Here is a 55,301-nt window from a genome sequence, read left to right as displayed (position 1 = left end):
CTGGCCACGGGGCCGAAGACTTCCTCGCGGTTGATGCGCATGGCGGCCTGGGTGTCTACGAACAGGGTGGGCGCCATGTAGTAGCCCTTGTTGCCGCTGCCGGTGTGGCAGGCGGCGGCTGCGCCGCCCGCAGCCAGCACGGCGCCTTCGGCCTTGGCGATTTCCACGTAGCTCAGGTCCTGCTCCAGCTGGGCCTGGCTGACCACGGGGCCCATGTCGGTGCCTGCGGCGCGGGCGTCGCCCACCTTGATCCTGGTCATGCGGGCCTGCAGGGCCTCGATGAAGGCGGGGTAGATCCTGTCGGTGACGATGAGGCGGCTCGATGCCGTGCAGCGCTGGCCCGTGGAGTAGAAACCGCTTTGCGCGGACAGCTCCACGGCCTGGGTGAGGTCGGCGTCGTCCAGCACGATCTGCGGGTTCTTGCCGCCCATCTCCAGCTGCACCTTCTTGCCGCTTTCCACGCAGGCGCGGGCAATGCCGCGGCCCACGCCGACGGAGCCGGTGAAGCTGATGGCGGCCACGTCGCTGTGGCGCACCAGGGCATCACCGATGACGCGGCCCGGGCCCATGACGAGGTTGAAGACACCGGCCGGAATACCCGAGCGGTGAATGATGTCAGCCAGCGCCCAGGCGCTGCCGGGCACGAGGTCGGCAGGCTTCAGGACCACGCAGTTGCCGAAGGCCAGGGCCGGGGCGATCTTCCAGGCGGGAATGGCGATGGGGAAGTTCCACGGCGTGATCAGGCCCACCACGCCGACGGGCTCGCGCGTGATTTCCACGCCGATGCCGGGGCGCACGGAGGGCAGGGTCTCGCCGGCCAGGCGCAGGCATTCACCCGCGAAGAACTTGAAGATCTGGCCTGCGCGACCGACTTCGCCAATGGCTTCGGGGCGGGTTTTGCCTTCCTCGCGCGCCAGCAGGTCGCCCAGCTCTTCCTTGCGGGCCAGGATTTCGTTGCCGATCTTGTCCAGGGCGTCGTGGCGGGCCTGGATGCCCGAGGTGCTCCAGGCGGGAAAGGCCGCGGCCGCCGCGGCGATGGCGGCTTCCACATCGGCGGCATTGCCCTGGGCGTACTCGCCGATCACATCGGACAGGTCGCTGGGGTTGGTGTTGGCGCTGTAGCCGTCGGCGGCCTTCCATTGGCCGTTGATGAGGTTGTCGTAGCGGGACATGAGGTGCTCCGGGAAAGGGGTAACGGAAGGAAGGGGTCAGCGGACCATGCAGGGGCGCTTGTTGTCGAAGGTCCAGCCGGGAATCAGGTACTGCATGGCCATGGCGTCATTGCGCGCGCCCAGACCGTGCTCCAGGTACAGGGCGTTGGCGCGCTGCAGCGCGGCGCGGTCCACGGTGACGCCCAGGCCCGGGGTCTTGGGCACCTCGACGAAGCCGCCCTTGATCTGCAGCGGGTTCTGGGTGAGGTACTGGCCGTCCTGCCAGATCCAGTGCGTGTCGATGGCCGTGACCTTGCCGGGCACGGCGGCGGCCACGTGGGTGAACATGGCCAGCGAGATGTCGAAGTGGTTGTTGGAGTGCGAGCCCCAGGTCAGACCCCAGTCGCGGCAGGTCTGGCCCACGCGCACGGAGCCGGCCATGGTCCAGAAATGCGGGTCGGCCAGGGGGATGTCCACGGACTGCAGCGACAGCGCATGCACCATCTGGCGCCAGTCGGTGGCGATCATGTTGGTGGCCGTGGGCAGGCCGGTGGCGCGGCGGAATTCGGCCATGACTTCGCGGCCCGAGAAGCCGTTCTCGGCGCCGCAGGGGTCTTCGGCATAGGCGAGCACGCCGTGCATGTCGCGCATGAGGCGGATGGCGTCCTTGAGCAGCCAGCCGCCGTTGGGGTCCAGTGTGACGCGCGCCTGCGGAAAGCGCCTGGCCAGCGCGGTGACGGCCTCCACCTCCTGCTCGCCGGCCAGCACGCCGCCCTTGAGCTTGAAGTCGTTGAAGCCGTAGCGCGCATGCGCCGCCTCGGCGTGGCGCACGATGGCGGCCGGGTCCATGGCGGTCATGTGGCGCACCTGCGTCCAGTCGTCGGTGCCGCTTTTGTCTTCGCCGGGCTGGACGTAGGGCAGATCGGTCCTGTCGGTGGGGCCGGTGAAGAACAGGTAGCCCAGCATCTCCACGCGGTCGCGTTGCTGGCCTTCGCCCAGCAGGGCTGCCACGGGCACGCCCAGGTGCTGGCCCAGCAGGTCCAGCAGGGCCGACTCCACGGCGGTGACGGCATGCACGGCAATGCGCAGATCGAAGGTCTGCAGGCCGCGCCCGCCCGTGTCGCGCCCGGCCAGGGCCTGCTGCAGGTTCTGCAGCAGCTTCAGGTGGTTGCCCACGGACTGGCCGATGAGCAGCGCCTTGCTGTCCTCCAGCGCCTGGCGTATGCCTTCGCCGCCAGGCACCTCGCCCACACCGGTGTGGCCCGCGCTGTCGTGGATGAGCACGATGTTGCGCGTGAAGTAGGGCGCATGCGCGCCGCTGAGGTTCATGAGCATGCCGTCGCGGCCGGCGACGGGAATGACTTCGATCTCGGTGATGGTCGGGGTGGAGGACATGGCGTGCTCTTGGATCGTTTGGATCGGTCTCTGGGAAAAAACGGCTATGCGGCGGCGGTGGCCGCCTGCTGCGCGGCGGACCACGGCACCTCGGCCTCGGGCCGGCCCGTGGCGATGAACTGCGCCAGGTTGCGCAGCACGAGGTCGGCCATGGCGCGGCGGGTTTCGTGCGTGCCGCTGGCGATGTGGGGCGCAAGCACCACGTTGTCCTGCGACAGCAGCTCGGCATGGGGGCGTGGCTCGTCCTCGAACACATCCAGGCCCGCGCCTGCGATGCGGCCCTGCTGCAGGGCCTGGACCAGTGCGGCCTCGTCGACCACGCTGCCGCGCGCCACGTTGATCAGAAAGCCCTGCGGGCCCAGCGCGTCCAGCACCTCGGCGTTGACCAGGTGCTGCGTGCCGTCGCCGCCTGCGGCCGTGATGACGAGGAAGTCGGCCCAGCGCGCCAGCTCCAGCAGCGAGGGCTGGTAGAGGTGGGGCGATCCCTCGACCGGGCGGCGGTTGTGATAGGCCACCTCCATGTCGAAGCCGGCCGCGCGGCGCGCCACGGTGGAGCCGATGCGGCCCATGCCGAAGATGCCCAGGCGCTTGCCGCTGGCACGCGTGCGGATGCCGAAGCGGCCTCGGCTCCAGTCGCCCCGGCGCACGAAGCGGTCGGACTCGCTCAGGCCACGCGCGGCGTCCAGCAGCAGGGCAAAGGCCATGTCGGCCACGCAGTCGTCCAGCACGCCGGGCGTGTAGCCCACGCGGGCGCCCTGGCGCAGCAGGGACTCGCGGTCCAGCGCGTCAAAGCCCACGCCGAAGCTGCTCACGAAGCGCAGCCTGGGCAGGGCCTGCACCACGCTCGCGGGCACGCCCATGGCGGCCGAGGTGACCAGGTATTCGAACTGCGCGCCGTGCTCGGCGAGAAAGCGCTCGCGGTCGGGCTGCTCGGACAGCAGCGTCACCTCATAGGCCTGGGCCAGTTCGGCATCGAGCTGGGGCAGCGGCATCTTGCCGAACTGGAGAACGCGTGGACGGGAGGTCGCCATGCCTTGGAATCCTTGGAACTTGCGGGGGCTGGAAGCCCCGGTGAAAAGGGCCTGCGGTGCGCAGGCCAGCGGGAACGGCCCTGGGGCCGGCCCGTTGTTTCTAGCTCAATCAGCGGTGATTTTTCGGGTCTGGATCAGTTGCTTCCAGCGCTCCGATTCCTGGGCCTGGTAGCGCGTGAATTCCTCGGGCGTGTTGCCCACGATCTCCAGGCCCTGCTCCACGAAGCGCTTGCGGATGTCGGGCTGCTGCACGGAGGCGATGGCGGCCTTGGCCAGCTTGGCCTTCACATCGGCGGGCAGTCCCTTGGGCGCGGCCAGGCCTTGCCAGGAGTACACCTCGGCACCCTTGACACCGGCCTCGGCCAGCGTGGGCACATCGGGCAGCACGGGCGAGCGCTGGCTGCCGGTCACGGCAATCGCATGCAGCTTGCCGCTGCGCAGATGGGGCAGCACGGCGTTGACGTTCTGGAACGAGAAGTCCACCTGGCCGCCGATCAGGTCGGTGATGGCCGGGGCGCCGCCCTTGTAGGGCACGTGCATGCCTTCGGTGCCGCTTTGCTGCCAGAACAGCTCGGCCGACAGATGGTCCGAGGAGCCGTTGCCCGAACTCGCGAAACTGATCTTGCCGGGGTTGGCCTTGAGCGCGGCGATGACCTCGGCCACGGTGCGGGCCTTCTGCGCGGGGCTGGCCACGAGCACGTTGGGCGCCTGCACGGGGATGGTGATGTAGTCGAAGTCCTTGCCTGCGTCATAGGGCACGTTCTTGACCAGGTGCGGCGTGACCACGAAGGGGCCCAGCGAGGCCACCAGCAGCGTGTAGCCATCGGCCGGTGCGCGCTTGACGGCGCCTGCGCCGATGGTGCCGGTGGCGCCCGGGCGGTTTTCCACCACGAAGGGCTTGCCCAGCTGCTCGCCCATGCTCAGGGCCATGGCGCGCGCCACGGTGTCGGTGGAGCCGCCGGCCGGGAAGGGCACGATGATGTTGACGGCCTTGTCCGGAAAGCTGCCGGCCGCCTGCGCCGTGAGGGCCAGTGCGGCACCCAGCGTGATCAGAATCTTCTTCATGTTCTTGTCTCCTGGGGGGCGCAAGGGCCGGACTGGCCCCTGCGTCCGGTCTTGTGGCTTATTGCGGGCCGAGCTTGTCGATCAGGGCCTTGAGCTCTTCCAGCTCGGAGGGCTTGAGGTCCGTCAGCGGGGCGCGCACGGGCCCTGCGTCGTGGCCGACCAGCTTGGCGCCGGCCTTGATGATGCTCACGCCGTAGCCTTCGACGCGGTTGCGGATCTTCAGGTAGGGCATGAAGAATTCCTTGAGCAGCTTGTGCTGCGTGGCCATGTCGTCGGTGCGCACGGCTTCGTAGAACGCCATCGCCGTCTTGGGGATGAAGTTGAAGACGGCCGAGGAGTACACCGGCGTGCCCAGGGCCTTGTAGGCGGCCGCATAGACCTCGGCCGTGGGCAGGCCGCCCAGGTAGGCGAAGCGGTCTCCCATCTTCATGAAGATGGCGGACATGGTCTCGATGTTGCCCATGCCGTCCTTGAAGCCCACCAGGTTGGGGCAGCGCTCGGCCAGGATGGCCAGCGATTCGGGCGTGAAGCGGGTGCGGTCGCGGTTGTAGACGATGACGCCGAACTTCACGCTCTTGCAGACCTGCTCCACATGGGCGATCAGGCCTTCCTGGCCGGCTTCGGTCAGGTAGTGGGGCAGCAGCAGGACGCCGTGGGCGCCCAGGCGCTCCGCTTCCTGGGCATGGGCAATGGCCGTGCGCGTGGGGCCGCCGGCGCCCGCGATGATGGGCACCTTGCCGCGGCAGGTGTCCACGGCGGTCTTGATGATCTGGCCGTATTCCTCGCCGTACAGCGAGAAGTACTCGCCCGTGCCGCCGGCCGCGAACAGCGCGCTGGCGCCGTAGGGGGCCAGCCATTCGAGGCGGGCCGCATAGCCCTTGGCATTGAAGTTGCCGTTGCTGTCGAAGTCCGTCACGGGGAAGGACAGCAGGCCGGAACTCATCACGTCTTTGAGGTCTTGGGGGGTCATGGTGCTCTCGGGAATAAGGGTGGGGAAGAAAGAAAAAGGGGTGGAATCAGTCGAGCTTCAAACCGGCTGTCTGAACCACTTTTTGCCAGCGCTGGCGCTCGGTGGTCAGGAAGCGCGCGGTCTCGGCGGGGTTCATGGTCACGACCTCGGCGCCCTGGCCCGTGAGGCGGGCGCGCACCTCGGGCGAGCGGATGGCGGTGATCAGGGCCTCATGCAGGCGCTGGACCACGGCCTCGGGCGTCTTGGCGGGAACGACCACGCCTTGCCAGGTGCCGGTCTCGAAGCCGGGCACGCCCTGCTCGGCGATGGTGGGTACGTTGGCGGCCAGCGGCATGCGCGTGCCCTTGGACAGGCCCAGCAGCTTGAGCTTGCCGCTTTGCACATGGGGGTAGGTGGCCAGCATGCCGTTCATCAGCACCTGGGTCTGGCCTGCCACCGTGTCCTGGATGGACTGCACGCCGCCCTTGTAGGGCACGTATTCCCAGCGGGCGCCCGTGGCGCGCGCCAGTTCCACGCCGGCCAGGTGCGGGGCGCTGCCCGTGGCGGTGACGGCAAAGCTCAGATCTTCCTTCTTGGACAGGGCCACCAGTTCCTGCAGGTTGTTGGCCGGCACCGAGGGGTGGACCACCAGCAGGTGGGGCGAGTAGGCCAGCATGGCCGTGCCGCGCAGGTCCCGGGACAGGTCGAAGGACAGCTTGGTGTAGAGCGAGGGCGAGATGGCCAGCGCACCCAGGTCGCACAGCATCAGCGTGTGGCCGTCGGGCTGGGCCTTGGCCACCATGTCGGCGCCCAGGTTGCCGTTGGCGCCGGGCTTGTTCTCGATGACCACGGGCTGCTTGAGTTCTGCCGACAGCAGCGGGCCGATGGCGCGCGCGATGATGTCCGAACTGCCACCCGGCGGGTAGGGCACCACCAGGCGCAGCGGCCGCGTGGGCCAGTTGCTCTGGGCCAGCGCACCGGCGCCGGTGGCTACGAGGGCGGTGGCGCCAGCGGCGCGCAGGAACTGCTTTCGGCTCAGGGTCATGCTCTTGTCTCCGGGTTTTATGTTGTCAGTTGTCGTACAACTGAAGCCGATTTTTAACCGAGATCTGCAAGCAGTGATAAAGGGTTTTCCCTTGGTTGTCTGAATTCCCGTGGCAACGCCATCGGCCCCGAAAGGCCCATGGGAGCACTCAGGCGGCGCTGGTCTTTTGCGCCAGGCGCAGGCGTTCGCGGCTGTTGGTCAGGTGGATGCGCATGGCCGCGCGGGCCGAGTCGGCGTCCTGGCGCTCGATGGCGGCGAGGATTTCCTCATGCTCGCGGTTGACGCGGCGCAGGTAGTCGGGGTCGCGCTGTGGCTGGTGGATGGAGGCGATGCGCGTGCGCGGAATCAGCTGGGCGCCGAAGTGGCGCAGGATGTCGCCGAAGTAGCGGTTGCCCGTGGCCTCGGCGATCTGGGTGTGGAAGGCCAGGTCATGGGCCACCGTGTCCTCGCCGCGCGCAAAGGCGATCTCGAAGGCCTGCAGCGCCATGCGTATGCCCTGAAGCTGCTCGGGGCTGCGGCACAGCGCGGCCAGGCCGGCGCTTTCGGTCTCCAGGCTGATGCGCAGCTCCAGCACGGCCATCACGTCCACGGCGGCCGTCAGCTCGTCGGCATTGAGCATCAGCGTGGATGCGGGCTGGGCGGCGCGCACGAAGGTGCCAATGCCGTGGCGCGTCTCCACCAGGCCCGAGGCCTGCAGGCGCGACAGCGCCTCGCGCACCACGGTGCGGCTGACTTCGTAGGTCTGCACCAGCGACGACTCCGTGGGCAGCTTCTCGCCTTCGGCCAGCAGGCCGTTGCGGATCTTGCTCGCGAACTCGTCGAACAGCAGGGCGGCCAGATTGCGGCCGCTGCGACCGGACTTTCCTCGCAGGGGAAGCTCGATCGTTGGGGGTGATGCGGGAAATCCCTTTGCCGAACTTTCCATGGTGCTGATCATAATCGCTCCAAGTTGTACGACAACGTATCACAAGACGTCCACGCCATCGAGTTTTTTTGATCCTCCTGAACCCGCATTCCAGATGAGCACCACCCACGCGACCCACGCGATCCGCCACATACGCATCACGCCCATTGCCTTCCGCGATCCGCCGCTGCTCAATGCGGCTGGCATCCACGAGCCCTGGGCGCTGCGTTCCATCATCGAGATCGAGACGGCCTCGGGCTTGGTCGGCATCAACGAAAGCTATGGCGACCAGCCCATGCTCGATGCGCTGGCCAAGGCCGCGCCCGCGCTGGTGGGGCTGTCCCCCTGGGCGCTCAACGAGATGGAGGTCCGCGTCGCGGCCCTGGTGGCGCCGCCTGCGCTGACGGCTTCCGAATTCCTGGGCCAGCAGGTGTCGCTGGCGCCGGGCACTCATGTGTCCAAGACGGTGGCCAAGGTGGTCAGCGCCTTCGAGGTCGCCATGCTGGACCTGCAGGGCCAGATGGCGGGCGCCCCCATCGTGGACCTGCTGGGCGGCGCCGCGCGCGACAGCGTGCCGTTCTCTGCCTACCTGTTCTACAAGTACGCCGAGCACATCGACAGGCCCTATGGACCAGATTCTTCGCCCGACGCCTGGGGCGAGGCCCTGGCGCCGCAGCAGCTGGTGGAGCAGGCGCGGCGCATGATTGCGCAGTACGGTTTCCAGAGCATCAAGCTCAAGGCCGGCGCGCTGCCGCCCGAGCAGGAGGCGGCCGGCATCCTGGCGCTGGCCGAGGCCTTTCCGGGCACGCCGCTGCGCATCGATCCCAATGGCAACTGGACGGTGGAGACCAGCCTGAAGATCGTGCAGCAGCTGCAGGGCGTGCTCGAGTACTACGAGGACCCGGCGCCCGGCCTGGACGGCATGGCCGCCGTGGCACGCGAGTGCGATGTGCCGCTGGCCACCAACATGGTGGTGACGGACTTTGCCGAGTTCCGCCGCAACGCCGACATGGGCTGCCCCGTGAAGATCGTGCTCAGCGACCACCACTACTGGGGCGGGCTGCGCGCCACGCAGCGCCTGTCCACGCTGTGCCGCACCTTCGACCTGGGCCTGTCCATGCACAGCAACTCGCACCTTGGCGTGAGCCTTGTGGCCATGACGCACCTGTGCGCCAGCGTGCCCCTGCTGACCTATGCCTGCGACACGCACTACCCCTGGCAGGACGAGGAAGTCGTCGAGGGCGGCCGGCTGCAGTTCGAGCAGGGCAGCCTGCGCGTGCCCACGGCGCCCGGCCTGGGTGTGCGGCTGGACCGCGAGGCCCTGGCCCGCCTGCACGACAACTACCTGCACTGCGGCATCCGCAACCGCGACGACCTGGGGCAGATGCGCAAGTACGACCCCGCGTTCACCGGCCACCAGCCGCGCTTCTGAACCCGCTTTCACACCATTCCAACGACAAGCCCTTCCCGGAGACAAGCACCATGCAACGCCGCACACTCATCCAACATTCCCTCGCCAGCGCCCTGCTGCTGGGCACGGCCCTGGCCGCCATGCCCGCCGCCGCGCAGGGCAACTGGCCCACGGGCAAGCCCATCACCTACCTGGTGCCGTTCCCGCCTGGCGGCAATACCGATACGCTGGCGCGCGTGATCGCCCAGCCCCTGAGCAAGGCCCTGGGCACGCCCGTGGTGATCGAGAACAAGGGCGGCGCGGGCGGCAGCGTGGGCTCGGCCATTGCGGCGCGCGCACCGGCCGATGGCTACACCATCCTGGGCGGCACCATCAGCTCGCACGCCATCAATGTGAGCCTGTACGCCAAGCTGGACTACGACCCGGTCAAGTCCTTCACGCCGGTGGCCATGCTGGGCTCGGGCCCGCTGGTGCTGGTGGTGCCGGCCTCCAGCCCCTACAAGACGCTGGCCGACGTGCTGGCCGCCAGCAAGGCCAAGGCGGCGGCGGGCGGACTGACCTCGGCCTCGCCGGGCAGCGGCACCTCCAACCACATGGCGCTGGAGCTGCTGGGCTACCAGACGGGCGTGAAGTTCACCCACGTGCCCTACAAGGGCAGCGGCCCGGCCGTGCAAGACGTGATCGGCGGCCAGGTGGACATGATGTTCGACACCGCCCTGGTCGTCGGCCCCCACGTGCAGGCCGGCAAGCTGCGTCCCATCGCCGTGACCAGCTCGCGGCGCCTGGAGTCCCTGCCCGATGTGCCCACCATCGCCGAGGCCGGCGAGAAGGGCTTCGACATGGGATCGTGGCAGGCCGTATTCGCGCCCGCTGGCACGCCCAAGCCCATCGTGGACCGGCTGCATGCGGAGATCATGAAGATCGTCGCCACGCCCGAGGTGCAGGCGCGCCTGAAGAACTTCGGCATGCTGCCCTCGCAGATGACGCCGGCCGAGCTGGGCGAGTACCAGAAGGCCGAGGTGGTCAAGTGGGGGAAGGTGATCAAGGCTGCTGGAATAAAGGCAGAGTGACCCCCTGAGGCGCTTCGCGCCTTCCCCCTTCTCGCTTCGCGGAGGGGGACGACACCCTCGCTGCGGGGCGGCCCTTGCTTGGTGTCCCTCGCTTTGGGCCGCGCCGGTTGCGTGGGCCGTGCCAGCTGCTTTACTGCTGTAGTGCCAGCCCTTTAGAAAATTGAGACATTGCCATGAGTACCCCACTTCCTCTTTCCATCCGCATGCATCCGGCCGACAACGTGGCCATCGTGGCCAATGACGGGGGGTTGCCTGCGGGCACGGTGATGCCCGGGGGGCTGGTGCTGGTCGACAAGGTGCCGCAGGCGCACAAGGTGGCGCTGGTGGACATTGCCGAGGGCGGCGAGGTGCGCCGCTACAACGTGGTGATCGGCTATGCGCTGCAGGCCATTGCTGCGGGCAGCTGGGTGCATGAGCGGCTGCTGCGCATGCCGGGGGCGCTGTCTCTTGAGGGGTTGCCGATCGCCACGGTGCAGCCGCCCGAGCTGCCGCCGCTGACGGGCTACACCTTCGAGGGCTACCGCAATGCCGATGGCACGGTGGGCACGCGCAATATCCTGGCCATCACCACCACGGTGCAGTGCGTGGCCGGGGTGCTGGATTTCGCGGTGGGCCGCATCAAGGCCGAGCTGCTGCCGCGCTATCCGAATGTGGACGATGTGGTGGGCCTGGAGCACAGCTATGGCTGCGGCGTGGCCATCGATGCCGTGGGCGCCGAGATTCCGCAGCGCACGCTGCGCAACATCAGCCACAACCCGAATTTTGGCGGCGAGGTGATGGTGGTGAGCCTGGGCTGCGAGAAGCTGCAGCCCGAGCGGCTGCTGCCGCCGGGGTCCTTCCCCATCGTCGATGAGCGCGAGCCCGCGCTGGACGTGGTCTGCCTGCAGGACGAGGCGCATGTGGGCTTCATGTCCATGGTGGACTCCATCATGGGCAGCGCCAGGGTGCATCTGGAGCGGCTGAACGCGCGCCGGCGCGAGACCGTGCCGGCCAGCGCCCTGGTGGTGGGCGTGCAGTGCGGCGGCAGCGATGCGTTCAGCGGCGTCACGGCCAATCCGGCCGTGGGCTTTTGCACCGATTTGCTGGTGCGCGCAGGCGCCACCGTGATGTTCAGCGAGGTGACCGAGGTGCGCGACGGCATCGACCAGCTCACCTCGCGCGCCTCCAGCCCCGAGGTGGCCCAGGCCATGATCGAGGAGATGGCCTGGTACGACGCCTACCTGGACAAGGGCCGCGTGGACCGCAGCGCCAACACCACGCCGGGCAACAAGAAGGGCGGCCTGTCCAACATCGTCGAGAAGGCCATGGGCTCCATCATCAAGAGTGGCACGGCGCCCATCACCGGCGTGCTGTCGCCGGGCCAGCGGCTGGCCGACCGGGGCATCCAAAGCGGCCTGGTCTATGCGGCCACGCCGGCCAGCGACTTCATCTGCGGCACGCTGCAACTGGCCGCCGGCATGAACCTGCATGTGTTCACCACGGGCCGGGGCACGCCCTACGGCCTGGCCCAGGTGCCCGTGATCAAGGTGGCCACGCGCAGCGATCTGGCGCGGCGCTGGCATGACCTGATGGACGTGAACGCGGGCCGCATCGCCGAAGGCCAGGCCAGCATCGAGGACGTGGGCTGGGAGATGTTCCGCCTGATGCTGGACGTGGCCAGCGGCCGCAAGAAGACCTGGGCCGAGCAGTGGAAGCTGCACAACGCCCTGGTGCTGTTCAATCCAGCGCCCGTGACCTGAGCCATGCCCACAGGCCCCTGTCGGCACAGGCTGACAGGGCGCTGGTGCGCCGCTGCGCACAATGGGGGCCATGCCCTCAGATACCCCGGAAACTCCCCCCGCCTCGTCCTGGTCCGCACGCCTGCAGCGCCTGATGGAGCTGAACCCGCTGCGCGCCATGTGGAATGCCGTGCAGCTGTGGCTGGACGCCGATGGCCTGCGCATGAGCGCGGCCATGTCCTTCTACGGCATCCTGAGCCTGGCGCCGCTGCTGCTGCTGCTGGTCGGCCTGCTGGGCTGGTGGGTGGACCGCAGCTATGTGGAACACCAGTTGATCGACCAGGTGCAGGACGTGATCGGCGAGCGCGGTGCCCAGGTGGTGCGCGGCGCGCTGGAAAGCGCCCAGCGGCCCGACGAGGGGCGGCTGGCCTCGCTGTTCGGCTTCATCCTGCTGATGTCGGGCGCCACGGGTGTCTTCGTGGAGCTGCAGTCCGCGCTGGAAAAGCTCTGGACCTCGAACGGCGAGCCACCGCCGCCCAAGGCCGTGTGGTGGCGCATGGCTGCGCTGCGGCTGCGCGGCCTGACCTATGTGCTGGCGCTGGGCTTCTTGCTGCTGGTGTCCATGGCCCTGTCCACGGCCATCCAGCTGATCACCAACTGGGCCGGCACCAAGCTGCAGATGCAGCCGCTGGGGCCGCTGATCAGCCTGATCAACGAATGCGTGTCCTTCGGCATTGCCGTGCTGCTCTTCGTGGGGCTGATGCGCATCGGCAGCGGCCCCAAGCCCCGGCTGCGCTATCTCATCTTCGGCGCCATCGTCGGCGCCCTGCTGTTCACGCTGGGCAAGCAGGCCCTGGCCTGGTACCTGTCCACGGCGGCCGTGGTCTCGGCCTATGGCGCGGCGGGTTCGCTGGTGGTGCTGTTGATGTGGATCTATTTCTCGTCGGCCATCCTGCTGCTGTCGGCCGCCACGGCCAAGGCTTTCAGCGACGCCGAGGTGCGCTTCACCCACCCCATCCGCTGGGCGCCGCCCGCCGGTCCAGCGCAGGCCAGGGACACTTCGGACGGCAAGGGCTGAGCGGCTGCATTTCGACGAAGATGAACGCCTGCGCCGCGGCCCGCAAAGCCGCGGCGCAGGGCGTTTGAGAGTGGAACAATGCAGCGAAAGTCCCCGGGCACCGAGGCCCGGGGCCAAGGACAACATGGACCGATTGCAGACCATGCGGGTGTTTCAGACCGTGGCCGACGAGGCCGGGTTTTCGGCGGCGGCGCGTCGTCTGGACATGTCCGTGCCCACGGTCACGCGCCTGGTGGCCGACCTGGAGCAGCACCTGGGCACGCGGCTGCTGCAGCGCACCACGCGCAGCGTGTCGCTGACCGAGGCCGGCGAGGCCTATCTGGAGCGCGTGCGCGGCATCCTGGCCGATGTGGAGGATGCCTTCAGCCTGGCGCAGGCGCACACGCTGGAGCTGTCGGGCGCCGTGCGCGTGCTCACGCCGCCCGTGTTTGCCGAGCATGTGCTGGCGCCGCTGGTGGCGGACTTCCACCGCCTGCACCCGCGCATCTGCATCGAGGTCTTCGTGGAGTCGGCCAGCGAGGCCGCGGTGGGCGAGTACGACATCACCTTCCTCAACGCCGAGGAGGGCTATGACGGCAACGTGGTGGCGCGGCCCATCGTCACCACCTGCGGCCTGGCCTGCGCCTCGCCCGAGTACCTGGACGCCCATGGCGTGCCCGCCGTGCCCGAGGATCTGGCGGGCCACCAGTGCCTGCTGCGCCGCCGCGCCCAGGGCCGCTCCGACGTGCTGCGCCTGCGCCGGCTCGATGGCAACGCGGGCGAGGCCGAGGTGGCCGTGCAGCCCGTGCTGGTGGCCAACCACACTGGCACGCTGCTGCGTGCCACGCTGGACGGCGCGGGCATCAGCACCCAGCCGCTGGACCTGATCGCGCGCCACCTGCGTTCGGGCCGGCTGCGCCATGTGCTGCCCGAATGGACCACGGGCCATTTCACGCTCTACGCCACCTTGCCCACGCGCAAGTTCATGCCGGCGCGCGTGCGCAGCTTCCTGGACTTCGTGGCCGAGCACACGCAGCGCTCCATGCAGGGCCTGCCCGCCAACTTGCCGGCCCTGTCCATCTGAGCGCGGCTGTCATCTAGGTTACTGGCGGGGCCCTGAGGGTCTCGGGGTTTCCCAGGTGAATTCCGCTGTGCGGAATCTTCGGGTTGATCGTGGCGCCGCCCCCCTCCTAAGCTGGCCTTGCCTGTCTGCCGCATGCGTTGTCGCGCCGCGCCGGCCGGCCATGCAAAGGAGACAAGACAATGCAAGCACAGACCCTGGCCGGGCGCCGAGCCGCGCCTTTCCGCAGGAGGCGTTGATGGACGTTTTTCTGCAGCAAGTGCTCAACGGCCTGACCCTGGGCGGCATCTACGGCCTGGTGGCCCTGGGCCTGACCCTGGTCTACGGCATCCTGCACGTGCCCAATTTCGCGCACGGCGGCTTCTACATGATCGGCGCCTTCGTGGCCTTCCAGGCCATGGTGGCCTGGAGCTGGGGCTACTGGGCGGCCATGCTGACCGCAGCCGTCGCGGTGGCGGTGCTGGGCATCGTCAGCGAGCGGCTGATCTTCCATCCGCTGCGCAAGGCCTCGCCCCTGCATCCCAAGATCGCCTCCATCGGGCTGCTGCTGTTCCTGGAGGCGGGTGCCCAGGCGCTGTGGGGCGCGGACTTCCAGCGCATGCCCACGCCCTACACCTCCATCGTGGAGATGGGCGGCATCACGGCGCCCGCGCAGCGCCTGCTGATCATCGGCGCGGCCTTTGCGCTGATGGTGGCCCTGCACCTGTTCCTGACGCGCACCATCACGGGCGCGACCATCATCGCCATGGCGCAGAACCGCGAAGGCGCATCCATGGTGGGCATCGACGCCAACCGCGTGTCCATGCTGACCTTTGCCATCTCGGGCGTGCTCGCGGCCGTGGCGGCCACGCTGTATGCGCCCATCAACCTGGTCTATCCGGCCATGGGCCACCTGGTCATCACCAAGGCCTTCGTGATCATCATCCTGGGCGGCATGGGCAGCATCCCGGGCGCCGTGCTGGGCGGGCTGATCATCGGCTTTGCCGAGAGCTTCGGCGCCTACTACATCTCCACCGACTACAAGGACATCATCGCCTTCGTGCTGCTGGTGGTGATCCTGTCGCTGCGCCCGCAGGGGCTGTTCGCCAAGAGGAGTCATTGAATGAACGGATTCATCGACTCCCGCGTTGCCTGGGGCCTGCTGCTGGCCGCCGGCATCGCCTTCCCCTGGCTGGCGGGCAATGACTACCACCTCACGGTGATGAGCACGGCCTATATCTTCGCCATTGCCACGCTGGGCCTGAACCTGATCACGGGCTACACGGGCCAGCTCAACCTCGCGCATGCGGGCTTCATGGCCGCGGGCGCCTATACCGTGGGCATCCTCACGGTGGATCATGGCTGGCCGTTCTGGGGCGGGCTGGTGATGTCGGGCGTGGTGTGCGCGGTGCTGGGCTACCTGATCGGCATCGTCTCGCTGCGCCTGAAGGGGCACTACTTCTCGATCTTCACGCTGTGCGTGGGCTACATCATGTTCCTCGTGATCGAGAAGTGGGAGGGCCTGACCCACGGCACGGTGGGCATCATGGGCATCCCCGCGCCCGAGGCCCTGGGCGCGCTGAGCTTCGAGTCGCCGCTGGCGCTGTACTACCTGGTGCTGGCCTTCCTCGTGGCCTCGGTCTGGGTGATGCGGCGCATCGTCCGGTCGCTGCTGGGCCGCACCTTCATGGCCATCCGCAACAGCGACGAGCTGGCCGAGGCGCTGGGCATCAACCTCATGCGCAACAAGGTGTTGGCCTTCATGCTGAGCGTGGTCTACGCGGGCGTGGCGGGCGGCCTGTATGCGGGCTTCGTGCGCTTCATCGGTCCCGACATGGCCGGCGTGCACCACACCTTCGACATGATGATCTTCGCCATGGTCGGCGGCATGGGCACGGTGCTGGGGCCGCTGCTGGGCGCCATCGGCATGCCCTGGATCACGCAGTACCTGCAGTTCCTGCAGGAGTACCGCTTCATCGTCTTCGGCCCGATTCTCGTGATGCTGGTGATCTTCATGCCCTACGGCGTGGTGGGCAGCTTCACCGCATGGCGCGCGCGCCGCAATGCCAAGGAGGGCAAGCCGCATGCTCAAGATTGACCACCTGACCAAGACCTTCGGCGGGCTGGCCGCCGTGAGCGATGTCAGCACCGTGATCGAGGAAGGCCGCATCAACGCCATCATCGGCCCCAACGGCGCGGGCAAGACCACGTTCTTCAACCTGATCAGCTGCGTGCACAAGCCCACCTCGGGCACCATCACCTTCAACGGCCAGGACGTGACCTCGCTGCGCACCGACCAGGTGGCGAAACTGGGCGTGGCGCGCACCTTCCAGACCACGGCGCTGTTCGACCGCGCCACGGTGCTGGACAACCTCATCGTGGGCCACCGGCTGCGCACGCGGTCAGGCCTGTGGGACGTGCTGCGCGGCTCCAGCCGCCTGCGCGAGGAAGAGCGCGTGTGCCGCGAAAAGGCGCGCGACGCGCTGGACTTCGTGGGCCTGTCGCATGTGGCCGGCCGCATTGCTGGCGACATCACGCAGGAGGAGCGCAAGCGCGTGGCCTTCGCGCTGGCCCTGGCCACCGACCCGAAGCTGATGCTGCTCGACGAGCCTGCCGGCGGCGTCAACCCCGAGGAGACCGAGGGCCTGGCCGAGCTGATCCGCAAGCTGGTGCGCCACGGCATCACGGTGGCGCTGATCGAGCACAAGATGGGCATGATCATGAGCCTGGCCGACAAGATCCTGGTGCTCAGCTACGGCGAGAAGATCGCCGAGGGCACGCCCGAGGAAATACGCCGCAACCCCGCCGTCATCGATGCCTACCTGGGGAGCGAGCATGCTGAAGTTTGAGAACGTGTCGCTGCGCTACGGCAGCTTCCTGGCGCTGGACGGGGTCGGCCTGCATGCCGACCGCGGCGAGCTGGTGGTGCTGCTGGGCGCCAACGGCGCAGGCAAGAGTTCGCTGTTCCTCACGGCCAGCGGCATCCACAAGGCCGCAGGCGGCTCCATCGTGTGGAATGGCAAGGAGCTGGCTGGCAGCAAGCCATCGGCCATCGTGCAGTCCGGCGTGGTGCAGTGCCCCGAGGGACGCAAGCTGTTCCCCCAGATGTCGGTGCTGCGCAACCTGCAGCTGGGCGCCTACGTGCACCGCCGCGATCCCGGCCCCAGCCAGAAGACGCTGCAGGAGGTGATGGAGCTGTTTCCCATCCTGCGCGAGAAGCAGCACGACCCGGCTGGCTCGCTGTCGGGCGGCCAGCAGCAGATGGTGGCCATCGGCCGCGCCATGATGGGCCGGCCCCAGGCCCTGCTGCTGGACGAGCCCTCGCTGGGCCTGGCGCCCCTGGTCATCAAGCAGATGTTCGAGGCCATACAGCGCATCAACGCGGCCGGCACCACCGTGCTGCTGGCCGAGCAGAACGCCTATGCGGCGCTGAAGATCGCGCACCGCGCCTATGTGATGGAAAGCGGCCGCATCGTGCGCGAGGGCAAGCCGGCCGAGCTGCTGGCTGACGACTCCATCCGAAAAGCCTACATCGGTGCATGACATGACACTGCACCCCCTGAGCCGCTGCGCGGCTTCCCCCTCTCTCTCGCTTCGCGAGGGAGGGGGACGACGCCCTCGCTGCGGGGCGGCCCTTGCTCGGCGTCCCTGGTCTGGGCTGCGCCGGATTTATGCGTTGCGTCAGCAGCGATTCGTTCTTCACTATCCAAGGAGACAGACATGACAGCATTCGCACCATTGACCCGCCGCAGGGTGGGCACGCTGGCCCTGGCCTGCGCCGCCGTGGCCGCCGCCGGCCCCGCGCTGGCGCAGGAGGTGGTCAAGATCGGCTACTCCGGCCCGCTGTCGGGCGGCGCTGCCCAGTACGGCAAGAACGTGCTCGACGGCATGCAGATGGCCGTCTCCGAGATCAATGCCGCAGCGCCCGAGATCGGTGGCAAGAAGGTCAAGATCGAGATCGTGCCGCTGGACGACAAGTACAACCCGTCCGAGACCGCGATCAACGCCCAGCGCCTGGTGCAGCAGCACAAGACGGCGGCCATCCTGGTGCCGCATTCGGGCGGCATCTTCGCGCTGCAGACCACCAACGAGCGCAGCAACTTCATCGTGCTGGCCTACAGCTCGGTGCCGCAGATCACCAACCGGGGCAACAAGCTGACCCTGCGCATCCCGCCCGAGTTCACCTCGTACATCGACCCGTTCTCCAAATACGTGATGGGCCGCTTCGGCAAGAAGGTGGCCCTGGTCGGCGCCGACCACGACTACGCCAAGGCCTGGGTCGCCGCCTTCAAGCCCGGCTGGGAAAAGCTGGGGGGCACCGTGGTGGCCGAGAACGCCATGAGCTACAACCGCGCCACCGATTTCTACAGCGGCGTGAGCAAGGCCCTGGCCGAGAAGCCCGACGTGCTCTTCGTGGGCGGTGCCTCCGAGCCCACGGCCCTGGTCGTCAAGCAGGCGCGCGAGCTGGGCTTCAAGGGCGGCTTCGTGGTCATGGACCAGGCCAAGCTCGACGAAATGGCCCGCGTGGTCGGCGGCTATGCGCCGCTGGAAGGCGCCATCGGCGTCATGCCCGTCTCCGAGGACACCAAGCCCGAGAACAAGGCCTTCGTCGAACGCTTCGGCAAGGTCTACCCGGGCCGCATCCCCGGCTCGGAGGCGCAGTGGAACTACACGGCCGTGCACGCCACCGTCAAGGCCATGCAACTGGCCGGCTCGGCCTCGGACACCAAGGCCATCCACGCCAAGCTCGACGAAGCCTACAAATCCCTGCGCCCCGACGTGAACCCCGGCGGCGTCAAGGGCGTGGATGACCGTGGCGGCACGTTGACCACGGAACGCGGTGCCGCTGTGCGCGACGGCAAGATTGAGGCGGTGATGACGGTGGCGAACAAGTAGAGCGCCGCTCAGTTTTTCGACCGAAAGCGCCTGGTGCCAGCTTGATCTGGCCCAGGCGCTTTCTTGTGGACTCAGTTGCCTGGTACTTACGTTTGACGTTACTGACGTGACGCGTTATTATTTGCTTCCATGACGATCCAGTCATTCAAGTGCCCCGACACCGAGCAACTGTTCCAGCAGAGGCGGGTGCGTCGGTGGAGCAGCATTGAAGTGGTCGCGCTGCGCAAGCTTCGGATGCTGCATGCCGCTCATGTGCTTCAGGACTTGAGGGTCCCGCCCGGAAACCGGCTGGAGGCGCTGCACGGAGATCGCAAGGGGCAGCACAGCATCCGCATCAATGATCAGTGGCGCGTGTGCTTTGTGTGGACCAATGAAGGCCCGAGTGAGCTGGAGATCGTCGATTACCACTGAAGCGAAAGCGTTGATCCTGGATCTGGTGCAGGAGTGCTGACCATGAACAAACCTTTGAACCTCCCCACGCCAGGCGAAATCCTGGCCACTGAATTCCTGGAGCCCATGGGCCTGACGCAATACCGCCTGGCCCATGCCATCCATGTCCCGCAGACACGCATCGCGGCCATCGTCAAGAACGGCCGCTCCATCACCGCGGATACGGCGCTGCGCCTTGCGCGCTTCTTTGGCACGTCCGTGGAGTTCTGGATGAATCTGCAAAGCCAGTACGACGCTGATATCGCGCGCGAGGCCATAGGCGACGATCTGGAGTCCATCGAGCCCTTTGCCCTGCAGGCTTGAAGAAGACATGCTGAGCCGCTGCGCAGCGGCTCAAGTAAGAAAGGCCCCTGCACCGCGGTACAGGGGCCTTTCTCATTGCAGGGCTGCGTTGTTTACAACAAGCTCGCTCCACCATCCAGCACCAACGCCTGCCCCGTCATGTGCCGAGACGCATCGGACGCCAGGTAGACCACGGCGCCCTTGAGGTCCTCCTCGCCGCCGATGCGGCGCAGCGGGGCGCGGGCGATGAGCTGGTCGCCGAGCTTGTCGATGAGGCCGTTGGCCAGCTTGCTCGGGAAGAAGCCCGGGCAGATGGAGTTGACGCGGATGCCGTAGTGGCCCCATTCCGAGGCCAGGGTGCGCGCCAGGTGCACGGCGGCCGCCTTGGAGGTGTTGTAGGCCACGGTGTTCATGCCGGGCGGCGTGCCCTTGAAGGCCGCGACCGAGGCCGTGATGATCACGTTGCCCTGGCCCTTGGGGATCATCACGCGCCTGGCCACTTCGCGGGTGAGGAAGAAGGGCGCGGAGACGTTGAGGTTCATGACCTTGTTCCAGGCCTCGTCCGGGTATTCCTCGGCCTTGGCGCCCCAGGTGGCGCCGGCGTTGTTGACGAGGATGTCGATGTCGCCGCAGCGCGTCAGCACGTCGTCGACCAGGGCGGGGATGGTGTCGAACTTCTGCAGATCGTTGGTGAAGGTCTCGACCTGGTAGCCTAGGCCTTGCAGGTGGGCCTTGGCCTCGGCCAGCTCGTCGGACTTGCGCGCCGTGATGGCGAGGCGGGCGCCCATCTCGCCCAGCGCCTCGGCCATCTGCAGGCCCAGGCCGCGCGAGCCTCCGGTGATGAGGGCGGTCTTGCCGGTGAGGTTGAACAGTGCTTTCACGCTCATGCTGGGTGTCTCCTGCCTTGGTTTCCTGATGGTTGAGCAACGCCCTCCATGCTAGGGCGCCAGGGCGGCGCGCGCTGTCGTCTTGGCTACTGTGCGGGTACTGTGCGGGCGCCTGCGGGACAGCCGGCCAGGCCCGGTCTGCGGTCAGGCGCGGTCTATGTCCTGCTGCAGCCGCCGCACCATGCGCTGCAGCGCAGGCACGCCGTCCTGGCGCAGCGCATCGGCCGTGACGAAGCGCGAGGGCCCGCCCAGGCTGACGGCCATCAGCGGCAGGCCACGCCCCGGCGAGAAGGCCAGGGCGATGGCGTTGACTTCGGGCTGCCAGTCGCCGAACGAGCACGACAGCCAGGGTTGCGGATGGGTGCTGGCGCCGGGCCACAGCGGCAGTTGGGCCTGGGCGGCGGCCCATTGCTCGGGGGCGTGCGATTGCAGGTAGTCCAGCGCGCGCTGGCGCTCGGATGCGGGGCTGGCGGCCAGCCAGGCGCGGCCCACGGCCGTGGTGGCCAGGGGGATGCGCGAGCCCATGTCCAGGTCGCGGTGCGTGAAGCGCGCGCTGGGGCAGTGCTCGATGTAGACCATGTTGTGCCGGTCGCGTGCGGCCAGGGCCACCTCGGCATCGGTGGTGGCGGCCAGCTTTTGCATCAGCGGGCGCGCGATCTGGCGCACGTCCAGGCGCGAGAGCATGGCGCTGCCCAGGGCCAGCGTGGCTGTGCCCAGTCGGTATTTGCCCTCTTCGGGCACGTGGATGAGGTAGCCCAGCGTGGTCAGCGTGTGCGTGAGGCGCGAAACCGTGGACCTGGGCAGTCCGCAGCGCCTGGCGATGTCCTGGTTGCCCAGCAGCTTTTCGCCGGAGCGAAAGCAGGACAGGACATCAAGGCCGCGCGCCAGGGCGACGATGAAGTTGCGGTCATCGTCGCCGGGCTGGGGCGGCGGGGTGCGGGAGGGCGGCATGCGCCGATTATCGGCAGCCGCCCCGCCACGGGGTGTCGTGGGCTTTACTTCTCGACGAAGGCGCGCTCGACCACGAAGTCGCCGGGCGTGGTGGTGTTGCCTTCCTTGAAGCCGCGGTGCTCCAGCAGCTCCTTGAGTTCGTTCAGCATGGCGGGGCTGCCGCACAGCATGACGCGGTCGGTCTCGGGGTTGAGCTCGGGCAGACCGATGTTCTGCGGGAAGGTGCCGGCCGTGATCTGGTTGGAGATGCGGCCCTGGTTGCGGAAGGGCTCGCGCGTCACCGTGGGGTAGTAGACCAGCTTGTCCTTGACGATCTCGCCGAGGAATTCATGCTCGGGCAGTTCCTTCTCGAACAGCTCCTGGTAGGCCAGCTCGCTGGCGTGGCGCACGCCGTGCACGACGACAACCTTCTCGTAGCGCTCGTAGGTCTCGGGGTCGCGGGCCACGGCCAGCCAGGGGGCCAGGCCCGTGCCGGTGCCGATCAGGTACAGGTTCTTGCCGGGCAGCAGGTAGTCGATCAGCAGCGTGCCCGTGGGCTTCTTGCCGACGAGGATGGTGTCGCCGACCTGGATGTTCTGCAGGCGCGAGGTCAGCGGACCGTCGGGCACCTTGATCGACAGGAACTCGAGGTGCTCCTCGTAGTTGGGGCTGGCGATGGAGTAGGCACGCAGCAGGTTCTTGCCGTCGACCTTCAGCCCGATCATCGTGAAATGGCCGTTGGAAAAGCGCAGCGCGGTGTCACGGGTGGTGGTGAAGGAGAAAAGGCGGTCGGTCCAGTGGTGGACGGACAGCACGCGTTCTTCAAGAAAAGCACTCATGTTGGCAATACGGTGAATTCGGGGCAGGCAGTGCCCGCCGGGACGTTGCAATGAGAGGTCAGTGCCATTCAGGCACGCGGTGGCGGGAAGCACAGGGGGCAGGCGCGGTGTGCGCGTTGCCGCTGCTTCGTGGCGGCCGGTGACCGGGGCAAGGTCGCTATTGTCCGGTAAATGGCGTCAAAAGGGGCAGGCGCGAACCTTTGTCTTGATACGGATTAGTGATAAGCAAAATGACGCTGGCTGAATCGCTGCAGCGCTCGCTAGGGCTTTTCGGCCGGGCCAGCGCCAAGCGTCCAGGGCAGGACCGCTTCGGCCAGCCAATCCATGAGCACGCGCACGCGGCGCGGCAATTGGCGGCGCTGGGCGTAGATCAGGTGCAGCGGCATGGGCGGCGGCGGGTGGCGGGGCAGCACCTCGACCAGTTCCCCTGCGTCCAGCAGCGGCTGCACGGCCAGGCGCGGAACCTGGATCAGCCCCAGGCCGGCCTGGCAGGCCGCGAGATAGGCCTCGGCATTGTTCACGGTGAGCGCGCCCGCCATCGGCAGGTACCGGGGCTGGCCATCCTCCTCGTACTCGAAGCCCAGCGGCCGCGCGCCCAGCGTGCGCTGGTAGTGCACCAGCCGGTGACCGCCCAGATCCTGCAGCGTGGCGGGCAGCCCGTGGGCCTGGACATAGCCGGGGCTGGCGCAGGTGGCCAGCGCCACCAGGCCCAGCGGGCGTGCCACCAGGCCGGGCTCGTCCACGGGGCCCAGGCGCAGCACGCAATCAAAGCCTTCGCGCACCAGGTCCACGCGGCGCTCGGTGCAGCTCAGCTCCAGCTCCAGCGCCGGATGGATTTGCAGCAGTTGCGGCAGCAAGGGCATGACGACGTGGCGCGCCAGGCCGGTGGTCATGTCCAGCCGGACCTTGCCCTGCAGCGGCGCGTCGCCGGCCTGCTGGAACTGGCCCTGGAACTCGTCCACGTCGGCCAGCAGGTCCTGGCAGCGCTCGTAGCAGGCATGGCCGTCCTGGGTGAGCTGCACGCGCCGCGTGGTCCGGTGCAGCAGCCGCGTGCCCAGCCGCGCCTCCAGCTGCTGCACGGCCTGGGAGACGCTGGCCTTGGGCAAACCCATGCTGTCGGCCGCACGCGTGAAGCTGGCCATCTCGGCCACGCGGCTGAAGATCTGCATCTGCTCCAGAAGCTTGATTGTTTGCATGGGGCGAACAAATAAATCAGAAACAGCCAATTTATCCAAAAATCGACCTTCAATACAGTCGCTGTCATTGCAAACCACCTAACGAGGTCCGCCATGACAGTTTCTCCTTCGACCGCTTCTTCCCCTGCCGCCCGCCGCATCGTCCTCGTCACGGGCGGCAGCCGCGGCCTGGGCCGCAATACGGCCGAGCACCTGGCGCGCCAGGGCTTTGACGTGGTGCTGACCTACCGTGAGCGTGCCGACGAGGCCCAGGCCGCCGTGGCCGCCATCGAGGCGCTGGGCGGGCGGGCCGCCGCCCTGCAGCTGGACGTGGCGCGCAGCGCGGGCTTTGCGGACTTTGCGGCCCGCGTGCGCCAGGCGCTGGCCGATACCTGGCAGGCCGACCGCCTTGATGCGCTGGTGCACAACGCCGGCATCGGCATCAATGCACCCTTCGCGGCTACCACCGAGGCGCAGTTCGATGAATTGGTCGCCATCCACCTGAAGGCGCCGTTCTTCCTGAGCCAGCACCTGCTGCCCCTGCTGCGCGATGGCGGCAGCATCATCCATCTGTCCAGCGGGCTCACGCGCTTCACCCAGCCGGGCTATGCGGCCTATGCATCCATGAAGGGCGGAGTGGAGGTGCTGACGCGCTACCTGGCGCGCGAGCTGGGGGCGCGCGGCATTCGCGTCAACACGGTGGCGCCGGGCGCGATCGCCACGGACTTCGGCGGCGGCCGTGTGCGCGACGATGCGCAGATGGGCGCCGCCCTGGCCAGCCAGACGGCGCTGGGCCGCGTGGGCCAGCCCGACGACATCGGCCCCGTGATGGCCGCCCTGCTGCAGCCCGGCATGGGCTGGGTGCAGGGCCAGCGCATCGAGGCCTCGGGCGGCATGTTTCTCTGAAGGTGCCGGGAGGGCCGTCAGCGCAGCCGCTCGCGCGCCACCATGGACAGCAGCACGATGGCGGCTGCTGCGGCGATGTGGCCGAACCAGGCCACCAGCCCCAGCGACCAGGGCTCCACCTGCAGCGCCGCCCACAGCGACAGCGCCAGCAGCACCCAGCCGGCCGCGCGCAGGCGCCGGGTGCGGGCGGGTGGCAGTTCCTTGCCGAACAGGTCGCTCTGGTGGCGGTCCATGGCCAGGGCCAGGCAGGCGAAGGCGCCCAGGGCCAGCAGCTGACAGAACAGATGGGCCATGCTCATGCGCTGGTCTCCGCTGCGGCGGCCGCTGCCGTGGCGGCCACTGCTGTGGCGGCAGCCTTGGGCGCGGGCCGGGCGGCGCGCACCGGTTTGGCCTTGGGCTGGTGGCGCTGGGTGCGCAGGGCCAGATGGGCATGCAGTGCGGCCAGGGCCAGCAGCATGAGGTCCATGCCGGCAAACACCCAGTCGCCCGCGCGCAGGCTGGCCAAGAGGCCGCGATCCGTGGTCAGCGCGTTGACCACGGGCAGCAGGGCCAGGGCGGCGGCGCCGGCCCACAGCAACTCGATCCAGGCCCGCTTGGCGGGCCGGCCCATCGCCCAGAACAGGGTGGCCCCCCAGGCGATGAACATGGCGTGCACCTCCCACTCGGCGCGCTGCGCCATCTCCACCGGCAGCAGGCGATTGGCCCAGAGCATGCCGGCCATGCCGATGGACAGGCCGGCGATGGTGGCGATGTTCAGCCGTTCCACGAGCCGGAAGCCGAAGTGCGGCCTTTCCGGGTCGGGCAGCTTGCTGCGCCGCTTCACGTTCCACAGCACCAGTCCCGTGCCCACCATGGCCGTGCCCGCAAGGCTGACGATGAAGTACAGCCAGCGCGTGGGCAGGTCGCCGAAGCGGCCCATGTGCAGCGCATAGAGCACGCCGCGCGTCTCGGCGGCGGCGCCCACGCTGTCCTGTGCCTGCAGCAGCTGGCCGCTGACGCCGTCGAACATCATGAACTGCGGGCTGATGGAGACGCGGCCGTTCTCGCCGCGGATGGCGGTCACGCGCGCATTGGCATCGCCGGGCAGGTTGACGTTCAGGCGTTCCACCTGGCCCGCGCCCCAGCGCTGCTCGGCCTGGCGGACCATGTCGGCCAGCGGTGCCAGGGGCGCGGCCTGGCCCGAGGGCTTGCCTGCGGGAACAAAGGCACTGAGCTGCTGGCCGGCCACCACGCGCTGCTCGGGCGTCATGGTCGTGGCCAGATTGGCCCAGGGCATGTACATCAGGGCCAGGGTCACCAGGCCGGTGTACGTGATCATCAGGTGAAAGGGCAGGCCCAGCACGGACAGCGCGTTGTGCGCGTCCAGCCAGGAGCGCTGCCCCTTGCCCCAGCGGAAGGTGAAGAAGTCGGCAAAGATCTTCTTGTGCGTGATCACCCCGCTGACGATGGCCACCAGCATGAACATGGCGCACAGCCCCGCCAGATAGCGGCCCCAGAGCACGGGCATGTAGTGGAACTGGAAGTGGAAGCGGTAGAAGAACTCGCCGCCGCGCGTCTCGCGCACCGGGCCTTCGAGGCGCGTGCCGGTGGCCGGGTCGAAGCGGCCGTTCTCGAAGCGGCGCCTGGCGCCCTTTTCGGTCTGCGGCGGGCTCCAGAACACCGTGGCCACCGTGCTGCGTTCATCGGGCAGGTTGATCAGCCATTGCGGGCTTTGCGGCGCCACATGCGCCATGGCGTCGCCGATCCGCTGGGCCACGAGCGCGGGCTCGCTCGCCTGGCTCTGGTGCGGCTGCTCGGGCTGCATCCACTGCGTGATCTCGTTCCTGAAATAGCTCACCGTGCCCGTGAGGAACATGGCGTAGAGGAACCAGCCCAGCAGCAGGCCGACCCAGGTGTGCAGGTCGGACATGGTCTGGCGGATGCCGGGCGCCTTGGCGGCTTTCGCGGGCTTGGCGGGCTTGCCGGCCGTGTTCGTGGTGTTCGTGCTCATGCGCCCAGCCCCTTGCCCCAGGTCCACCACGCGGCAGGCGCCAGCACCAGGGCGGCGACCAGCAGGCCGGCCCAGGCGCGCGTGGCGCTGCGCACGGCAAACACCCAGATCACCGCTCCCGCGTAGACGGCAAAGCTCAGCAAGGTGCCCGAGATCGCCGCCTGCGTGCGGTCTGCGGGCAGGGCCAGCACGGCCACGCTGGCCAGCGCCGCCACGGCGTAGCCGCCAAACAGCGCGGCGAGGATGCGGGAGATCAGCGGCCCGTAGTCACGGAACCAGTCACGGAACCAGTCATGGGTGCGGGCAAGAGTGGGAGATGGCATGGCACGGGGCCTGGAAAGGCTCGAAAAACGCCGGCCGGAGGGGGCGGCGGTGGCGCGGATGTTATTTGAGAATAAGTCCCATTACAAGCGGTGCAGTCAAGTGCGCCGCCACATCCAGCACTGCTGCGCGCCAAGCGCCCCGGCGCTCAGCCCGCCGGCTGGCGCATGCGGGCCTGCAGGTTCTCGAAGATCTGGCGTGTCACGGGGCTGATCACATGGCTGCGGATGTACAGGCGGTAGGCCAGGTCCGGCAGCGGCGGCATGCCGTCGCCCGCGCCCAGCACGCGCAGGCCCGGGTCGAGCTGCTCCACGCCGCGCGCCGTCACGCCCAGGCCCGCGCGCAGCGCCGCGCGTATGCCGACCAGGCTGGTGCAGGTGTGGCGCGGCGTCCAGGCAATGCCGGCCGCATCCAGCGCATCGCAGCCCAGGCGCCGGAAGATGCTGGGCCCGTCGGCCATGACCAGGGGCACGGGCTTGCCCGGGTCATGGGCATAGCCCGCGCCGCACAGCCACACGGTGGGTGTGGAGCGCAGGGCAAAGCCCTCGAAGCCTTCATCCTCCCGGTTGGAGATGGCCAGGTCCAGCTCGCCCTGCTTGAGCGACTCCATCAGGAACGGGCTGCGCCCCACATGGATGTCGATCTGCATGCCCGGAAAGTTCAGCGCGATCTCCTGCAGCACGGGCGGCAGCATGTTGTCGGCCGCGTCGTGGGGTGCGCCAATGCGCACCAGGCCCTGCACCTGGCGGTGCTGCAGGTTGCGCAGCGCCTCGTCATGGATGGCCAGCATGTGGCGCGCATAGCCCAGCAGGCGCTGGCCATGATCGGTGAGGCGCTTTTGCCGGCCCTGCTTCTCGAACAGCGCGTGGCCGATCTTCTCCTCCAGCCGCTGCATCTGCTGGGTGATGGCCGATTGCGTGCGCCCCATCTGCACGGCGGCGGCGGCAAAGCTGTCGTGGCTGGCAATGGCGGCCAGGGTGCGCAGCAGGTCCAGGTCAAGCGTCTCCATACTTCAATTTTATTGAAGTATTTATTGGGCATGCGTGGATTGTTGCGGGCCGGGCGCCTCACTACAGTGGACTTCAACGACGACAAGGAGCCCCCTTTGAACACCACAACCAACACCATCACCGAACAGCGCAGCGCCGCCGTGACAGCGGCCATCGACCACATGAAGCAGGCCATTGGCGAGGACGCGGCCACGCGCGCCAGCCTGGACGCCGTGCTCCAGCAACTGCTGGGCCTGGCCGCGCGCCGCGACTTCTGGCAGCAGGCCGACTACGCCGCACCCGAAGAGGGAGAGCACCAGGCGCGCTACCTGATCGCCGAGGACGCCGACCAGAGCTATGCGCTGTACCTCAACGTCATGCGCCCGGGCAAGCGCATCGTGCCGCACAACCACACGACCTGGGCCTGCATTGCCGCCGTGGAAGGCACGGAGCACAACCGCGTCTACGAGCGCACCGACGACGGCTCCGTCCCCGGCAAGGGCACGCTGCGCGAGACGGAACTCGTGGTGGTGGCGCCAGGCCAGGGCATCGCCCTCATGCCCGAGGACATCCACTCCGTGGAGATCCAGGGCGAGCAGGTCATCCGCCACCTGCACATGTACGGCCGCGCGCTGGAGACGCTCAACGAGCGCACCAGCTACGACCTGGCCACCGGCACCTGCCAGACCATGGCCATCGGCGTGCAGACGCGCCGCTGAGCCCCGGCCTTCCGGCCGCTATCTCCCGCTTCCTGCCTTTTCACTGTCCATGCCGCAGCGCCCTCCACGGGGCGCGCGTGGCAGGGCTTTGCCCGAAATTCCTTGCCGATCTTTTTCCCGGACCGCATGCAATGACCGCATCCATTGACGCCCACACCCTCAAATCCTGGCTGCACGACGGCCAGGAGATCGCGCTGCTCGACGTGCGCGAGCACGGCCAGTACGGCGAGTCGCACCTGTTCTACGCCACGCCCCTGCCCTACAGCCGGCTGGAGCTGGATGTGCCCCGCCTGGTGCCGCGCCGGCAGGTGCGCGTCGTCACCTACGACGGTGGCGAGGGCGATGCCAGCGCGGGCGTGGCCGAGCGCGCCGCGCGCCGCCTCGAAGCACTGGGCTATACCCAGGTCGCCGTGCTCGAAGGCGGTGCCAAGGCCTGGAGCGCTGCGGGCTACACGCTGTTCGCCGGCGTGAACCTGCCCTCCAAGACCTTTGGCGAGCTGGCCGAACACGCCTATGGCACGCCGCGCATCACGGCCCAGCAGCTGGCGGCGCGCCAGGCGGCGGGCCTGCCCCTGGTGGTGCTGGACGGCCGGCCCGTCTCCGAGTTCCACAAGATGAACATCCCCGGCGCCATCTGCTGCCCCAATGGCGAGCTGGCGCTGCGCGTGAGCCGCCTGGTGCCCGATGCGGCCACGCCCATCGTGGTCAATTGCGCGGGCCGCACGCGCTCCATCATCGGCGCGCAGACCTTGATCAACCTGGGCATTCCCAACCCCGTCTACGCGCTGGAGAACGGCACCCAGGGCTGGTACCTGGCCGACCTGCCGCTGGAGCACGGCGGAACGCAGCGCTATGGCGACGACTCGGCCAGCAGCGCGCTGCAAGCCCAGGCCCGTGCCCTGGCCGAACGCTTCGACGTGCCCGAGGTCGATGCCGACACCGTGCGCGCCTGGAGCCAGGATGCTGCGCGCACGCTGTTCCTGTGCGATGTGCGCACGCCCGAGGAATTCAAGGCCGGTTCGCTGCCCGGCGCCCAGCACACGCCCGGCGGCCAGCTCATGCAGGCCGGCGACCAGTACGTGGGCGTGCGCGGAGCGCGCCTGGTGCTGTTCGACAGCGATGGCGTGCGCGCCCCCGTGGTGGCCAGCTGGCTGCGCCAGCTCGGCCATGACGCCTGCGTGCTGCGGGGCGGCCTGCACAGCGGCCTGGACCTGGCACCGGCCCAGCCGCCCCAGGTCCCCGCACTGGCAGGCATCACGGCGCAGTCCCTGCACGAGCGCATGCGCCAGGGCGAGGTGGCCGTGGTCGATCTGCGCGCGGGCATGAAGTACCGCGCAGGCCACATCGCCGGGGCCCGCTGGTCCATCCGCCCGTGCCTTGCCAGCGATCTGGCCGGCGAGACGCGCCAGATCGTGCTGGTGGCCGACGAGCCCGGCATGGCGCAATGGGCCGCGCTGGAGCTGCAGGGCGCCGCGCCGCTGCTGCTCGAAGGCGGCCTGGCCGCATGGCAGCAGGCCGGCCTGCCCGTCGAGGCCACGCCAGACAGCCCCACCGACGCCGAGTGCATCGACTACCTGTTCTTCGTGCACGACCGCCACGACGGCAACAAGGAAGCGGCACGCCGCTACCTGGCCTGGGAGACGGGCCTGGTGCCCCAACTGGACGCGCAGGAACTGGCCGCCTTCCGCCTGCCGAGTGCATGAAGCTCCCCCTGAGCGGCTTCGCCGCTTCCCCCTCTCTCGCTGCGCGGGAGGGGGACGGCACCCTCGCTGCGGGGGCGGCCCTTGCTTGGTGCCCCTGGCCAAAGTCACGTCAGTTGCAAAGGCAGCGCCATATATCGCTGACTTGCCGTAGAGCGACATAAATCAGATCACATAACGACAGGAGACAAGACATGTTCGCAATCCCCACCCTGGCCAGGATGCTGGCCGCCGGCCTCGCGGCCCTGGCCATGCTCTCGCAGGCCACGGCCGAGCCGCTGGCTGCGCGCAACGGCTATCCGGGCCAGCCGATCCGCTTCATCTCGCCCTTCCCGCCGGGCGGCGGCAACGACGCCAGCACGCGCTGGGTCACCACGCGGCTGACCGAGGCCACGGGCCAGCCCTCCGTGGTGGAAAACCGGGGCGGTGCGGGCGGCAACATCGGCGCCAAGGCCGTGGCCGAGGCCAAGCCCGATGGCTACACCGTGCTCACGGGGCAGGTCTCGCTGATGGCGGTGAACCCCGCGCTCTACAGCGCGCCGGGCTTCGATCCGCTCAAGAACTTCGTGCCCATCACGCAGATCAACGCGGCGCCGCTGGCCATCGTGGTGGCCTCGGCCTCGCCCCTCAAGAGCTTTGCCGACCTGGTGGCGCGCAGCAAGGGCGAGCCGGGCCGCGTCACCTATGCCACGCCCGGCAACGGCACGCTGTCGCACCTGGTGGGCGTGGTGCTGTCCAAGGAAAACGGCGTACCCATGACCCATGTGCCCTACAAGGGCGCGGGGCCGGCCATCAACGATCTGCTGGGCCAGCAGGTCGATGTGCTGATCACCTCCACCTCGTCCGTGGCCGGCATGATCCAGGCGGGCCAGGTGCGTGCGCTGGCCGTCACCAGCCCGCGCCGCATCGGCGTGTTCGGCAAGGTGCCCACGCTGGAGGAACTGGGCCTGCGCAATGCGCGCTTCGAGGACTGGTACGGCTTCTTTGCTCCCGCCGGCACGCCGCCCGAGCGCGTTGCCTATCTGCACGACGCCATCGTGCGCACCCTGCAACTGCCGGAAGTGACCAAACTCGTCGTCGATGGCGGCAGCGAAGTCGTGGCCAATACGCCCGAGGCCTTTGCCGCCCAGCTGCGCCAGGACATGGAGCGCTGGTCGCGCGTGGTCAAGCTCTCGGGCGCGAAGATCGACTGATGGCTGCCGAACACGCCCCCGTGCCTGGCTCATCGGCCCCTGGCGCCCCCGCGCTGGACCTGCAGACCCGGCTGCTGCATGCGGGCAAGCGCCCGGCCTATGCGGGCGGCGCGGCCGTCAACCCGCCCCTGGTGCGCGCCAGCACCGTGCTGTTCGAAAGCACGGCACAGCAGCGCGAGATGCGCAAGCGCCGCGCTGGCGAGCGCATCTTCAGCTACGGCGCGCGCGGCACGCCCACCGGCTTTGCGCTGGAAGACGCCGTCAGCGAGCTGGAAGGCGCCCACCGCACGCGGCTGCTGCCCACCGGCCTGGCGGCCATCGGCATGGCCCTGCTCAGCTACCTGCGCCCCGGCGACCATGTGCTGCTGACCGACAGCGCCTACCAGCCCGTGCGCCACCTGGCCGGGCAATGGCTGCGGCCCTACGGCATCGAGTACGACTTCTTCGCGGCCGATGGCAGCGACGCCCAGGCGCGCATGCGCCCCAACACCCGCATGGTCTATGCCGAATGCCCGGGCTCCCTGGTCTACGAGATGTGCGACCTGCCCGCGCTGGCGGCCATGGCCCATGCGCGCGGCGCCCTGGTCGTGGCCGACAACACCTGGGGGTCGGGCTGCCAGTACCGGCCGCTGGCGCTGGGGGCCGATGTCTCGGTGATGGCAGCCACCAAGTACCTGTCGGGCCACTCCGACGTGATGATGGGCACCGTGGCCACCACCGAGGCCGCCTGGGAGCCACTGGCCGCGCGCTGCGATGCCTTCGGCATGGCGGTCAGCCCCGACGATGCCTGGCTGGTGCTGCGCGGCATGCGCTCGCTGGCCGCACGGCTGCAGATGCACGAGGCGCATGCGCTGGAGGTGGCGCACTGGCTGCAGCAGCACCCGGCCGTGGCCACCGTGTTCTGCCCCGCGCTGCCCACGCACCCCGGCCATGCGCTGTGGCTGCGCGACTGCCAGGGCACCAACGGCCTGGTGTCGCTGGAGCTGCAGCCCGGCACCGCCGAGGCCGCCGTGGACCGCTTCATCGACGGCCTGCGCCTCTTCGGCATCGGCGCCTCCTGGGGCGGCTACGAAAGCCTGGCGACGGCCGCGCACATGGCGCAGGCGCGCAGCGTCACCGACTGGAGTGCGCGCGGGCACGTGGTGCGCCTGCACATCGGCCTGGAGTCGCCGCGCGACCTCATCGCCGACCTGGAGCAGGGGTTGGCGGCGCTGGACATGCCTGCCTGAGCGATCAGGCCCTCTGAGCGCGCGCCAGTTCGCCGGCCAGCGTCTGCACCAGCGCAGCGGCCGGCATCTCACGCGCCAGCGGCGCACCCTGGCCGGCCCAGTGGGCTGCGTAGTCGGAGCTGCCTTGGGCGGACGCCGCCTGGTGCAGCGCCTTGCCCGCGTCGTAGACGCGCGGGTAGTCGGGCAGGGGCTGGCCATGGCTGGCGCCCAGCACATGCAGCCGGTTGACCATGCCGCGCGCCGGCCGGCCCGAGATGGCGGCGGTGATGCCTGTGTGGTGGGCGCGTTCGCTGCGCAGCTCGGCACGGTAGGCCGGGCTGGCGGACGATTCAGGGCAGAGGATGAAGGCCGTGCCCAGCTGCGCCGCACAGGCGCCCAGGCCCAGCGCGGCCGCAATGCCCTCGCCGTCCATGATGCCGCCCGCCGCGATCACCGGCAGGGCCGTGTTGCGCGCCAGCACGCGCACCAGGGCGAAGGTGCCCATCATGCGGTCCTGCGCGGGATCGAACGTGCCGCGGTGTCCCCCGGCCTCCACGCCCTGGGCCACGATGGCATCGACACCGGCCTGCTCCACCTGGCGCGCCTCGTCCAGCGACGTGGCGCTGGCCAGGGTCACGATGCCGGCCGCGCGCAGCGCGTCGATGAAGCCCTGCTCAGGCAGCCCGAAATGAAAGCTCACCACGGCAGGCCGCTCCTGCAGCAGCATGGCCTGCAGCGCCGCGTTGCCGACGGCGGTGGCGTAGATCTCGTTCAGGTCGGCCGGCGGCTTGGCGCCAAAGCGCGCGAACTCGGGCGCCAGATGGGCCAGCCAGGCGGCCTCGCGCTGCGCATCGGCCCGGGCCGGGCGGTGGCAGAACAGGTTGACGTTGAAGGCGCCCGAGGTCAGCGCGCGCGTCTGCACGAGCTGCTGGCGCGCCTGCTCCGTGCCGCTGGCGCCAATGCCCAGCGAGCCCAGGCCGCCCGCATCGGTGACTGCAGCCGCCAGCGCGGGCGTGGACGTGCCGGCCATGGGGGCCTGGATGATGGGATGGCGCATGCCCAGTCGGGCCATCCACGCGGTCTTTGCGGTGCTCATACGACTCCTTGTTTCCTGTCTCGAATCCGCGCACTCATGCGGCGGCCTGCCGGCGCGCGCTTGCGCGGCTGGCGGCGATCATCAGCGTGCCCAGCAGCAGCGACACGCTGCCGATGACGAACAGGCGCTGGTACGAGCCCAGGCCCGCATAGCTCCAGGCCATGAAATATCCCGACACGGCCTGCATCAGCGCAAAGGCCGCCGTGGCATAGCCCCACATGCGCTTGTGCTGCACGGGGCCGATCAGCTGCATCAGGTAGCCCGAGGTGATGGCCGCCATGCCCGGCGACAAGGCGCCCACCAGAAAGGACGAGGTCGCATGCCCCGCAAATCCCACCCAGAACAGCGGCATGGCAATGGCCAGGGTCTTGACCGCATAGGCGCCCGTGGTCGTGCCCCACCAGCCAAAGCGCGTGGCGCACAGCGAGGCCACCAGCGGCCCGGCAATGGCGCCCAGGCCGAACACGGCCCACTGCGTGGAGGCATAGGCATCGCCCAACTGCAACTCGCGCGCCAGGTAGTCCACCCAGAACACCGTGTGCGGCACAAAGCCGAAGGCGTCCGTCATATAGGCCAGCATCACCAGCACCACGGGCAGCGTCCACAGGGGCGCGGCGGGCACGGGCCGGGCATGGGGCGTGATGGCAATGGGTGCAGGCACCGGCAGCCGCCGCACATGGCGCCAGCCCAGCCAGCCGGCCCAGGCGCAGACCGCCGCCAGCGCCCACCAGACGGCGCCCAGGCTCTGGCGCGCCAGCAGCGGTATCAGCGTGGCCGACAGCAGGGCGCCGGCACCTATGCCGCAGAACATCAGCGGCCCCAGGGCCGCGCGCCGCTGCACGGGCGTGGCCGCCAGGGCCACGGAGGGGCCCAGCACCATCAGGATGGCGCCGCCAATGCCCGAGATGCAGCGCCAGGCAAAGAACCAGGGCATGGGCAGCGGCCAGGCGCAGGCCGCAAAGCTCAGCGCCAGGGCCACCCAGCACCACAGCAGCACGCGCAGCGCGCCCAGGCGTTCGGCCAGCGGCGCGGCGGCCAGCGCCCCGATCAGATAGCCCAGCAGGTTGGCCGCACCCAGGTAGGCCACCTGCTCGCCGCTGAACCAGCCGGCATGCACCATCTGCGGCATCAGCGCCGTGTAGGCAAAGCGCGCCAGGCCGACGCCGCTGAGCGTGGCCATGAAGCCGGTCAGCAGCAGGGAAGTTTCGTTGCGTTGGATCACGGGAGTGGGCGCCATGCGGGGAGGATGGGCATACATTAGGCGCTGCCGCCCATCATGTCCAATGATTCAAAATGATGGCGTCGATCTCGATTGAAGATGGATGTCACTGGAGCCGCGATGCAACTGAAGTCCCTGCGCATGTTCCTGGCCGTCTGCGACAGCGGCAGCTTCGGCGCCGCCGCGCAGCAACTGCACACCGTGCAGTCCAACGTGACGGCCCATGTGAAAAAGCTCGAGGACGAGGCCGGCGTGCAACTGCTGGAGCGCAGCGCACCCGTGCACGCCACGCCCGCAGGCCGCCTGCTGGAGCAATACGCGCGGCGCATGCTGGCCGACCATGACGAGGCGCTGGCCCTGCTGCAGGGCAGCGCCCGGGCCGCCGGCGCGCTGCGCATAGGCTCCATGGAAACCACGGCCGCGCTGCGCCTGCCGCCGCTGCTGGCACGCCTGCACCAGGCCCAGCCCGGCCTGGACCTGGAGCTGCGCACGGCCACCACGGCCGAGCTGCTGGCCGACCTGCTTGCCGGGCGGCTGGACTGCGCCTTCGTCTCAGGCATGCCGCCCCAGTCCCGCCTGCAGGGCTGGCGCGTCTTCGAGGAGGAGCTGGTGCTGGTCACGGCCTTCGCGCTGCCGCGCTTTCCCGATGCCGCCCAGCTCAGCGCCGTGCCCTTCCTGGCCTTCCGCCAGGGCTGCAGCTACCGCCAGCGCATCGAACTGCTGCTGGCCGCGCGTGGCGTGGCCGCACGCATCATGGAAATGGGGTCGCTGGACGCCATCCTCGGCTGCGTGGCCGCCGGCATGGGCTACGGCCTGCTGCCGCGCAGCGTGGTCCAGGCCCAGCAGCACCGCTTCGGCGTGCACATCACGGCCCTGCCCGGCGCACTCGCCCAGGAAGTCGCCCGCGTGGAAACCTGGTTCGTCGTGCCCGCGCGCCAGGGCTGGTCGCCTGCGCTGCATGCCTGCGTGGAGGTGTTGGGGATCGAGGGTGTGCAGGGCGAAGAGGCCCTTGGCCTGGAGGAAGTCCCGGCGGCGTCTGCCTGAGGCTCAGAACAGGTCGGAAGGCAAGGCTGCTGCCTTCTGGGCGATGTCCACCAGTCTTTGGGCCTGGGCGGTCGCATAGGCGGCGATGCGCTGGGCGAAGGCGTGTTCTTCTGGCGTGTAAGGCGATTCGCGCAGAACCTTGGCCGCCGCACCAGGGGCTGCCTTGGCCATGCGCTGGGCTTCACGTGTGAGCAGCCTGCGGTCTATCGCACACAGGTGGGCGAAATGCGCAAACTCGAAGGGTGTGAGTTCCTCCAGCGCAAAGCAGTCGCCGAAGGCCATGGCCAGTTCCTGGGACACATCGGGATACTGGGCCACGCTGACGAGGTCGTACCAGGGTGCGGTCGCCAGGCCCTGCGGCAGCACGTGGAAGGAGAAGTTCTTGCCATGTGCGTCGCCATTGCCGATCAGTATCTGGAACAACGCCCATCGGATCATTGCCAGCTTGTCCGCAGCCTTCGCCACCGAGTGCTCCAGTAGACCGAACAGCCGGGGAAAGCTCATGCCGTCGCGGTATAGCCGGGCATCGCCCACGCTGCCGATGTGGTGCTCGTACTTGTAGCTGACGGGCAGATCGCCCGCTTGGCATGCATCGATGATGTGGGTGCGCAGGACCCGCCTTTGCGGCGCCTGCCGCGCACGGTCAAAGCGCCTGACTGCCAGCACCGGCTGTGGCACGTGCAGCATCTGCACCTCGGCTGCCGGCAAGCGCATGGCCGCTGCCAGGCGCATGCAGAAATGCTCGTTCACCACCATGTGCGGCATCGCGCTGTCGCGCGGCTGGGGTTTGAGGATGTGGGTGGACGGAACGTTGTCGGGAAGGAAGATGGTGCCTTCCTGCACGCTCTCGCCTTCCACGTGCACGGGCAGCTTGTCCTGGTAGCCGGCCACCGACATGCGCACTTTGCCATCCCACTCGATGAAAGGGCGTGTGTCTCGGTCTGCAATGCGTTGGGCGAGTTCGGCTGTCGATATGGGGCGAGCGGCATTGGCGGCCTGGGGATCGGGCTTGCTGCCGTCGGCCTGAAACCGGAAGGCCCCGGTGGTCTCGGCGCCGAGGGCGCGTATCAGACCGAAGATGTTGCCCTTGCCTATGCCCTGACTTCTGGCCACCACATCCAGCGCCGCGCCTTCGGGCAGCAGGTTCTCGATGAAACGCCGGATGGAGCGCGAGTCGTAGCCCCCTTCGGGAGCGGCCAGCGGCAAGCAGGGCGCCAGGTAGAAAGGCCGTTCCTGCTCCAGCCATGCAGGCGCATACCGCAGCCCCCAGAAATCGTTGTGCGGGTCGTGGGTCACATCGGCCACGTGCGTGCCGACATCGTTCCACAGCGAAAGCGAAAGCGAAAGCGACGGCGACGTGCCCATGTGCGCTTCAGGCCCGTGGAAGTCGTGCCATCAGGGCGTCCTGCTTGGGCGCGATGACCATGGTCAGGCCCAGCCCGTCGAGTACGGCCAGCAGCTTGTCGGAGCCCACGCCGCCCTTGCCGTTCTCCAGACGGGAGAGCAGATCCAGCGACACGCCGCACAGGGCTGCCGTGTCATCGATGCGCAGTTGCTGGGCCTTGCGCATGGCGCGGATCTGGGCGCCGAGCCCGGACAGGTCAGCGATGACCACGGCCCCGGGCTGCGGGCGATCCTGCTGCGGGTCGTTCATGGGCGTGGAAGACGGCATGGATGGATTGGCCTTATTTCTGATATTCCGAAATTTTAGGATTTCTTCGGGAATTTTCAAAACAATTTCCAATATTCCGAAATTCAGGAGTACTTCGTTTCTTTCAAGTGGAAATTTCGGAATTCCAGAAACAGATCCAACAAACCCCGGCAACTGCATCCAACGCAGAACCTCATGGCGGCAACCGCAACACCCTCCGATACTGCATGGCCTCGGCCACATGCCCCGTCTCCACTGCCGCGCTGCCGGCCAAGTCGGCAATGGTGCGCGCCACCTTGAGCGCGCGGTGGGTGCTGCGGGCCGACCAGCCGAGGCGTGCGGCGGCCTTGTGGGCGAAAGTCAGGGCCTCGGGCGACAGGCCCAGGTGGTCGTCCAGGGCCTGGCCCTGGAGCTGGTGGTTGGCACTGCCCTGGCGCTGCACGGCCAGCGCGCGGGCCTGGACCACGCGCTCGCGCACGGCCTCGCTGGTTTCGCCCGAGCGCGCGGCCAGCAGCTCCTGCGGGGGCAGGGCGCCGACTTCCACATGCAGGTCGATGCGGTCCAGCAGCGGGCCGCTGATGCGCGCCTGGTAGCGCGCCACCTTGTCGGGCGTGCAGCGGCAGCGCTGCACCGTCGACCCCCAATGGCCGCAGGGGCAGGGATTCATGGCCGCGACCAGCTGGAAGCGCGCGGGAAATTCGCAGCGCTGGGCGGCTCTGGCGATGGTGATCTGGCCGGTCTCCAGCGGCTCGCGCAGCGCCTCCAGCGCACTGCGCGCGAACTCGGGGAATTCATCGAGGAAGAGCACGCCGTGGTGGGACTGCGAGATCTCGCCAGGACGCGGCGGCGAGCCTCCTCCGACCAGGGCCACGGCACTGGCCGTGTGATGCGGGCTGGCCGTGGGGCGCTGGCGCCAGCGCTCGGGCGTGAAGCGGCCGGCCAGGCTGGCGATGGCGGCGGCCTCCAGCGCCTCGTCATCGCTCATGGGCGGCAGCAGGTCGGCAAAGCGCTGGGCCAGCATGGACTTGCCCGAGCCCGGCGGCCCCACCAGCAGCAGGCCGTGGCCTCCGGCCGCAGCGATTTCCAGCGCTCGCCGCGCCTGGGCCTGGCCGCGCACCTCGGCCAGATCCAGGCTGCTGCGCACTGGGGCAGCGGGCTGAGGCTGCACTGCATGCCAGCCCGGGCCGGAGCATGTCTGGGTGTCGCCTGCTGCCGGCAAGGCGTCGGTTTCGTCGGTTTCGTCGGTCTCGCCGGTGTCCTCGCTTTCGTCGCTGCAGCAGGCATCGTCCGTTTCCTGCTCCGTCTGCACCAGGGCATTGGCCGAGCGAGTGATGAAGCGGCGCACCACGTCCAGCAGGTGGTGCGCGCAGAACACCTGGGCCGATGGCACGAAGGCCGCCTCCTGCGCGCTGCCCGGCGGCAGCACCAGGCGGGCGCCGTCCTGCTGGCGGTGCAGGGCCAGGGCCGTGGCCAGCGCGCCGCGCACGGGCCGCAGCGCACCCGACAGCGACAGCTCGCCTGCGAATTCATGCTCGGCCAGTGCATCGCCATTGATCTGCCCGCTGGCCGCGAGAATGCCCAGCGCAATCGGCAGGTCGAAGCGCCCCGAATCCTTGGGCAGGTCGGCGGGTGCCAGGTTGACGATGATGCGTTTGTTGCTCGGGAACTCCAGCCCCGAGTTCAGCAGCGCCGAGCGCACGCGTTCACGCGCTTCCTTGACCTCGACATCGGCCAGGCCCACCAGCGTGAACGACGGCAGGCCGTTGGCCAGATGCACTTCCACAGTGACACGCGGGGCGGCCAGCCCCAGCAGCGCACGACTTTGAACCAGGGCCAGACCCATGGGCACCTCGCAGAAACGACAGACACAAAGCCAGACACAAAGGAAGAGGCCGCCAGCGGTGCGGCGGCCTCGGTGACCCAGTATGGCAACGGCCTTGGGCCTTGTGGGCGGCGGGTGCGGCGCTGCCCCCAAATCTCAGAATGTTCTGACCCTTGCGGCGCAAAAATCAGAACAGCTTCACCAGCGCCGGAACGCTCAGCACGGCCGTGTAGTAGCCCATGAACTGCACGCCGGTGTTGAAGCCGAAGCCGCGTGACAGCAGGCCGCCGAGCAGGCCCATGGTCAGGATCACGAGCAGGCCCAGCAACTGGCCTTCCCAGACGCTGATGACGATGATCAGGCCCACGAAGGTGGCGATGATGGCCTCGTGGCTGACCCGGCGCGAGACGAACAGCGCCGCGCTGCGCGCGAAGTTCATGGCGAAGGGGTAGGACACGAGGGCCGCCAGCAGCACGGCCAGCATGCCGTAGCCCAGGAACTCCCAGTGGCTGAGCAGGTTGTGCAGGTTGTTCACCTGGCCCGTGGCGGCATCGACGGTGAAGCGCGGCGGCGCGTTGAACAGCGGCGCGGCGGGGCCGGCGGCCACGGGGCTCAGCGGCAGGCCGAAGGCGATCAGCGGGATCAGCGCCTCGGCGATGTAGGTGGCCTCGGTCACGCCGTTGCGCGCGCTCAGCACCGTGGTCAGGCGGTGGTAGGCATGCTTGATGCGCGAGCCCACCAGCTCGCCCAGCACCACGGTCATGGCCACGGGGCTGAAGACGAAGGTGGCGCTGGAGATGGTGGCCGTGGCCAGGGTCCAGCGCGTCTGTACGCGGTCCAGCACCTTGAGCGGGTTGGGGAAGTAGCCCGACCAGCCCTTCACGTCGGGCGCCAGGTTGAACTGGCGCACCTTGTCGCGCAGCATGCGCTGGCGGCCTGCCGGCGAGATCACGGTGAACAGGTCGGCGATCAGCGGCCCGATGGCAATGCCCAGGAAGTAGCTGATGCTGAGCTTGACCTCGTATTTGGCGGTGAGGCTTTGCAGCGCAATGATGACGACCACGAACGGAATCAGCAGCATCACCGAGGCCCAGCGCCCCGCCGAGAAGTAGGCGATGAGGAGGGCGGCGGCCAGGAAGATCCAGGGCGCCGTCTTGGTGATCATGCTGCCGAAAGGCGCCAGCATCACCGCGAACAGCACGGCCAGCGGCACGGCGACAAAGGCCGCGACGATGCCGCCCGAGACCATCTTGCGCAGCGCGATGTGGGGCACGCCCAGCTTGCGCAGCATGTTGGCGTCCTGCAGCAGCGGCGTGGCCAGCGTGTCGCCGGGAATGCCCAGCAGCGCCGTGGGCACGGCATGCGTCATGTGCTTGGCCACGGCGCCGGCCAGGAAGAAGGTGAACACGCCGGCGGGCGGCACGCCCAGCAGCACCACCAGCAGGGTGAGCGGGGCCAGCGTGGTGGTCTCGTCCGTGCCGGAGACCAGGCCGATGGCGGCGAACACCACGGCGCCTATCAGTCCCATCGCGGCCGCGACGGCGATGTCATTGGTCAGCAGGGTTTCCATCTCATGCCCTCCCGGCCTTGTCGGCGAACAGCTCGTAGAGCTTGAGCTCCTTGAGTTCCTGCACCACGGCGGGCGGCAGGTCCTGCACCGTGCCCAGGCCTCCGGGCTGGCGCGCCAGTTCCTCCAGCACTTCGCGGCGCCATTCGGGGTCGTTCGAGGTGTCCAGCTCGGTCACTTCCCGCTTGGGCGGAAAGGCGCGTGCGCAGATCACGCCGGCGATCACGCAGCCTGCCAGGCCCGCGAGCATGGCGTAGGCGTGGGCCAGCTGGCGCGACTCGACCACCGTGGCCAGCCAGCGGCTGGCCAGGTAGAAGCCCAGCACGCTGATGCCGGTGCCGATGGCAATCGCCCAGGCCAGGTGGCGCAGGTCCACGGTGTCGCCCCAGACCTCGGCCAGCCGCCAGTCGGCGGGATCCTTGCTTGTCATGTGTGTCTCCTTGGGTTTTTGTTTGTGGGGCCGCGCGCTGGTCAGGCCCTGGCGCGCAGCGCGGCCAGCACTTCCAGCGCGCGGTCGGTGCGCACGTCGTGCTCGGCGGCCAGCTGGCGCGCCACGGCATCGACCTCGTCGCCCGTGGCGCCGGCCACCAGGGCGATGTTGCGGGCATGCAGGGCCATGTGGCCGCGCTGAATGCCTTCGGTGGCCAGGGCGCGCAGGGCGCCCAGGTTCTGCGCCAGGCCCACGGCGGCGGCGATCTCGCCCAGCTGCTGGGCGGACTGCAGGTCCATGATCTTCAGCGCCAGGCGTGCCAGCGGATGGGTCTTGGTGGCGCCGCCGACCAGGCCCACGGGCATGGGCAGCTCGATGCTGCCGACCAGTGCGCCGCCGGCATCCTTTTCCCAGCGCGTCAGCGAGGTGTAGCTGCCGCTGCGGCTGGCATAGGCATGGGCGCCGGCCTCGACCGCGCGCCAGTCGTTGCCCGTGGCCACGATGACGGGGTCGATGCCGTTCATGATTCCCTTGTTGTGCGTGGCCGCGCGGTAGGGGTCGATGGCCGCGAAGGTATAGGCGTCCAGCACGCCTTCGATGATCTCCTCGCCGCTGCGCTCCTGCGTGGCCAGGGTCTGCGGCGTGAGCCGCACGCGGGCGCGGGCCAGCCGCAGGTCGGCCAGGTTGGACAGGATGCGCAGCCGCACGCTGCCGCCCGTGATCTGCTCGACCAGGGGTGCCACCGATTCGGCCATGGTGTTGACGGTGTTGGCGCCCATGGCGTCGCGCACGTCCACGATCAGGTGGACCACCAGCATGGGGCCGCGCGGCGTGTCGGGGAAGACGTGGACCTCGATGTCCTTGCAGCCGCCGCCCAGGCCGATCAGCACCTTGTCGCGGCTGTTGGCGCGCTCGATGATCTGCGCACGCGCCTGCAGCACGGCCAGGCGCGCGCCGTGCGGATCGGTCACGCCCAGCACCTGGACCTGGGCGCGCATCAGCGGCAGCGTGCTGGAGGTCTGAAAGCCCCCGTCCTCGCGCGCCAGCTTGGCCATGTACGAGGCGGCGGCCACCACCGAGGGCTCCTCCACCGCCATGGGCACCAGCACGTCGCGGCCGTTGACGCGGAAGTTGCCGGCCACGCCCAGCGGCAGCTCGAAGCTGCCGAACACGTTCTCGATCATGCCGTCGGCCAGCGCCAGGGGCAGGGCGCCGGGGGCGGCGAGCAGGGTACGCTCGGCATCGGACAGGCCGCAGGCATCGGCCAGGAAATCCCGGCGCTGGGCCGGTGTGAGGGCACGGAAATTGGGCAGGCGCGAATCGGCAACCATGGAAGACATCTCCTCGGATCAAAACTCTGGTCGCCGGACTGTAGGAAAACTGTACCGCTTTCAAAAGGTACAGTTTCGGGGAACAGTACCATCGCACTGCAACATGAACGGAGGGCGCATGGCAGACACCAGAGGGCGCTCGGCCCCCATTGCCGAGAAGCTGGCCGACCTGATCGGCCAGCAGATCGCCGACGGCGTGTACCGCCCCGGCGACAAGCTGCCCTCGCTGCGCGAGCTGGCGCAACTGCACCGCTATGCCAAGAACACCGTGGTCTCGGCCTTCGACCTGCTGGTCTCGCGCGGCATCGTGGAGCCGCGCCGGGGCTCGGGCTTTTACGTGCTGGGCACGGGGCGCGGTGCCCAGCGCACCGATGAGGACGCGGGCCAGCTGGGCCGCGCCATGGACATCGTCTGGCTGATGCGCGAGCAGCTCAAGACCCAGCCCGACTGCGTGGGCGTGGGCGACGGCTTTCCGCCCGTGGAATGGCTGGCCGACATGCGGCTGGACCGCTACCACCAGAAGGTGGTGCGCACGGGGCTGGGATCGCTGTTCCGCTACGGCAGCCGCTACGGCTATGCGCCGCTGCGCGACAGCCTGGTGCGCAAGCTGGGCGACTTCGGCCTGCAGGCCACGCCGGGCCAGCTGGTGCTGACCCATGGCGCCAACGAGGCCATGGACTTGGTCATCCGCTACTTCGTGCCGCCGGGGGCCACCGTGCTCGTGGACGAGCCCGGCTACTACCCGCTGTTCGGCAAGCTCAGGCTGGCCGGCGCCCATGTGGTCGGCGTGCCGCGCCTGGCCGACGGGCCCGACGTGGCCGCGCTCGAGTCACTGCTGGCCCAGCACCGGCCGCGCCTGTTCTTCACGCAGTCGCTGGCCCACAACCCCACGGGCTCGGACATCTCGGCCGCCAAGGCCTACAAGGTGCTGCAGCTGGCCGAGCGCCACAACCTGCTCATCGTAGAAGACGATCCGCTGGCCGACTTCAAGCCCACCTCGGCCGTGCGCCTGTCCACGCTGGACCAGCTGGAGCGCACCATCTACATCGGCAGCTTCTCCAAGTCCTTCTCGGCCGCGCTGCGCGTGGGTTTCATCGCCTGCAACGATGCGCTGGCCAGCGACCTGGCCGACCTCAAGGCGCTGATCCACGTCAGCGGCTCCGAGTACTGCGAGCGCATGGTGGACGTGATGCTGCGCGAAGGCCACTACGAGCGCCACCTGGTGCGCCTGCGCCACAAGCTGGGCCAGGCCACGGCCCAGGCGCTGGGCTGGCTCGATGCCCACGGCTGCGAAGTCTTTGCGCGCAGCCCGCAAAGCCTGTACCTGTGGGTGGCCTTCCCCGGTGTGCTGGACTCGCTGCGCCTGGCCGAGCAGCTGGTGCCGCGCAAGCTCAGCATGGCGCCGGGCCGTGTCTTCCATGTCGATCCCTCGGCTGTCTCGCGCTGGTCGCGGTGCAACGTCAGCGCCATGCTGGATCCGAGGTTCCAGGCCGCGATGGGGCAGGTGCTGGCTCAACCCGCCTGAGCCAGCCCCCGGGCCTGCGCACGCAGCAGCGCGATGAAGCGCTGCTGCTCCTGCGTGGGCGCGTCGTCGGTGCGGGTGAGGATGCCGAAGGGCGCCATGGGCACGTCGATGCAGACCGGCAGCGCCCTGACCAGGCCCATGCGCAGATAGTCCTTGAGCGCGGATTCGGACAGCAGCATCACGGCGTCGGTCAGCTGCACCAGCTGCTGCATGGAGTACACCGAGCTGCATTCGATGATGTCGGCCGGTGCGGGCAGCTCCAGGCGCTGCAGCAACTGATCGAGCGCGATGCGCGCGGGGCTGGTGGCCGGCTGCAGTATCCAGGGCCAGTCGCCGACAAGCTCTTGCCAGCCCAGCTTGCGCCGGCGTGTCAGCGGATGGCCGCTGCGCACGACGACCAGCAGCCGCTCGTTGCCCAGTTCCTCGAAGCTGTAGCTGCTGCTGTGGGCCGCAGGGCTGCGCCGCGCAATGGCCATGTCGATGCGCCGCTGGTCCAGCAGGCGAAGGATCTGGTCGCTGGTGTCGCCCATGATGCGCAGGCGCAGCTGCGGGCTTTGCGCCTTCATGCGCGCCACGGCCGTCATCACCAGGTCGGGTGCTGCGCCCATGATGGTGCCGATGGACAGGTAGCCGTAGCCGCCCTGGCGGCGCGCGGCCAGGTCTTCGGCGCAGCGGTCCAGGCTGTTGAGCGAGGCCTCGGCAAACCGCACCAGCTGCGCGCCCAGCGCCGTGGGCCGCATGCCGCGCGGCAGGCGCTCGAACAGCTGGCAGCCGAACATGTCCTCAATCTCGCGCAGCATGCGCGTGGCCGCAGGCTGGGACATGGCCAGGCTCAGCGATGCGCGGTGCAGGTTCAGGCTCGATCCCAGCGCCACCAGCATGTGCAGGTGCTTGTAGCGCAGGCGGTTGAGCAGGCTGCGGTGCAGCACGGGCGGGGTGGATTCGGGCGGCTTGTCAGGCATAAGCACAAGGTATCGGATGTGACCGAAATTCGATTTGTTGAGCATCGATCATGCGCCGTACATTGGCCCTGCGACAAGAAAAAACAGACCCAATCCAGGAGACAAGACATGCACAGCCCATCGCCTGTTTCATGACGCGCTGACGCGACCGGCACCAACGCCGCGGCCGCGCTCGCACCTTCACAAAGCACGCCTTCAGCGCTCCGGACGACCGGGCGTGACGGCCTCTCATTGCCTGCAAGGAAAGTCATGAAAAAACTCCCCGCTCCCCTGCTCGCCAGGATCTCCTGGCGCCTGCTGCCCTTTTTGCTGCTCATGTACATCATGGCCTTCCTGGACCGGGCCAACGTGGGCTTTGCCAAGGTGGCCTTCCAGGCCGATACCGGCATCAGCGATGCGGCCTTCGCCTTTGGCGCGGGCGTGTTCTTCGCAGGCTATGCGCTGCTGGAAGTGCCCAGCAACCTGATCATGCACCGCGTGGGCGCCCGCATGTGGATGTGCCGGATCATGGTCACCTGGGGCCTGGTGTCGGCGGCCATGATGTTCGCCCACGACCAGACCACGTTCTACGTGCTGCGCTTTTTGCTGGGCGTGGCCGAGGCGGGGTTCTTCCCCGGCGTCATCCTGTACCTGACCTACTGGTTCCCGGCGGCGCACCGCGCGCAGGCCATGGGCTTTTTCTACTTCGGCGCGCCGCTGGCCTTCATCTTCGGCAGCCCGCTGTCGGGCCTGCTGCTGGAGCTGGACGGCATGGGCGGCTGGCACGGCTGGCAGTGGCTGTTCGCGGTGGAGGGGCTGATGGCGGTGGCCGTGGGCATCTGGGCGTATTTCCACCTGGACAACCGCCCCGCCGACGCCACCTGGCTCAGCCGCGAGGACAAGGCGCTGCTGCAGGACATTCTCGACAGCGAAGAGCGCGCCAAGGGCAGCCACGGCCACAGCCTGCTGGCCGCGCTGTGCCAGCCGCGCGTGCTCTACCTGGCGCTGATCTATCTGCTGATCCAGGCCAGCGTCTATGGCGTGGTGTTCTACCTGCCCAGCCAGGTGGCAGGCCTGCTGGGCACCAAGGTGGGCCTGCTGGTGGGCGTGGTCTCGGCCATTCCCTGGCTGTGCGCGCTGCTGGCCGCCTGGTGGATTCCGGGCCATGCCGAGCGAACAGGCCAGCCGCGCGGCATCGCCAGCCTGACGCTGGTGATGGCTGCCGTGGGCATGGCTGCATCGGTGAGTTTCTCCAGCCCCCTGCTGGGTGTGGCCGCGCTGTGCCTGGCGGCGGCCGGCTTCATCGCCGTGCAGCCCGTGTTCTGGACCTTTCCCGCCAACACGCTGGCCGGCGCTGCGGCCGCTGGCGGCATCGCCTTCATCAACTCCCTCGGCGCCGTGGGCGGCTTCATCGCCCCCATCGTCAAGAACTGGGCCGAGGGCTTCTTCCACTCCCCGGCGGCCGGCCTGTACCTGCTGGCCGGCACCACGCTGCTGGCTGCGGCTCTGGTGCTGGGCGTGCGCGCACGCCTGGCGCCGGCCTTGGCCGCACCGTCGGCCGCCTGAACCACTTGCACACGGAGCAGAACCATCCCATGACACAGATCCCCACCATCAAGCAGGTGCGCGCCTTCACGCTCAAGGGCGGCGGCGCCGACTACCACGACCAGTCCGACGGCCACTGGATCGACGACCACATCGCCACGCCCATGGCCAAGTATCCCGAGTACCGGCAAAGCCGCCGCAGCTTCGGCATCAACGTGCTGGGCACGCTGGTGGTGGAGATCGAGGACAGCGCCGGGCGCGTGGGCTTTGCCGTGACCACGGGCGGCGAGCCTGCGGCCTACATCGTCGAAAAGCACCTGGCGCGCTTTCTCGAAGGCGCCCGGGTCACTGACATCGAGCGCATCTGGGACCAGATGTACCTGTCCACGCTGTACTACGGCCGCAAGGGCATCGTCATCAACACCATCTCGGGCGTGGACCTGGCGCTGTGGGACCTGCTGGGCAAGGTGCGCGGCGAGCCCGTGCACCAGCTGCTGGGCGGCGCCGTGCGCGACGAGCTGCAGTTCTACGCCACGGGCGCGCGGCCCGACCTGGCGCAGAAGATGGGCTTCATCGGCGGCAAGATGCCGCTGCACCACGGCCCGGCCGAGGGCGAGGAGGGCCTGCGCCGCAACCTGCAGGAGCTGGCCACCATGCGCGAGCGCGTGGGCCCGGACTTCTGGCTCATGCTGGATTGCTGGATGAGCCTGGATGTGAACTACGCCACGCGCCTGGCCCAGGGTGCGCAGGCCCATGGCCTCAAGTGGATCGAGGAGGCCCTGCCGCCCGACGACTACTGGGGCTACGCGGCCCTGCGCAAGAACGTGCCCACCGGCATGCTGGTGACCACGGGCGAGCACGAGGCCACGCGCTGGGGCTTTCGCCAGCTGCTGGAGATGGGCTGCTGCGACATCATCCAGCCCGACGTGGGCTGGTGCGGCGGCATCACCGAGCTGCTCAAGATCTCGGCCCTGGCCGATGCCCACCAGGCCCTGGTCATCCCGCATGGCTCCAGCGTCTACAGCTACCACTTCGTGGCCACGCGCCACAACAGCCCGTTTGCCGAGTTCCTGATGATGGCCCCCAAGGCCGACGAGGTCGTGCCCATGTTCCATCCGCAACTGCTGGGCGAGCCCGTGCCCGTCAACGGCCGCATGCGCCTGTCGGCGCTGGACAGGCCTGGCTTCGGCGTGGAGCTCAATCCCGAGTGCGCCCTGCACCGCCCGTACACGCACTGAAGGAGCCCGCCATGCAACTGCCTGCCAACCCCTTCAAGGCCGCGCTGCGGCGCGCCGAGCCGCTGTACGGCATCTGGGCCGGCTTTGCCACGCCCTATGCGGCCGAGATCATCGCCACCACGGGCTACGACTGGATGCTGGTCGATGGCGAGCATGCCCCCAACACCGTGCCCACGCTGCTGGGCCAGCTGCAGGCCGTGGCGCCCTACGGCACGCACCCGGTGGTGCGCGCCGTGCAGGGTGACACCGTGCTCATCAAGCAGTTGCTGGACGTGGGCGTGCAGACGCTGATGGTGCCCATGGTGGAGACGGCCGAACAGGCGCGCGAACTGGTGCGCGCCATGCGCTACCCGCCCCACGGCGTGCGCGGCGTGGGCGGCGGCCTGACGCGGGCCACGCGCTGGGATGCCGTGCCCGACTACATCCGCACGGCGCATGAACAGCTGTGCCTGATCGTGCAGATCGAATCGCCCCGGGGCGTGGCCAACGCCGCCGAGATTGCGGCCGTCGAGGGTGTGGATGCCGTCTTCATCGGCCCCGCCGACCTGTCCACGGGCATGGGCCACGCGGGCGACGCCAGCCAGGGCGAGGTGCAGGACGCCATACGCCGTACCGTCCAGGCCACGCTGGCCGCCGGCAAGGCCTGCGGCATCCTCGCGCCGCGCGAGGAGGATGCGCGCCGCTATGCGGACTGGGGCTGCCGCTTCATCGCCGTGGGCATAGACATCAGCCTGCTGCGCCAGGCTGCGCTGGCCAACCTGGGGCGCTATCGCGCCACCCAAGCCACGGACCAGGCGGCCCCTGAATCCCGCACCTACTGAACCCAAGGAGAACTCCATGGCATCCCTTCCCGTGCTGCGCAATTTCATCGCCGGCAGCTTCACCGACAGCGCCGAACTGCATGAGGTGACCAACCCCGCCACGGGCGCGGTGCTGGCGCGCTCGCCCCTGTCCAGCCAGGCCGATGTGGACCGCGCCATCGCCGCTGCGCGCGGCGCCCACAAAGCCTGGGCGCGCCGCCCGGCCGTGGAGCGCGCGCAGTACCTGCGCCGCGTGGCGGCCCGCATCCGCGACAACGCCGCGCGCATTGCGCGCACCATCACAGAGGAGCAGGGCAAGGTCCTGGGCCTGGCCGAGGTGGAGGTGAACTTCACCGCCGACTATCTGGACTACATGGCCGAATGGGCGCGCCGCATCGAGGGCGAGGTCATCACCAGCGACCGGGCCAACGAGCAGATCTTTTTGCTGCGCAAGCCGCTGGGCGTGGTCGCGGGCATCCTGCCCTGGAACTTTCCCTTCTTCCTGATCGCCCGCAAGATGGCGCCGGCCCTGCTCACGGGCAACACCATCGTCATCAAACCCAGCGAGGAAACGCCCATCAACTGCCACGCCTTCACCGAGCTGCTGGCCCAGTGCGAGCTGCCGGCCGGCGTGTTCAACGTGGTCTATGGCCAGGGCGGCACGGGCGCTGCACTGGCCGGCCATGCGGGCGTGGACATGGTCAGCTTCACGGGCAGCGTGGGCACGGGCGAGCGCATCGCCGCTGCCGCCGCGCCCCACATCACCAAGCTCAACCTGGAGCTGGGCGGCAAGGCCCCGGCCATCGTGCTGGCCGATGCCGACCTGGACCTGGCCGTGCGCGCCATCCGCGACTCGCGCATCATCAACACCGGCCAGGTCTGCAACTGCGCCGAACGCGTCTACGTGCAGCGCCAGGTGGCCGAGGAGTTCACGGCCCGCATCGCCCAGGCCATGGCAGCCACGCGCTACGGCGACCCGATTGCGCGGCCCGACGTGGAAATGGGCCCGCTGATCAACCAAAAGGGCCTGGACAGCGTGCAGGCCAAGGTGCGCCAGGCCATCGCCGACGGCGCGCAACTGGTCACGGGCGGGCAGGCCGCAGACCTTGGCGCGGGCTTTCACTTCCAGCCCACGGTACTGGCCGGCTGCCATGCCGGCATGGAGATCATGCGCAAGGAAATCTTCGGCCCCGTACTGCCCATCCAGGTGGTGGATGACCTGGACGAGGCCATCGCCCTGGCCAACGACTGCGAATATGGGCTGACCTCGTCGCTGTACACGCGCGACCTGTCCAAGGCCATGCAGGCCATGCGCGAGATCGACTTCGGCGAGACCTACATCAACCGCGAGAACTTCGAGGCCATGCAGGGCTTCCACGCGGGCGTGCGCAAGTCGGGCGTGGGCGGGGCCGACGGCAAGCACGGCCTGTACGAGTACACGCACACGCATGTGGTGTATCTGCAGGGGTGATTGACCTCCTGGACCTTGGCTTCAGGGCGCTGCCGGTTTCTTGCGATTGCGCGGCGCCTTGGGCGGCGGGCTGCTGGCCTCCAGCTCCCGCGCCCGCGTACGGATGCGGGCAAAGGCGCTGGCCATGGCCTGCAGCTCGGGCTCGGGCACGGCGTCCATGAGCTCGCGGTTGATGGCCTGCACCTGCGGGAACAGCTCGGCATGCAGGGCGCGGCCCGTGTCGCTCAGGCGCAGCAGTGCGCGGCGCGCATCGCCCACCTGGCTTTCTTTCCACAACAGCCCCTTGGCCAGCAGAGCCGTGACCGCGCGCGAGGTGCGCGTGCGGTCCAGCTGCGCCTGCTCGGCCAGCTGCGAGGGCTGCAGCTGCCCGGCCTCGGCCAGCAGGCAGAGCATGCGCCACTCGCGCCGTGTGATGCCGTAGCGGCCCTCGCACAGGCGCACCACGCGGCTGCCAGCGGCCGCCTGCAGCCGCGCCAGGTGGTAGAGGAACATGTCGTCGAGCACGGCGGGGTGGCGCCAGCGGTGGAGGTCGGTCATGGGCTCGCGGGCCGGTTTCGGGTTTACGCTAGGGATGATGGATTAGATGCATTGTCTGCGGCCTGCGTACATTGGCCGCAAGACAACGACAAGGAGACAAGTATGCCCAGCCCCCTCGCAGCCCTGGCGCGTGCCGCCGTGGCCCTGACCGCCGCCGTGCTGTGCGCGGCGCCCGCCCTGGCCCAGGAATGGCCCAAGGCCAGGCCCATACGCATCGTCGTACCCAATCCGCCGGCCGGCCCGTCCGACATCTCTCTGCGCCCCGTGGCCGCCGCCATGCAGGCGGCGCTGGGCCAGGCCGTGGTCGTGGACAACAAGCCCGGCGCCAATGGCAACATCGGCGCGGCCGAGGTCGCACGCTCCGCGCCCGATGGCTACACCTGGCTGTGGGCCATGGACCCGGTGCTCACCGTCAACCCCCATGTCTACAAGAACATGGGCTACAAGGCCGACGCGCTGGAAACCCTGGTCGTGGCTGCGCGCTTCTCGCAGACCCTGGTCTGCGGACCGGGCACGGGCTTCAAGTCCGTCAAGGACATGGTGGCCGCCAGCAAGACGCGCGAGCTGACCTATGCCTCGGGCGGCGCGGGCTCGCCGGGCCACCTGGTCATGGAATCGCTGCTGGCTACCTCGGGCGCCAAGATGGTCCATGTGCCCTACAAGGGCCCCGCGCCGGCCATGCAGGACCTGCTGGGCGGCCAGGTGGACTGCGGCTTCCTGGCCGGCCCCACGGTCTTCCCCCAGGTCCAGAGCGGCAAGCTGATCGCCCTGGCCACCTCGGGCAAGACGCGCTCGGCGCTGGCGCCCGAGCTGCCCACCATTGCCGAGTCGGGCTTCCCCGAGTTCGACGGCACCTTCTGGATCCTGCTGGCCGCACCCAAGGGCGTGCCGCCCGCTGTGCAAAAGCGCTTTGTCGATGCCATGAACGAGGCCATCCGCGCGCCCGAGCAAAAGGAACGCGCCAAGGCCCTGGACATCGAGATGGTCGGCTCCACCGTGGCCGAGGCCCAGGCGCGCGCCAAGGGCCAGTCCGCGCAGTGGGCCGCCCTGGTCAAGCGCATCCACCTGACCAACGACTGAAGCCGCCACTAGGGCCTGTGGCCCTGAGGCACCGCCGTTTTGGCGATACTCCCTTTCCCAACGCATCCACTGTCTCCTGGCTCCCATGGCAACCCAGCGCCCCAATCTGATCTTCATCCTGGCCGATGACCTCGGCTATGCCGACCTCGGCTGCACGGGCGCGCGCGATGCGCACAGCCGCGCCACCGATGTCTCGCCCCGCCTGGACGCCATGGCCGCGCAGGGCATGCGCTTCACGCGTGGCTATTCCAACTCGGCCGTGTGCTCGCCCACGCGCTTTGCCCTGGCCACGGGCCGCTGGCAGTACCGCCTGCGCGGCGCCGCCGAGGAGCCGATTGCCAGCGTCCACGGCGACAAGGTGCTGGGCCTGCCGCCTGACCACCCCACCGTGGCCTCGCTGCTGCGCGACGCCGGCTACGCCACCGCCCTGGTCGGCAAATGGCACCTGGGCTACCCGCCGCATTTCGGCCCGCGCATGTCGGGCTACGAGGAGTTCTACGGCTTTCACGCAGGCGGCGCCGACTACTTCGCCCACTGCGACCCGCGCGGCCGCCCCGATTTCTGGATCAACGAGGAGCCGCACGAGGAAGAGGGCTACCTCACCGACCTGCTGAGCCGCCGCGCCGTGGACTTCGTCGAGCGCCAGACGGCCGACAAGCCCTTCTACCTGTCCCTGCACTACAGCGCCCCGCACTGGCCCTGGCTCACGCGCGACGACCTGGAGGAGTCGCGGCGCATCGGCGGCTTCGGCAAGCACACCGACGGCGGCACCATCGAGACCTACCAGCGCATGATCCACCACATGGACGAAGGCATTGGCTGGGTGCTGGACGCGCTCGAGAAAAAGGGCATGGCCGAGAACACGCTCATCGTCTTCACCAGCGACAACGGCGGCGAACGCTTCTCCAACAACTGGCCCTTCATCGGCCAGAAGATGGACCTGCTCGAAGGCGGCATCCGCGTGCCCCTGGTGGCGCGCTGGCCCGAGCGCATGCCGGCGGGCATCGTCAGCGATACGCCCAATCTCACCATGGACTGGTCAGCCACCTTCCTGGCCGCCGCCGGCGTGCACGGCCACGCCGACTACCCGCTGGACGGCATCAGCCTGCTGCCCCTCATGGACGATGGCGCCTGGAACCCCGAGCGCGACCTGTGCTGGCGCATGAAGCACCGCGCCCAGCGCGCCCTGGTGCGCGGCGACTGGAAATACCTGCAGATCGAAGGCGTGGAATACCTCTTCAACGTGGCCCAGGACCCGCGCGAACGCGCCAACCTGCGCGACCGCGAGCCCCAGCGCCTGGCCGAGCTGCGCCAGGCATGGCAGCAATGGGATGCTTCACTGCCGCCCATTCCGGAAGAAGCCAAGGTGTCGCTGGTGTTCAGCCGGCAGGATCTGCCTTCGGCGACGTTTTGAGGGTGTGTGTGCCCGCAGGCTGTGGGCGAGAAAAAAAGGCAGGCCTTTGGGCCTGCCTTGTTTCCTGATTACTGGTACGTCCTGACCATGCCCGCCCGTGCGGCCTCCGAGTTGTCGCACATGTCCTTGGCCTGTTTGTAGAGGGCCTGGGCCTTGCTCTTGTCCTTCTCGACGACTTCGTAATGGCTGGCCTTGGCAAGCACCAGGTTGTATTGGAGATAGCCGGCGCTGGCCGATGGCAGCGACTTCACGGCCTGTGACACCATTTGGTCCAGGCCCTCCAAGGACCCGCCCCAGCGCGGGCTCAGGTAATTGAGGGCATTGACGCGGGCCGCCAGGTTCTTGGGATCGGCCTGATCGGCCGCCTGCAGCCACTGCGCCGCAGTACGCCCACCCACCTGGTTTTCCATCGCGGCCAATCCAATCAGCATCGTCTGCGGCAAGGCCGAGCGGGCATCCAGCGCCATGGCCTTTTGCAGATACGGCTGGGCCTTCGCGCTGAGCTGCTTGACACTGTTCCACTGGCTGCCCGTCACACTGGAAGCCGGCGCGTTGCCGCGGGCGCCAAATGCCTTGTTGCCGTAATAGAGGCCCGCATTGAGCTGGGCAAAGAACGACTTGGGCTGCTGTTCCGCCCACATGCGCATCACGTTCTCTTCCTGCAGGCTCAGTTGCTGCAGTCCCAGCAGATCCCGCATGGTCAACAAGTCCCCGCCCGAGGAAGAAAGATTCTTCTTGTGCTTGCGGGCCAGCTCCTTGTCCAGCGCCTCGAACTTGAACTCGCTGAGCAGTGCAGCCCTCTCGGACTCTTCCAGAGTGGCATTGCCATCGGGAATCAGCGGACACTGCGCGGCGTAGGTGGCAGTGGCTGCGGAGAGAGACAGGGTGGCGAGCAGGATGCGAATCAGGGTTTGGGTGGGTTTGGCGGTCATGTGTCCCTCTTGGAAATGGAATGTGTTGTTCAAAAATTCTCAAAATCAATGTTAGATATATTTTTCTTCCTCAAGAAAATATATCTATCAAGATAAATTAAGCATCGAATACTGAAAATCAGGCTCCATGCAAATAATTCTAGGTCAACATGGTAAATAAATTATTCGGAAAGTCCATTGCGCATGTTATGGATAATCAATTTTCGCTAGTCAACTGTATAACTGCGATTCATACGGTGTTCGCATGCTCACGCGGCATGCGTGGGCTTGTTCAATGAAGGCAGGTTGATTAATTATTTTGTTAATTTCGGATTTTGAATAGAGACTATATCGTTCAAGCAGTCATTGTTGTTGCACGATAATACTATGTGTTTTTCTTTTACATAAAATTTTCCGTCAAAGAAGCCGCTTGAATTAGAGTTTTTTACGGCTTCGTTGTTTAAATTGAATTGCATAACTTTTCCCCAGTCATATGATTTGTAGTCAATCAAAGCATCTTTTCTCTCAAGAAGCCCGCCAAATTCTCCTGCAGGAAAATATATATCGAGAGTTTTTCTATCTTTTTTGCTGAAAAATGGTGTGCTTACAATAAGTAGTGATTCTTTGCCTGCAAATTGAGTGGGGAGAGTCCATTTGCCTTTTACGGTTATGCATTTTTTGCTATTGGGTATGCAAAATTCGGAAGTCTGAGTATTTGAGTAAAAGAAATATATAGCGACCGTGACCGTGAAAGAAGTCAGCAAAATACCAGCCATGTATTTTTTCATTTTATTCACATTCATCAGATGTTGAAATGGTCCAATTCCCTCGCCCTGCTGCATGAGCTGAATTGTCATAACCTTTGGGTGTGGCGCTAACCATTGCGCCGTATTCCGCAGCAACAGCTTTCGCTCCCGATAATCCACCAGAAGTTCCCGCAGCGATCAGTGCGTCTGAGCCAAACTCAAATCCGATCTCTGCGGCCGTGAGTGCATCTATTTTTCTTTGTTTGTCTAAATATCTTAGTGCCTCATTATCCCATTCACTCATCGGGGTGCCTCGCGAGAGTTTTGCTACCAACTCTTCATATGCCTGCTTTCTCTTTAGAATTGCATCACATTTACACGATCTCTTTTTTGCGGATTTCCTTCCAGAAACAACACCCCACAAATCTAAAGCGCCTCCTGCAATATCAAAAAGACCGAGAGGGTCAATAGCAGTAGTTGGGGATTTTGGGTATGAAGTATTTTGAGATCCCCCCGCTAACCCAATCGGATCCTGATTGATATAACTCCCCACCACCGGATCGTAATACCGATGCCGGTTGTAATACAGCCC

53 protein-coding genes (1 of these 53 running past the window's edge) are annotated in these 55,301 nt (G+C 68.0%); 25 read left to right on the top strand and 28 right to left on the bottom strand.

Annotated elements, in window-relative coordinates:
* The 7 genes from IAE24_RS23315 to IAE24_RS23285 form a co-directional block, all read right to left on the bottom strand.
* Window positions 1-1,172, bottom strand: partial view of an aldehyde dehydrogenase family protein gene (locus IAE24_RS23315; RefSeq protein ID WP_197944539.1) — the 5' portion only. Its footprint begins 277 nt before the window's first position; the window shows 1,172 of its 1,449 coding nt (coding positions 1-1,172); the start codon lies at window positions 1,170-1,172; the stop codon falls past the left edge of the window.
* A gap of 36 nt (window positions 1,173-1,208) precedes the next feature.
* Window positions 1,209-2,546, bottom strand: coding sequence for an enolase C-terminal domain-like protein (locus IAE24_RS23310; RefSeq protein WP_199961833.1), 1,338 nt, complete (start codon window positions 2,544-2,546; stop codon window positions 1,209-1,211).
* 44 nt (window positions 2,547-2,590) lie between these two features.
* Window positions 2,591-3,577: a 2-hydroxyacid dehydrogenase gene (locus tag IAE24_RS23305; RefSeq protein ID WP_012202188.1), complete on the bottom strand. Its 987-nt coding sequence runs from the start codon at window positions 3,575-3,577 to the stop codon at window positions 2,591-2,593.
* 105 nt (window positions 3,578-3,682) lie between these two features.
* Window positions 3,683-4,642, bottom strand: a complete 960-nt coding sequence (locus IAE24_RS23300) for a Bug family tripartite tricarboxylate transporter substrate binding protein (protein WP_012202189.1) — start codon at window positions 4,640-4,642, stop codon at window positions 3,683-3,685.
* A 58-nt stretch (window positions 4,643-4,700) separates the two neighbouring features.
* A complete protein-coding gene (kdgD, locus tag IAE24_RS23295; RefSeq protein WP_012202190.1) occupies window positions 4,701-5,612 on the bottom strand; it encodes a 5-dehydro-4-deoxyglucarate dehydratase in 912 nt (303 codons plus the stop codon).
* A 46-nt stretch (window positions 5,613-5,658) separates the two neighbouring features.
* On the bottom strand, window positions 5,659-6,636 hold the full coding sequence (locus IAE24_RS23290; protein ID WP_013800130.1) for a Bug family tripartite tricarboxylate transporter substrate binding protein: 978 nt from the start codon (window positions 6,634-6,636) through the stop codon (window positions 5,659-5,661).
* A 148-nt stretch (window positions 6,637-6,784) separates the two neighbouring features.
* Window positions 6,785-7,573 (bottom strand): FadR/GntR family transcriptional regulator, encoded by a 789-nt coding sequence (locus tag IAE24_RS23285; protein WP_199961832.1) that lies wholly within the window; start codon window positions 7,571-7,573, stop codon window positions 6,785-6,787.
* Between the two features lie 82 nt (window positions 7,574-7,655).
* On the opposite strand from IAE24_RS23285, the gene IAE24_RS23280 reads away from it, so the two are divergent.
* From IAE24_RS23280 to IAE24_RS23225, 12 genes are all read left to right on the top strand, one after another.
* On the top strand, window positions 7,656-8,972 hold the full coding sequence (locus tag IAE24_RS23280) for a glucarate dehydratase family protein (protein WP_199961831.1): 1,317 nt from the start codon (window positions 7,656-7,658) through the stop codon (window positions 8,970-8,972).
* Window positions 8,973-9,022: 50 nt separating this feature from the next.
* Complete coding sequence (locus tag IAE24_RS23275) at window positions 9,023-10,021, top strand: Bug family tripartite tricarboxylate transporter substrate binding protein (RefSeq protein ID WP_063327751.1); 999 nt, start codon at window positions 9,023-9,025, stop codon at window positions 10,019-10,021.
* A 173-nt stretch (window positions 10,022-10,194) separates the two neighbouring features.
* A complete protein-coding gene (gene garD, locus IAE24_RS23270; RefSeq protein WP_034397737.1) occupies window positions 10,195-11,760 on the top strand; it encodes a galactarate dehydratase in 1,566 nt (521 codons plus the stop codon).
* A gap of 70 nt (window positions 11,761-11,830) precedes the next feature.
* Entirely contained in the window at window positions 11,831-12,817 is a 987-nt protein-coding gene (locus IAE24_RS23265; RefSeq protein WP_034397739.1) for a YihY/virulence factor BrkB family protein, read from the top strand.
* A 124-nt stretch (window positions 12,818-12,941) separates the two neighbouring features.
* Window positions 12,942-13,880 (top strand): LysR family transcriptional regulator, encoded by a 939-nt coding sequence (locus IAE24_RS23260; protein ID WP_043780296.1) that lies wholly within the window; start codon window positions 12,942-12,944, stop codon window positions 13,878-13,880.
* A gap of 235 nt (window positions 13,881-14,115) precedes the next feature.
* Window positions 14,116-14,979, top strand: a complete 864-nt coding sequence (locus IAE24_RS23255) for a branched-chain amino acid ABC transporter permease (protein ID WP_012202199.1) — start codon at window positions 14,116-14,118, stop codon at window positions 14,977-14,979.
* Window positions 14,980-15,954, top strand: a complete 975-nt coding sequence (locus IAE24_RS23250) for a branched-chain amino acid ABC transporter permease (RefSeq protein WP_012202200.1) — start codon at window positions 14,980-14,982, stop codon at window positions 15,952-15,954.
* Window positions 15,941-16,705: an ABC transporter ATP-binding protein gene (locus IAE24_RS23245; protein WP_012202201.1), complete on the top strand. Its 765-nt coding sequence runs from the start codon at window positions 15,941-15,943 to the stop codon at window positions 16,703-16,705. The genes IAE24_RS23250 and IAE24_RS23245 overlap by 14 nt, the downstream gene beginning before the upstream one ends.
* Window positions 16,692-17,399 carry an ABC transporter ATP-binding protein gene (locus tag IAE24_RS23240; RefSeq protein ID WP_199961830.1) on the top strand — a complete coding sequence of 236 codons (708 nt, stop codon included), beginning with the start codon at window positions 16,692-16,694 and terminating at the stop codon, window positions 17,397-17,399. Before IAE24_RS23245 ends, IAE24_RS23240 begins: the two co-directional genes overlap by 14 nt.
* Before the next feature lie 177 nt (window positions 17,400-17,576).
* A complete protein-coding gene (locus tag IAE24_RS23235; RefSeq protein ID WP_016452145.1) occupies window positions 17,577-18,752 on the top strand; it encodes an ABC transporter substrate-binding protein in 1,176 nt (391 codons plus the stop codon).
* A gap of 129 nt (window positions 18,753-18,881) precedes the next feature.
* Window positions 18,882-19,163, top strand: a complete 282-nt coding sequence (locus tag IAE24_RS23230; RefSeq protein WP_199961829.1) for a type II toxin-antitoxin system RelE/ParE family toxin — start codon at window positions 18,882-18,884, stop codon at window positions 19,161-19,163.
* A gap of 42 nt (window positions 19,164-19,205) precedes the next feature.
* Window positions 19,206-19,505 carry a HigA family addiction module antitoxin gene (locus IAE24_RS23225; protein WP_199961828.1) on the top strand — a complete coding sequence of 100 codons (300 nt, stop codon included), beginning with the start codon at window positions 19,206-19,208 and terminating at the stop codon, window positions 19,503-19,505.
* A gap of 92 nt (window positions 19,506-19,597) precedes the next feature.
* On the opposite strand, the gene IAE24_RS23220 is transcribed toward IAE24_RS23225, so the two are convergent.
* From IAE24_RS23220 to IAE24_RS23205, 4 genes are all read right to left on the bottom strand, one after another.
* A complete protein-coding gene (locus IAE24_RS23220; RefSeq protein WP_012202205.1) occupies window positions 19,598-20,371 on the bottom strand; it encodes an SDR family oxidoreductase in 774 nt (257 codons plus the stop codon).
* 144 nt (window positions 20,372-20,515) lie between these two features.
* Window positions 20,516-21,322, bottom strand: coding sequence for an IclR family transcriptional regulator (locus IAE24_RS23215; protein WP_012202206.1), 807 nt, complete (start codon window positions 21,320-21,322; stop codon window positions 20,516-20,518).
* Window positions 21,323-21,366: 44 nt separating this feature from the next.
* Window positions 21,367-22,140, bottom strand: coding sequence for a ferredoxin--NADP reductase (locus IAE24_RS23210; RefSeq protein WP_012202207.1), 774 nt, complete (start codon window positions 22,138-22,140; stop codon window positions 21,367-21,369).
* A gap of 260 nt (window positions 22,141-22,400) precedes the next feature.
* Complete coding sequence (locus IAE24_RS23205; protein WP_199961827.1) at window positions 22,401-23,336, bottom strand: LysR family transcriptional regulator; 936 nt, start codon at window positions 23,334-23,336, stop codon at window positions 22,401-22,403.
* Window positions 23,337-23,429: 93 nt separating this feature from the next.
* On the opposite strand from IAE24_RS23205, the gene IAE24_RS23200 reads away from it, so the two are divergent.
* Window positions 23,430-24,221 (top strand): SDR family NAD(P)-dependent oxidoreductase, encoded by a 792-nt coding sequence (locus IAE24_RS23200; RefSeq protein ID WP_199961826.1) that lies wholly within the window; start codon window positions 23,430-23,432, stop codon window positions 24,219-24,221.
* Window positions 24,222-24,238: 17 nt separating this feature from the next.
* Here IAE24_RS23200 and IAE24_RS23195 read toward each other — a convergent pair whose 3' ends face one another.
* From IAE24_RS23195 to IAE24_RS23180, 4 genes are all read right to left on the bottom strand, one after another.
* Window positions 24,239-24,520: a DUF3325 domain-containing protein gene (locus tag IAE24_RS23195; RefSeq protein ID WP_012202210.1), complete on the bottom strand. Its 282-nt coding sequence runs from the start codon at window positions 24,518-24,520 to the stop codon at window positions 24,239-24,241.
* Entirely contained in the window at window positions 24,517-26,211 is a 1,695-nt protein-coding gene (locus tag IAE24_RS23190) for a PepSY-associated TM helix domain-containing protein (protein ID WP_199961825.1), read from the bottom strand. The genes IAE24_RS23195 and IAE24_RS23190 overlap by 4 nt, the downstream gene beginning before the upstream one ends.
* Window positions 26,208-26,534, bottom strand: coding sequence for a DUF3649 domain-containing protein (locus IAE24_RS23185; RefSeq protein ID WP_013800146.1), 327 nt, complete (start codon window positions 26,532-26,534; stop codon window positions 26,208-26,210). Before IAE24_RS23185 ends, IAE24_RS23190 begins: the two co-directional genes overlap by 4 nt.
* 146 nt (window positions 26,535-26,680) lie before the next feature.
* On the bottom strand, window positions 26,681-27,541 hold the full coding sequence (locus IAE24_RS23180; RefSeq protein ID WP_013800147.1) for a LysR substrate-binding domain-containing protein: 861 nt from the start codon (window positions 27,539-27,541) through the stop codon (window positions 26,681-26,683).
* Window positions 27,542-27,703: 162 nt separating this feature from the next.
* On the opposite strand from IAE24_RS23180, the gene IAE24_RS23175 reads away from it, so the two are divergent.
* The 4 genes from IAE24_RS23175 to metC all read left to right on the top strand — a co-directional run bounded on the left by IAE24_RS23175 (window position 27,704) and on the right by metC (window position 32,362).
* Window positions 27,704-28,240, top strand: a complete 537-nt coding sequence (locus IAE24_RS23175) for a cysteine dioxygenase family protein (protein WP_051941125.1) — start codon at window positions 27,704-27,706, stop codon at window positions 28,238-28,240.
* Window positions 28,241-28,371: 131 nt separating this feature from the next.
* Window positions 28,372-29,943, top strand: a complete 1,572-nt coding sequence (locus IAE24_RS23170) for a rhodanese-like domain-containing protein (protein WP_199961824.1) — start codon at window positions 28,372-28,374, stop codon at window positions 29,941-29,943.
* A 191-nt stretch (window positions 29,944-30,134) separates the two neighbouring features.
* Window positions 30,135-31,133 (top strand): Bug family tripartite tricarboxylate transporter substrate binding protein, encoded by a 999-nt coding sequence (locus tag IAE24_RS23165; RefSeq protein WP_199961823.1) that lies wholly within the window; start codon window positions 30,135-30,137, stop codon window positions 31,131-31,133.
* On the top strand, window positions 31,133-32,362 hold the full coding sequence (gene metC / locus IAE24_RS23160) for a cystathionine beta-lyase (protein WP_199961822.1): 1,230 nt from the start codon (window positions 31,133-31,135) through the stop codon (window positions 32,360-32,362). Before IAE24_RS23165 ends, metC begins: the two co-directional genes overlap by 1 nt.
* A 4-nt stretch (window positions 32,363-32,366) precedes the next feature.
* Here the strand turns inward: metC and IAE24_RS23155 are convergent, their stop codons facing one another.
* Together IAE24_RS23155 and IAE24_RS23150 are read right to left on the bottom strand one after the other, a co-directional pair.
* Window positions 32,367-33,437, bottom strand: coding sequence for an NAD(P)H-dependent flavin oxidoreductase (locus IAE24_RS23155; RefSeq protein ID WP_199961821.1), 1,071 nt, complete (start codon window positions 33,435-33,437; stop codon window positions 32,367-32,369).
* Between the two features lie 34 nt (window positions 33,438-33,471).
* Window positions 33,472-34,674 (bottom strand): YbfB/YjiJ family MFS transporter, encoded by a 1,203-nt coding sequence (locus tag IAE24_RS23150; RefSeq protein ID WP_043796544.1) that lies wholly within the window; start codon window positions 34,672-34,674, stop codon window positions 33,472-33,474.
* 102 nt (window positions 34,675-34,776) lie between these two features.
* Here IAE24_RS23150 and IAE24_RS23145 point away from each other — a divergent pair, with 102 nt between their 5' ends.
* Entirely contained in the window at window positions 34,777-35,700 is a 924-nt protein-coding gene (locus tag IAE24_RS23145; RefSeq protein ID WP_199961820.1) for a LysR family transcriptional regulator, read from the top strand.
* A gap of 3 nt (window positions 35,701-35,703) precedes the next feature.
* Here the strand turns inward: IAE24_RS23145 and IAE24_RS23140 are convergent, their stop codons facing one another.
* From IAE24_RS23140 to IAE24_RS23115, 6 genes are all read right to left on the bottom strand, one after another.
* Window positions 35,704-37,065 carry a HipA domain-containing protein gene (locus tag IAE24_RS23140; protein ID WP_199961819.1) on the bottom strand — a complete coding sequence of 454 codons (1,362 nt, stop codon included), beginning with the start codon at window positions 37,063-37,065 and terminating at the stop codon, window positions 35,704-35,706.
* Window positions 37,066-37,072: 7 nt separating this feature from the next.
* Entirely contained in the window at window positions 37,073-37,372 is a 300-nt protein-coding gene (locus IAE24_RS23135) for a helix-turn-helix domain-containing protein (protein ID WP_199961818.1), read from the bottom strand.
* Window positions 37,373-37,544: 172 nt separating this feature from the next.
* Window positions 37,545-39,194: a YifB family Mg chelatase-like AAA ATPase gene (locus tag IAE24_RS23130; protein WP_199961817.1), complete on the bottom strand. Its 1,650-nt coding sequence runs from the start codon at window positions 39,192-39,194 to the stop codon at window positions 37,545-37,547.
* A gap of 166 nt (window positions 39,195-39,360) precedes the next feature.
* Window positions 39,361-40,743 carry a tripartite tricarboxylate transporter permease gene (locus tag IAE24_RS23125; protein ID WP_013800161.1) on the bottom strand — a complete coding sequence of 461 codons (1,383 nt, stop codon included), beginning with the start codon at window positions 40,741-40,743 and terminating at the stop codon, window positions 39,361-39,363.
* A 1-nt stretch (window position 40,744) separates the two neighbouring features.
* On the bottom strand, window positions 40,745-41,170 hold the full coding sequence (locus tag IAE24_RS23120) for a hypothetical protein (RefSeq protein WP_016448616.1): 426 nt from the start codon (window positions 41,168-41,170) through the stop codon (window positions 40,745-40,747).
* Window positions 41,171-41,211: 41 nt separating this feature from the next.
* Entirely contained in the window at window positions 41,212-42,501 is a 1,290-nt protein-coding gene (locus IAE24_RS23115) for a hydroxymethylglutaryl-CoA reductase, degradative (RefSeq protein ID WP_199961816.1), read from the bottom strand.
* Window positions 42,502-42,619: 118 nt separating this feature from the next.
* Between IAE24_RS23115 and IAE24_RS23110 the strand changes: the two genes are divergently transcribed.
* Window positions 42,620-44,026 carry an aminotransferase-like domain-containing protein gene (locus tag IAE24_RS23110; protein ID WP_043823186.1) on the top strand — a complete coding sequence of 469 codons (1,407 nt, stop codon included), beginning with the start codon at window positions 42,620-42,622 and terminating at the stop codon, window positions 44,024-44,026.
* Here IAE24_RS23110 and IAE24_RS23105 read toward each other — a convergent pair.
* Entirely contained in the window at window positions 44,014-44,988 is a 975-nt protein-coding gene (locus IAE24_RS23105; RefSeq protein WP_233626340.1) for a LysR family transcriptional regulator, read from the bottom strand. The two genes, IAE24_RS23110 and IAE24_RS23105, sit on opposite strands and share 13 nt — an antisense overlap.
* A gap of 249 nt (window positions 44,989-45,237) precedes the next feature.
* Between IAE24_RS23105 and IAE24_RS23100 the strand changes: the two genes are divergently transcribed.
* From IAE24_RS23100 to aldA, 4 genes are read left to right on the top strand one after another with little or no spacing between them, the layout of a single operon-like run.
* Window positions 45,238-46,533, top strand: coding sequence for an MFS transporter (locus IAE24_RS23100; RefSeq protein WP_013800166.1), 1,296 nt, complete (start codon window positions 45,238-45,240; stop codon window positions 46,531-46,533).
* 29 nt (window positions 46,534-46,562) lie between these two features.
* Complete coding sequence (gene rhmD / locus IAE24_RS23095) at window positions 46,563-47,750, top strand: L-rhamnonate dehydratase (RefSeq protein ID WP_016452099.1); 1,188 nt, start codon at window positions 46,563-46,565, stop codon at window positions 47,748-47,750.
* An 11-nt stretch (window positions 47,751-47,761) separates the two neighbouring features.
* Window positions 47,762-48,571: an HpcH/HpaI aldolase family protein gene (locus IAE24_RS23090; RefSeq protein ID WP_199961814.1), complete on the top strand. Its 810-nt coding sequence runs from the start codon at window positions 47,762-47,764 to the stop codon at window positions 48,569-48,571.
* Between the two features lie 16 nt (window positions 48,572-48,587).
* Entirely contained in the window at window positions 48,588-50,021 is a 1,434-nt protein-coding gene (gene aldA, locus IAE24_RS23085; RefSeq protein WP_199961813.1) for an aldehyde dehydrogenase, read from the top strand.
* Between the two features lie 21 nt (window positions 50,022-50,042).
* Here the strand turns inward: aldA and IAE24_RS23080 are convergent, their stop codons facing one another.
* Complete coding sequence (locus IAE24_RS23080) at window positions 50,043-50,558, bottom strand: MarR family winged helix-turn-helix transcriptional regulator (protein ID WP_013800170.1); 516 nt, start codon at window positions 50,556-50,558, stop codon at window positions 50,043-50,045.
* Between the two features lie 102 nt (window positions 50,559-50,660).
* Between IAE24_RS23080 and IAE24_RS23075 the strand changes: the two genes are divergently transcribed.
* Window positions 50,661-51,638, top strand: coding sequence for a tripartite tricarboxylate transporter substrate binding protein (locus IAE24_RS23075; RefSeq protein ID WP_013800171.1), 978 nt, complete (start codon window positions 50,661-50,663; stop codon window positions 51,636-51,638).
* A gap of 85 nt (window positions 51,639-51,723) precedes the next feature.
* Complete coding sequence (locus IAE24_RS23070; RefSeq protein WP_063327736.1) at window positions 51,724-53,052, top strand: sulfatase family protein; 1,329 nt, start codon at window positions 51,724-51,726, stop codon at window positions 53,050-53,052.
* A gap of 68 nt (window positions 53,053-53,120) precedes the next feature.
* On the opposite strand, the gene IAE24_RS23065 is transcribed toward IAE24_RS23070, so the two are convergent.
* From IAE24_RS23065 to IAE24_RS23055, 3 genes are all read right to left on the bottom strand, one after another.
* Window positions 53,121-53,984: a DUF4034 domain-containing protein gene (locus IAE24_RS23065; protein WP_199961812.1), complete on the bottom strand. Its 864-nt coding sequence runs from the start codon at window positions 53,982-53,984 to the stop codon at window positions 53,121-53,123.
* 293 nt (window positions 53,985-54,277) lie between these two features.
* Window positions 54,278-54,739, bottom strand: a complete 462-nt coding sequence (locus IAE24_RS23060) for a hypothetical protein (protein ID WP_200016390.1) — start codon at window positions 54,737-54,739, stop codon at window positions 54,278-54,280.
* Between the two features lie 13 nt (window positions 54,740-54,752).
* On the bottom strand, window positions 54,753-55,301 hold a 549-nt coding region (locus IAE24_RS23055), incomplete at its 5' end, for an RHS repeat-associated core domain-containing protein (RefSeq protein ID WP_199961810.1).

This window comes from Delftia sp. S65 (assembly GCF_016516495.1).
Classification (GTDB): Bacteria; Pseudomonadota; Gammaproteobacteria; order Burkholderiales; family Burkholderiaceae_C; genus Comamonas; species Comamonas acidovorans.
The sequence above is the reverse complement of the archived record's forward strand: the minus strand, read 5'-3'. Positions and strand labels throughout refer to the sequence as shown.

Coding starts and splice junctions, on each gene's coding strand:
- IAE24_RS23310 (WP_199961833.1), bottom strand. CDS start 2,546: ATGTCCTCCACCCCGACCATCACCGAGATCGAAGTCATTCCCGTCGCC.
- IAE24_RS23305 (WP_012202188.1), bottom strand. CDS start 3,577: ATGGCGACCTCCCGTCCACGCGTTCTCCAGTTCGGCAAGATGCCGCTG.
- IAE24_RS23300 (WP_012202189.1), bottom strand. CDS start 4,642: ATGAAGAAGATTCTGATCACGCTGGGTGCCGCACTGGCCCTCACGGCG.
- kdgD (WP_012202190.1), bottom strand. CDS start 5,612: ATGACCCCCCAAGACCTCAAAGACGTGATGAGTTCCGGCCTGCTGTCC.
- IAE24_RS23290 (WP_013800130.1), bottom strand. CDS start 6,636: ATGACCCTGAGCCGAAAGCAGTTCCTGCGCGCCGCTGGCGCCACCGCC.
- IAE24_RS23285 (WP_199961832.1), bottom strand. CDS start 7,573: ATGATCAGCACCATGGAAAGTTCGGCAAAGGGATTTCCCGCATCACCC.
- IAE24_RS23280 (WP_199961831.1), top strand. CDS start 7,656: ATGAGCACCACCCACGCGACCCACGCGATCCGCCACATACGCATCACG.
- IAE24_RS23275 (WP_063327751.1), top strand. CDS start 9,023: ATGCAACGCCGCACACTCATCCAACATTCCCTCGCCAGCGCCCTGCTG.
- garD (WP_034397737.1), top strand. CDS start 10,195: ATGAGTACCCCACTTCCTCTTTCCATCCGCATGCATCCGGCCGACAAC.
- IAE24_RS23265 (WP_034397739.1), top strand. CDS start 11,831: ATGCCCTCAGATACCCCGGAAACTCCCCCCGCCTCGTCCTGGTCCGCA.
- IAE24_RS23260 (WP_043780296.1), top strand. CDS start 12,942: ATGGACCGATTGCAGACCATGCGGGTGTTTCAGACCGTGGCCGACGAG.
- IAE24_RS23255 (WP_012202199.1), top strand. CDS start 14,116: ATGGACGTTTTTCTGCAGCAAGTGCTCAACGGCCTGACCCTGGGCGGC.
- IAE24_RS23250 (WP_012202200.1), top strand. CDS start 14,980: ATGAACGGATTCATCGACTCCCGCGTTGCCTGGGGCCTGCTGCTGGCC.
- IAE24_RS23245 (WP_012202201.1), top strand. CDS start 15,941: ATGCTCAAGATTGACCACCTGACCAAGACCTTCGGCGGGCTGGCCGCC.
- IAE24_RS23240 (WP_199961830.1), top strand. CDS start 16,692: ATGCTGAAGTTTGAGAACGTGTCGCTGCGCTACGGCAGCTTCCTGGCG.
- IAE24_RS23235 (WP_016452145.1), top strand. CDS start 17,577: ATGACAGCATTCGCACCATTGACCCGCCGCAGGGTGGGCACGCTGGCC.
- IAE24_RS23230 (WP_199961829.1), top strand. CDS start 18,882: ATGACGATCCAGTCATTCAAGTGCCCCGACACCGAGCAACTGTTCCAG.
- IAE24_RS23225 (WP_199961828.1), top strand. CDS start 19,206: ATGAACAAACCTTTGAACCTCCCCACGCCAGGCGAAATCCTGGCCACT.
- IAE24_RS23220 (WP_012202205.1), bottom strand. CDS start 20,371: ATGAGCGTGAAAGCACTGTTCAACCTCACCGGCAAGACCGCCCTCATC.
- IAE24_RS23215 (WP_012202206.1), bottom strand. CDS start 21,322: ATGCCGCCCTCCCGCACCCCGCCGCCCCAGCCCGGCGACGATGACCGC.
- IAE24_RS23210 (WP_012202207.1), bottom strand. CDS start 22,140: ATGAGTGCTTTTCTTGAAGAACGCGTGCTGTCCGTCCACCACTGGACC.
- IAE24_RS23205 (WP_199961827.1), bottom strand. CDS start 23,336: ATGCAAACAATCAAGCTTCTGGAGCAGATGCAGATCTTCAGCCGCGTG.
- IAE24_RS23200 (WP_199961826.1), top strand. CDS start 23,430: ATGACAGTTTCTCCTTCGACCGCTTCTTCCCCTGCCGCCCGCCGCATC.
- IAE24_RS23195 (WP_012202210.1), bottom strand. CDS start 24,520: ATGAGCATGGCCCATCTGTTCTGTCAGCTGCTGGCCCTGGGCGCCTTC.
- IAE24_RS23190 (WP_199961825.1), bottom strand. CDS start 26,211: ATGAGCACGAACACCACGAACACGGCCGGCAAGCCCGCCAAGCCCGCG.
- IAE24_RS23185 (WP_013800146.1), bottom strand. CDS start 26,534: ATGCCATCTCCCACTCTTGCCCGCACCCATGACTGGTTCCGTGACTGG.
- IAE24_RS23180 (WP_013800147.1), bottom strand. CDS start 27,541: ATGGAGACGCTTGACCTGGACCTGCTGCGCACCCTGGCCGCCATTGCC.
- IAE24_RS23175 (WP_051941125.1), top strand. CDS start 27,704: ATGAAGCAGGCCATTGGCGAGGACGCGGCCACGCGCGCCAGCCTGGAC.
- IAE24_RS23170 (WP_199961824.1), top strand. CDS start 28,372: ATGACCGCATCCATTGACGCCCACACCCTCAAATCCTGGCTGCACGAC.
- IAE24_RS23165 (WP_199961823.1), top strand. CDS start 30,135: ATGTTCGCAATCCCCACCCTGGCCAGGATGCTGGCCGCCGGCCTCGCG.
- metC (WP_199961822.1), top strand. CDS start 31,133: ATGGCTGCCGAACACGCCCCCGTGCCTGGCTCATCGGCCCCTGGCGCC.
- IAE24_RS23155 (WP_199961821.1), bottom strand. CDS start 33,437: ATGAGCACCGCAAAGACCGCGTGGATGGCCCGACTGGGCATGCGCCAT.
- IAE24_RS23150 (WP_043796544.1), bottom strand. CDS start 34,674: ATGGCGCCCACTCCCGTGATCCAACGCAACGAAACTTCCCTGCTGCTG.
- IAE24_RS23145 (WP_199961820.1), top strand. CDS start 34,777: ATGCAACTGAAGTCCCTGCGCATGTTCCTGGCCGTCTGCGACAGCGGC.
- IAE24_RS23140 (WP_199961819.1), bottom strand. CDS start 37,065: ATGGGCACGTCGCCGTCGCTTTCGCTTTCGCTTTCGCTGTGGAACGAT.
- IAE24_RS23135 (WP_199961818.1), bottom strand. CDS start 37,372: ATGCCGTCTTCCACGCCCATGAACGACCCGCAGCAGGATCGCCCGCAG.
- IAE24_RS23130 (WP_199961817.1), bottom strand. CDS start 39,194: ATGGGTCTGGCCCTGGTTCAAAGTCGTGCGCTGCTGGGGCTGGCCGCC.
- IAE24_RS23125 (WP_013800161.1), bottom strand. CDS start 40,743: ATGGAAACCCTGCTGACCAATGACATCGCCGTCGCGGCCGCGATGGGA.
- IAE24_RS23120 (WP_016448616.1), bottom strand. CDS start 41,170: ATGACAAGCAAGGATCCCGCCGACTGGCGGCTGGCCGAGGTCTGGGGC.
- IAE24_RS23115 (WP_199961816.1), bottom strand. CDS start 42,501: ATGGTTGCCGATTCGCGCCTGCCCAATTTCCGTGCCCTCACACCGGCC.
- IAE24_RS23110 (WP_043823186.1), top strand. CDS start 42,620: ATGGCAGACACCAGAGGGCGCTCGGCCCCCATTGCCGAGAAGCTGGCC.
- IAE24_RS23105 (WP_233626340.1), bottom strand. CDS start 44,988: ATGCCTGACAAGCCGCCCGAATCCACCCCGCCCGTGCTGCACCGCAGC.
- IAE24_RS23100 (WP_013800166.1), top strand. CDS start 45,238: ATGAAAAAACTCCCCGCTCCCCTGCTCGCCAGGATCTCCTGGCGCCTG.
- rhmD (WP_016452099.1), top strand. CDS start 46,563: ATGACACAGATCCCCACCATCAAGCAGGTGCGCGCCTTCACGCTCAAG.
- IAE24_RS23090 (WP_199961814.1), top strand. CDS start 47,762: ATGCAACTGCCTGCCAACCCCTTCAAGGCCGCGCTGCGGCGCGCCGAG.
- aldA (WP_199961813.1), top strand. CDS start 48,588: ATGGCATCCCTTCCCGTGCTGCGCAATTTCATCGCCGGCAGCTTCACC.
- IAE24_RS23080 (WP_013800170.1), bottom strand. CDS start 50,558: ATGACCGACCTCCACCGCTGGCGCCACCCCGCCGTGCTCGACGACATG.
- IAE24_RS23075 (WP_013800171.1), top strand. CDS start 50,661: ATGCCCAGCCCCCTCGCAGCCCTGGCGCGTGCCGCCGTGGCCCTGACC.
- IAE24_RS23070 (WP_063327736.1), top strand. CDS start 51,724: ATGGCAACCCAGCGCCCCAATCTGATCTTCATCCTGGCCGATGACCTC.
- IAE24_RS23065 (WP_199961812.1), bottom strand. CDS start 53,984: ATGACCGCCAAACCCACCCAAACCCTGATTCGCATCCTGCTCGCCACC.
- IAE24_RS23060 (WP_200016390.1), bottom strand. CDS start 54,739: ATGGCTGGTATTTTGCTGACTTCTTTCACGGTCACGGTCGCTATATAT.